The sequence below is a fragment of the Serratia inhibens genome, from assembly GCF_003591175.1.
Taxonomy (GTDB): domain Bacteria; phylum Pseudomonadota; class Gammaproteobacteria; order Enterobacterales; family Enterobacteriaceae; genus Serratia; species Serratia inhibens.
Genome location: NZ_QYYG01000001.1, coordinates 1,665,430 through 1,721,762, shown reverse-complemented (window position 1 = coordinate 1,721,762; position 56,333 = coordinate 1,665,430). Strand labels below are relative to the sequence as shown.

The 56,333-nt window shown below is 57.1% G+C and carries 57 protein-coding genes and 1 riboswitch (2 of these 58 only partly in view); of the genes, 37 read left to right on the top strand and 20 right to left on the bottom strand.

The genetic code is table 11. The features are described from left to right. The 4 genes from D4100_RS08165 to modE all read right to left on the bottom strand — a co-directional run. A protein-coding gene (locus D4100_RS08165; protein WP_119803989.1) for a CPBP family intramembrane glutamic endopeptidase crosses the window boundary here: on the bottom strand, positions 1–38 show its beginning. Its footprint begins 781 nt before the window's first position; the window shows 38 of its 819 coding nt (coding positions 1–38); it begins with the start codon at positions 36–38; the stop codon falls past the left edge of the window. A gap of 154 nt (positions 39–192) precedes the next feature. Beyond that, complete coding sequence (locus D4100_RS08160; RefSeq protein WP_065505982.1) at positions 193–765, bottom strand: cysteine hydrolase family protein; 573 nt, start codon at positions 763–765, stop codon at positions 193–195. Positions 766–894: 129 nt separating this feature from the next. Continuing rightward, positions 895–2,367 (bottom strand): molybdate ABC transporter ATP-binding protein ModF, encoded by a 1,473-nt coding sequence (modF, locus tag D4100_RS08155; RefSeq protein WP_119803987.1) that lies wholly within the window; start codon positions 2,365–2,367, stop codon positions 895–897. 90 nt (positions 2,368–2,457) lie between these two features. Continuing rightward, positions 2,458–3,249 carry a molybdenum-dependent transcriptional regulator gene (gene modE, locus D4100_RS08150; protein ID WP_065505984.1) on the bottom strand — a complete coding sequence of 264 codons (792 nt, stop codon included), beginning with the start codon at positions 3,247–3,249 and terminating at the stop codon, positions 2,458–2,460. A gap of 191 nt (positions 3,250–3,440) precedes the next feature. On the opposite strand from modE, the gene D4100_RS08145 reads away from it, so the two are divergent. From D4100_RS08145 to modC, 4 genes are all read left to right on the top strand, one after another. After that, positions 3,441–3,590: an AcrZ family multidrug efflux pump-associated protein gene (locus D4100_RS08145; RefSeq protein ID WP_065505985.1), complete on the top strand. Its 150-nt coding sequence runs from the start codon at positions 3,441–3,443 to the stop codon at positions 3,588–3,590. 163 nt (positions 3,591–3,753) lie between these two features. Continuing rightward, positions 3,754–4,527 (top strand): molybdate ABC transporter substrate-binding protein, encoded by a 774-nt coding sequence (gene modA, locus D4100_RS08140; protein ID WP_119803985.1) that lies wholly within the window; start codon positions 3,754–3,756, stop codon positions 4,525–4,527. Further along, on the top strand, positions 4,524–5,213 hold the full coding sequence (modB, locus tag D4100_RS08135) for a molybdate ABC transporter permease subunit (RefSeq protein ID WP_065505987.1): 690 nt from the start codon (positions 4,524–4,526) through the stop codon (positions 5,211–5,213). The genes modA and modB overlap by 4 nt, the downstream gene beginning before the upstream one ends. Next, positions 5,214–6,281, top strand: a complete 1,068-nt coding sequence (gene modC / locus D4100_RS08130) for a molybdenum ABC transporter ATP-binding protein ModC (RefSeq protein ID WP_065505988.1) — start codon at positions 5,214–5,216, stop codon at positions 6,279–6,281. 33 nt (positions 6,282–6,314) lie between these two features. On the opposite strand, the gene D4100_RS08125 is transcribed toward modC, so the two are convergent. Beyond that, entirely contained in the window at positions 6,315–7,139 is an 825-nt protein-coding gene (locus D4100_RS08125) for a pyridoxal phosphatase (protein ID WP_119803983.1), read from the bottom strand. 178 nt (positions 7,140–7,317) lie between these two features. Here D4100_RS08125 and pgl point away from each other — a divergent pair, with 178 nt between their 5' ends. After that, the gene (gene pgl / locus D4100_RS08120; protein WP_065505990.1) at positions 7,318–8,313 is read left to right on the top strand and encodes a 6-phosphogluconolactonase; all 996 of its coding nucleotides are present in this window, start codon (positions 7,318–7,320) and stop codon (positions 8,311–8,313) included. 250 nt (positions 8,314–8,563) lie between these two features. Here the strand turns inward: pgl and D4100_RS08115 are convergent, their stop codons facing one another. Continuing rightward, positions 8,564–9,046, bottom strand: a complete 483-nt coding sequence (locus D4100_RS08115) for a kinase inhibitor (protein ID WP_119803981.1) — start codon at positions 9,044–9,046, stop codon at positions 8,564–8,566. Between the two features lie 164 nt (positions 9,047–9,210). Here D4100_RS08115 and D4100_RS26025 point away from each other — a divergent pair, with 164 nt between their 5' ends. After that, positions 9,211–9,612: a YkvA family protein gene (locus D4100_RS26025; RefSeq protein ID WP_065505991.1), complete on the top strand. Its 402-nt coding sequence runs from the start codon at positions 9,211–9,213 to the stop codon at positions 9,610–9,612. A 4-nt stretch (positions 9,613–9,616) separates the two neighbouring features. Here the strand turns inward: D4100_RS26025 and bioA are convergent, their stop codons facing one another. After that, positions 9,617–10,891 (bottom strand): adenosylmethionine--8-amino-7-oxononanoate transaminase, encoded by a 1,275-nt coding sequence (bioA, locus tag D4100_RS08105; RefSeq protein ID WP_119803980.1) that lies wholly within the window; start codon positions 10,889–10,891, stop codon positions 9,617–9,619. 90 nt (positions 10,892–10,981) lie between these two features. Here bioA and bioB point away from each other — a divergent pair, with 90 nt between their 5' ends. From bioB to bioD, 4 genes are read left to right on the top strand one after another with little or no spacing between them, the layout of a single operon-like run. After that, the gene (gene bioB, locus D4100_RS08100) at positions 10,982–12,019 is read left to right on the top strand and encodes a biotin synthase BioB (protein ID WP_062869967.1); all 1,038 of its coding nucleotides are present in this window, start codon (positions 10,982–10,984) and stop codon (positions 12,017–12,019) included. After that, positions 12,019–13,170, top strand: a complete 1,152-nt coding sequence (gene bioF / locus D4100_RS08095) for an 8-amino-7-oxononanoate synthase (protein ID WP_119803978.1) — start codon at positions 12,019–12,021, stop codon at positions 13,168–13,170. The genes bioB and bioF overlap by 1 nt, the downstream gene beginning before the upstream one ends. Continuing rightward, positions 13,154–13,921: a malonyl-ACP O-methyltransferase BioC gene (bioC, locus tag D4100_RS08090; protein WP_119803976.1), complete on the top strand. Its 768-nt coding sequence runs from the start codon at positions 13,154–13,156 to the stop codon at positions 13,919–13,921. Before bioF ends, bioC begins: the two co-directional genes overlap by 17 nt. Then, a complete protein-coding gene (bioD, locus tag D4100_RS08085) occupies positions 13,914–14,594 on the top strand; it encodes a dethiobiotin synthase (protein ID WP_119803974.1) in 681 nt (226 codons plus the stop codon). Before bioC ends, bioD begins: the two co-directional genes overlap by 8 nt. Before the next feature lie 58 nt (positions 14,595–14,652). Here the strand turns inward: bioD and D4100_RS08080 are convergent, their stop codons facing one another. Beyond that, positions 14,653–16,284: a hypothetical protein gene (locus D4100_RS08080; protein ID WP_119803972.1), complete on the bottom strand. Its 1,632-nt coding sequence runs from the start codon at positions 16,282–16,284 to the stop codon at positions 14,653–14,655. 172 nt (positions 16,285–16,456) lie between these two features. After that, complete coding sequence (locus D4100_RS08075; RefSeq protein WP_119803970.1) at positions 16,457–17,167, bottom strand: ATP-binding cassette domain-containing protein; 711 nt, start codon at positions 17,165–17,167, stop codon at positions 16,457–16,459. A gap of 1,295 nt (positions 17,168–18,462) precedes the next feature. On the opposite strand from D4100_RS08075, the gene uvrB reads away from it, so the two are divergent. After that, positions 18,463–20,475: an excinuclease ABC subunit UvrB gene (gene uvrB / locus D4100_RS08070; protein ID WP_119803968.1), complete on the top strand. Its 2,013-nt coding sequence runs from the start codon at positions 18,463–18,465 to the stop codon at positions 20,473–20,475. Between the two features lie 166 nt (positions 20,476–20,641). After that, positions 20,642–20,899 (top strand): VF530 family protein, encoded by a 258-nt coding sequence (locus tag D4100_RS08065; RefSeq protein WP_063202833.1) that lies wholly within the window; start codon positions 20,642–20,644, stop codon positions 20,897–20,899. Positions 20,900–20,914: 15 nt separating this feature from the next. On the opposite strand, the gene yvcK is transcribed toward D4100_RS08065, so the two are convergent. Further along, positions 20,915–21,832, bottom strand: a complete 918-nt coding sequence (gene yvcK, locus D4100_RS08060) for a uridine diphosphate-N-acetylglucosamine-binding protein YvcK (protein WP_065505998.1) — start codon at positions 21,830–21,832, stop codon at positions 20,915–20,917. Positions 21,833–22,092: 260 nt separating this feature from the next. Then, positions 22,093–22,236: riboswitch (molybdenum cofactor riboswitch) on the top strand. Between yvcK and moaA the strand changes: the two genes are divergently transcribed. From moaA to D4100_RS08030, 6 genes are all read left to right on the top strand, one after another. Beyond that, entirely contained in the window at positions 22,223–23,209 is a 987-nt protein-coding gene (moaA, locus tag D4100_RS08055) for a GTP 3',8-cyclase MoaA (RefSeq protein WP_119803966.1), read from the top strand. Its footprint overlaps the riboswitch before it by 14 nt. Positions 23,210–23,311: 102 nt before the next feature. Continuing rightward, a complete protein-coding gene (gene moaB, locus D4100_RS08050) occupies positions 23,312–23,824 on the top strand; it encodes a molybdenum cofactor biosynthesis protein B (RefSeq protein WP_065506000.1) in 513 nt (170 codons plus the stop codon). Between the two features lie 5 nt (positions 23,825–23,829). After that, positions 23,830–24,309 carry a cyclic pyranopterin monophosphate synthase MoaC gene (gene moaC / locus D4100_RS08045; protein ID WP_013811962.1) on the top strand — a complete coding sequence of 160 codons (480 nt, stop codon included), beginning with the start codon at positions 23,830–23,832 and terminating at the stop codon, positions 24,307–24,309. After that, positions 24,306–24,551: a molybdopterin synthase sulfur carrier subunit gene (moaD, locus tag D4100_RS08040; RefSeq protein WP_065506001.1), complete on the top strand. Its 246-nt coding sequence runs from the start codon at positions 24,306–24,308 to the stop codon at positions 24,549–24,551. The genes moaC and moaD overlap by 4 nt, the downstream gene beginning before the upstream one ends. Positions 24,552–24,553: 2 nt before the next feature. Next, entirely contained in the window at positions 24,554–25,021 is a 468-nt protein-coding gene (gene moaE / locus D4100_RS08035) for a molybdopterin synthase catalytic subunit MoaE (RefSeq protein WP_119803964.1), read from the top strand. Positions 25,022–25,152: 131 nt separating this feature from the next. Further along, positions 25,153–25,863, top strand: a complete 711-nt coding sequence (locus D4100_RS08030; protein ID WP_013811965.1) for a Bax inhibitor-1/YccA family protein — start codon at positions 25,153–25,155, stop codon at positions 25,861–25,863. Between the two features lie 113 nt (positions 25,864–25,976). On the opposite strand, the gene D4100_RS08025 is transcribed toward D4100_RS08030, so the two are convergent. The 5 genes from D4100_RS08025 to D4100_RS08005 all read right to left on the bottom strand — a co-directional run bounded on the left by D4100_RS08025 (position 25,977) and on the right by D4100_RS08005 (position 31,845). After that, the gene (locus D4100_RS08025; protein ID WP_065506003.1) at positions 25,977–27,083 is read right to left on the bottom strand and encodes an ABC transporter permease; all 1,107 of its coding nucleotides are present in this window, start codon (positions 27,081–27,083) and stop codon (positions 25,977–25,979) included. 11 nt (positions 27,084–27,094) lie between these two features. Then, positions 27,095–28,267 carry an ABC transporter permease gene (locus D4100_RS08020; RefSeq protein ID WP_119804125.1) on the bottom strand — a complete coding sequence of 391 codons (1,173 nt, stop codon included), beginning with the start codon at positions 28,265–28,267 and terminating at the stop codon, positions 27,095–27,097. A gap of 14 nt (positions 28,268–28,281) precedes the next feature. Then, on the bottom strand, positions 28,282–30,012 hold the full coding sequence (locus D4100_RS08015; RefSeq protein ID WP_119803963.1) for an ATP-binding cassette domain-containing protein: 1,731 nt from the start codon (positions 30,010–30,012) through the stop codon (positions 28,282–28,284). Between the two features lie 10 nt (positions 30,013–30,022). Continuing rightward, entirely contained in the window at positions 30,023–31,009 is a 987-nt protein-coding gene (hlyD, locus tag D4100_RS08010; protein ID WP_065506005.1) for a secretion protein HlyD, read from the bottom strand. Positions 31,010–31,155: 146 nt separating this feature from the next. Then, positions 31,156–31,845, bottom strand: a complete 690-nt coding sequence (locus D4100_RS08005) for a transcriptional regulator (protein ID WP_065506006.1) — start codon at positions 31,843–31,845, stop codon at positions 31,156–31,158. Positions 31,846–32,147: 302 nt separating this feature from the next. Between D4100_RS08005 and rhlE the strand changes: the two genes are divergently transcribed. The 4 genes from rhlE to dusC all read left to right on the top strand — a co-directional run bounded on the left by rhlE (position 32,148) and on the right by dusC (position 36,939). Further along, positions 32,148–33,506, top strand: coding sequence for an ATP-dependent RNA helicase RhlE (gene rhlE, locus D4100_RS08000; protein WP_064798705.1), 1,359 nt, complete (start codon positions 32,148–32,150; stop codon positions 33,504–33,506). Between the two features lie 114 nt (positions 33,507–33,620). Beyond that, a complete protein-coding gene (locus tag D4100_RS07995) occupies positions 33,621–34,625 on the top strand; it encodes an IS110 family RNA-guided transposase (RefSeq protein ID WP_119804124.1) in 1,005 nt (334 codons plus the stop codon). A 343-nt stretch (positions 34,626–34,968) separates the two neighbouring features. Beyond that, complete coding sequence (locus D4100_RS07990; RefSeq protein WP_119803961.1) at positions 34,969–35,928, top strand: D-2-hydroxyacid dehydrogenase family protein; 960 nt, start codon at positions 34,969–34,971, stop codon at positions 35,926–35,928. A gap of 81 nt (positions 35,929–36,009) precedes the next feature. Then, entirely contained in the window at positions 36,010–36,939 is a 930-nt protein-coding gene (gene dusC, locus D4100_RS07985; RefSeq protein WP_037432406.1) for a tRNA dihydrouridine(16) synthase DusC, read from the top strand. A gap of 65 nt (positions 36,940–37,004) precedes the next feature. Here the strand turns inward: dusC and D4100_RS07980 are convergent, their stop codons facing one another. Both D4100_RS07980 and D4100_RS07975 read right to left on the bottom strand, forming a co-directional pair. Beyond that, positions 37,005–37,469 (bottom strand): hypothetical protein, encoded by a 465-nt coding sequence (locus D4100_RS07980; RefSeq protein WP_020438661.1) that lies wholly within the window; start codon positions 37,467–37,469, stop codon positions 37,005–37,007. Beyond that, positions 37,466–38,284 (bottom strand): winged helix-turn-helix domain-containing protein, encoded by an 819-nt coding sequence (locus D4100_RS07975; protein WP_110605889.1) that lies wholly within the window; start codon positions 38,282–38,284, stop codon positions 37,466–37,468. The genes D4100_RS07980 and D4100_RS07975 overlap by 4 nt, the downstream gene beginning before the upstream one ends. A gap of 402 nt (positions 38,285–38,686) precedes the next feature. On the opposite strand from D4100_RS07975, the gene D4100_RS07970 reads away from it, so the two are divergent. The 13 genes from D4100_RS07970 (at position 38,687) to D4100_RS25770 (ending at position 51,216) form a co-directional block, all read left to right on the top strand. Then, positions 38,687–39,211 (top strand): fimbrial protein, encoded by a 525-nt coding sequence (locus D4100_RS07970; RefSeq protein WP_119803959.1) that lies wholly within the window; start codon positions 38,687–38,689, stop codon positions 39,209–39,211. A gap of 83 nt (positions 39,212–39,294) precedes the next feature. Continuing rightward, on the top strand, positions 39,295–39,840 hold the full coding sequence (locus D4100_RS07965; RefSeq protein ID WP_004941925.1) for a fimbrial protein: 546 nt from the start codon (positions 39,295–39,297) through the stop codon (positions 39,838–39,840). 54 nt (positions 39,841–39,894) lie between these two features. Continuing rightward, positions 39,895–42,441, top strand: coding sequence for an outer membrane usher protein (locus D4100_RS07960; protein ID WP_119803957.1), 2,547 nt, complete (start codon positions 39,895–39,897; stop codon positions 42,439–42,441). Positions 42,442–42,447: 6 nt separating this feature from the next. Continuing rightward, entirely contained in the window at positions 42,448–43,197 is a 750-nt protein-coding gene (locus tag D4100_RS07955; RefSeq protein ID WP_119803955.1) for a fimbria/pilus periplasmic chaperone, read from the top strand. A gap of 29 nt (positions 43,198–43,226) precedes the next feature. Continuing rightward, entirely contained in the window at positions 43,227–43,883 is a 657-nt protein-coding gene (locus D4100_RS07950; protein WP_041417548.1) for a fimbrial protein, read from the top strand. Positions 43,884–43,893: 10 nt separating this feature from the next. Further along, positions 43,894–44,391 carry a fimbrial protein gene (locus D4100_RS07945; protein WP_006324180.1) on the top strand — a complete coding sequence of 166 codons (498 nt, stop codon included), beginning with the start codon at positions 43,894–43,896 and terminating at the stop codon, positions 44,389–44,391. Between the two features lie 14 nt (positions 44,392–44,405). After that, a complete protein-coding gene (locus tag D4100_RS07940; protein WP_119803953.1) occupies positions 44,406–44,882 on the top strand; it encodes a fimbrial protein in 477 nt (158 codons plus the stop codon). Positions 44,883–44,896: 14 nt separating this feature from the next. Continuing rightward, positions 44,897–45,424, top strand: a complete 528-nt coding sequence (locus tag D4100_RS07935; RefSeq protein WP_119803951.1) for a fimbrial protein — start codon at positions 44,897–44,899, stop codon at positions 45,422–45,424. After that, the gene (locus D4100_RS07930) at positions 45,417–46,394 is read left to right on the top strand and encodes a reverse transcriptase domain-containing protein (protein WP_119803949.1); all 978 of its coding nucleotides are present in this window, start codon (positions 45,417–45,419) and stop codon (positions 46,392–46,394) included. Before D4100_RS07935 ends, D4100_RS07930 begins: the two co-directional genes overlap by 8 nt. Positions 46,395–47,527: 1,133 nt before the next feature. Continuing rightward, a complete protein-coding gene (locus D4100_RS07925) occupies positions 47,528–48,589 on the top strand; it encodes a fimbrial protein (RefSeq protein WP_147417748.1) in 1,062 nt (353 codons plus the stop codon). A gap of 80 nt (positions 48,590–48,669) precedes the next feature. Beyond that, positions 48,670–50,376 (top strand): PglL family O-oligosaccharyltransferase, encoded by a 1,707-nt coding sequence (locus D4100_RS07920; RefSeq protein ID WP_119803945.1) that lies wholly within the window; start codon positions 48,670–48,672, stop codon positions 50,374–50,376. Next, a complete protein-coding gene (locus D4100_RS07915; protein ID WP_244941647.1) occupies positions 50,345–50,998 on the top strand; it encodes a response regulator transcription factor in 654 nt (217 codons plus the stop codon). Before D4100_RS07920 ends, D4100_RS07915 begins: the two co-directional genes overlap by 32 nt. 62 nt (positions 50,999–51,060) lie before the next feature. Beyond that, positions 51,061–51,216, top strand: a complete 156-nt coding sequence (locus tag D4100_RS25770) for a hypothetical protein (RefSeq protein WP_199685661.1) — start codon at positions 51,061–51,063, stop codon at positions 51,214–51,216. Between the two features lie 377 nt (positions 51,217–51,593). On the opposite strand, the gene D4100_RS07910 is transcribed toward D4100_RS25770, so the two are convergent. Next, on the bottom strand, positions 51,594–52,355 hold the full coding sequence (locus tag D4100_RS07910; protein WP_119803943.1) for an arylamine N-acetyltransferase family protein: 762 nt from the start codon (positions 52,353–52,355) through the stop codon (positions 51,594–51,596). Between the two features lie 75 nt (positions 52,356–52,430). Beyond that, complete coding sequence (locus D4100_RS07905) at positions 52,431–53,366, bottom strand: LysR substrate-binding domain-containing protein (RefSeq protein ID WP_004941946.1); 936 nt, start codon at positions 53,364–53,366, stop codon at positions 52,431–52,433. 93 nt (positions 53,367–53,459) lie between these two features. On the opposite strand from D4100_RS07905, the gene D4100_RS07900 reads away from it, so the two are divergent. Together D4100_RS07900 and D4100_RS07895 are read left to right on the top strand one after the other, a co-directional pair. Beyond that, positions 53,460–54,308, top strand: a complete 849-nt coding sequence (locus tag D4100_RS07900) for a DMT family transporter (RefSeq protein ID WP_119803940.1) — start codon at positions 53,460–53,462, stop codon at positions 54,306–54,308. A 72-nt stretch (positions 54,309–54,380) separates the two neighbouring features. Then, positions 54,381–54,977: an HD domain-containing protein gene (locus D4100_RS07895; protein WP_119803938.1), complete on the top strand. Its 597-nt coding sequence runs from the start codon at positions 54,381–54,383 to the stop codon at positions 54,975–54,977. A 248-nt stretch (positions 54,978–55,225) separates the two neighbouring features. On the opposite strand, the gene D4100_RS07890 is transcribed toward D4100_RS07895, so the two are convergent. Further along, on the bottom strand, positions 55,226–56,333 hold the 3' portion of the coding sequence (locus tag D4100_RS07890; protein WP_119803936.1) for a hypothetical protein. Its footprint extends 752 nt past the window's final position; only the last 1,108 of its 1,860 coding nucleotides appear in the window; the start codon falls outside the window, past its right edge; the stop codon is at positions 55,226–55,228.

Genomic DNA, 56,333 nt, shown 5'->3' with positions numbered 1-56,333 from the left:
GGCAAAAAGAATAACGAAATCGAAAGTACGCCCCACATAGCTCTATCCCTTTAAAATATGCACACAGCGCTCAGTGCCTGTGCGGCGTGTGAGTATGGCGAAGTTGAGCGCTACGATGAATAGTAACATAGAGAGGTTACAGCAAAGGTCCGGACAGTGATCTGAAGTGAGTTTATTCGGCAGCCGTCTGATTTATCCTTTCATCCAGGCCTGCGAACGGGTGATTTCCGCCAGGTTTTGCAAAATATCCAGGCTTTGCTGATGTATCTCCTCGCTCGGCGCGGCGCACAAATCCTGCAATACGGTGACCTGAAAACCGGCATCGTGCGCCTGTCGCGCGGTGCTTTCAATTGCCAGCGGGGTACTGACGCCCCCCAGCAACAGGTGATGGCAACGATGCTGCTGCAACCAGGCTAACAAATTGTTACCGGCAAAGGCGGAAACGGCATTCTTTTCGAATTGAAAATCCACCGGCAACACCTGTAAAGCCTTGTCCCATTGGCAACCGGGGCCGCTCAAACGCAGGGCGCCTATCTGCTTAAGGTGGTTGAACAAGGGAGAGTGGGGAGGGATATCGTGATAATCGTCGGCAAACCCCACGCGTACCCAAATCACCGGAATTTTGCGCACGCGCGCGTAGGCTGCGGCAGCATTGGTGTTGGCAATCAGGTTATGCGCCACCACCTGTTCACGGCAATGATTCGCGCGCCCCTTGGGGCCAATCAGATCCTCAATCAGATCGATAATAATCAGTGCAGCGGACATAGCCTCTCCAAAAATGAATCCTTCATCCCTTTATGATAAAAGGCCCACTGCGATGTGTTGCGGAGGAAGTGTTGCCGGATATGTCATCGGAGGAGCGCCGGGCCCCCCTCCGCAGGATAATCCGGGATATCAGGCCAACCGATCGTGCTGATAGCGGTAACCGTCACCGTCGGGCAAAAAGCTCAGGCGGTGAGTAATGCACTGTGGCGCGTCTTCCGCATGGTGGGAAACAAACAGCAATTGGGTGGCACCCTGGCCGATCAGCACGTCGACAAAGCGGCGCACCAGTTGGCGATTGAGCGGATCCAGGCCTTGCAGCGGTTCGTCGAGGATCAGTAACGCCGGGTGCTTGACCAGCGCACGGGCTATCAACGCCAGCCGCTGTTGACCCCAGGACAAACTGTGAAACGGCATATCGCCGCGTGAACCGCCCAACCCCAATAGCGCCAACCATTGGTCGGCCAATTGCTGCTGCCGGTCAGACACGGCCTGATAGATGCCGATGGAGTCGAAAAAGCCGGACAGGATCACGTTGCGGACGTTCGAACTGACGCGATAGTCCAGATGCAGGCTGCTGCTGACGTAGCCGATATGGCGTTTGATGTCCCAGATGGTTTCTCCGCTGCCGCGACGGCGGCCGAACAGGGTAAGATCGTTGCTGTAGCCCTGTGGGTGATCGCCGGTGATCAGGCTGAGCAGGGTAGATTTACCGGCACCGTTCGGGCCAACGATTTGCCAGTGCTCACCGGGGTTAACCTGCCAGTCGAGATGATTAAGGATGGGGCGATCGTTGTAACTGACCACCCCGTCACGCAGCACGATTAACGGTTGATCCGCCGGCAAGGCGGATTTCTGGGCCGGATCCTCGGTTTCCGGCAGCGCCAGACCATCCAGGTTCTCGCTGTGCGCCAATTGCGCCACCAGCGCGTCCGCCATTACCTGTTGGCGCGTGCCCTGGCTTGCCAGCGTGCAATCCGCCAACACCCCCACCTGCCGGATAAAGTCCGGTACCTCGTCAAAACGGTTGAGCACCAGCACCAGGGTGTAACCCTGTTCGGAGAGATCGCTCAACAGCGCAGCCAACTGCGCACGGGAATTCACGTCCAACCCGTCGAAGGGTTCATCCAGGATCAGCAAGTCGGGCTGCGGCATCAATGCTCTGCACAGCAAGGTCTTGCGTGTTTCGCCGGTGGAAAGGTACTTGAAACGGCGCGATAGCAGCGCAGTTATGCCGAACTGTGCGGCCAGTTGCGCGCAGCGCTCCGGGTTTTTCACTTCTTCTTGAATGATTTCCGCCGCGGTGCGGCCGGTGTCTTCTTCGCCGGGGCTGAGCAGGTCGGTATTGTTGCGTTGCCATTCGTCGCTGACCAGTTTTTGCAACTGTTCGAAGGAGATGCGCACCTGGCGGCTGAAATCGCTGCGACGTTCGCCGCTCAGCAATACCAGCTCATCGGCCAGCGCACGCGCCAGGGCAGATTTTCCGCTGCCGTTGGCACCGACGAAGGCCCAACTGTCGCCAGACTGAATCTCCAGCGCATCCAGCGTCAGGGTTCGGGTATCACTTAAGCGAAATGAACCTTGCGAAATGTGCAACCATGACATTACCTATTCCTTATTGTGCAATTATTTGATTTAGAAATAGGCGTATTGGCGTGTGAAGTCAATCGGCAAAAACGCAACGTTATGTTGCGTTTAACACAACGTGGCGACAATCACCCGGTCGGCGTTAAACAGGGCGTGTACCGCGCTGCCGGGCTGCAATTTAAGCTGTTGCAGCTCCTGATTGGCCACCGTGGCGCACAGGGTTTCGCCGCCCGCAAGTGTCACCAGCACTTCGCTGTGATCGGCACCTGGCTGGATGCTGGCCACCACGCCCGCCAGCGCATTGTCCGCCGCCCCGACGAGGGCCGGATCGCTATTCAGTTTCACCCACGGCGCTTTGATCAGCGCCAGCACTTCCTTGCCGGGGGCGAGTTGCAGCCGGTCGGCGCTCTGTTGGGTAAGCGCCGCGCTGAGGCGAGTTTTTCCGTCGCTCAGTAAAATATCCAGATGCTGCTGCACCTGCTGGTGGTCGCGCTCGATGACGGTGCCGAAGAACTGGTTACGCGCGCTGGTTTGCAGCGAAAAGCGGGAAATCGCCGCCAGCAGGCTGTCGAGCGGCAGGTTGTCTTGCTGCAGCACGTCGAAGGCTTTTTGCTGGATTTGGCCCAGCAGATCGTAAAGCTGGATCAGCCGTTCACCGTAGTGGGTGACCTGAGCGCCGCCGCCACCCTTGCCGCCGGTGGCGCGTTCCACCACCGTTTGCTCCGCCAGTTGGTTCATTTCGTTAATGGCGTCCCAGGCGCTTTTATAGCTGATGCCCGCCAGTTTGGCGCCCTGGCTGATGGAGCCGGTGTGCCGGACCTGCTTGAGCAGCGCGATGCGGCGTGGATCGGCGAACAGTTTTTGCTGGAGTTTTAGGGTGAGGAGGATTTCGGCCTGCATAACGCGTCCTGTCGGCTGCAAAAGCCTTATTGTCGCCGATTTGCCGGCAAAGCGCCAAAATGGCACGTTTGGCCGGTTACAAATCCCGAACGGTGTTTAAAATAACCCCGTTTTAGCGGCTATTTTAGTTTAGAATAGCTCTTGCGTAGCGGTGCCGATTACCGCTCAATGGGCAGTTAAGTGAGGCTACCATGTTGGAATTACTGGAAAGTTTGCTGTTTGCCATAGTGATGGTGCCGGTTGTTATGGCCATCATTCTTGGTCTGATCTACGGTTTGGCGGAAGTGTTCAACATTTTCTCCAAAGTGGGCCGCGCGAAAGAAAACCGCACTCAGCACTGATCGTCACCCATACCCATCTCAATGCCCGCCGGCGCCGTTCGGCGGGTGTATCTCAAGATATCTCTTCCCCTGCCGATAAACCGCATGACAAGCTTCTGCGCAACGTTATATTATTTTTTATATAACGAAGAGCGGTATTGCACATTAACTTGCGGAGAACACCATGAAACAGCAATGGACTAAATGGGTCGGCGGTATTGTATTGGCATCGGGTTTGGTCATGCAGGCCTCTGCGGCGGAGAAAATTACCGTTTTTGCTGCAGCATCCCTGACTAACGCGCTGCAGGATATCGCGACCCAGTATCAGAAAGGCAAGGATGTGCAGGTGGTTTCTTCATTCGCTTCGTCTTCTACGCTGGCACGCCAGATTGAGCAGGGCGCTCCGGCCGATCTGTTTATCTCTGCCGATCAGCAGTGGATGGACTACGCTATCGACAAGCAGCAGATGGTCAAAGAGACGCGGTATACGCTATTGGGTAACGAACTGGTGCTGATCGCCGGCAAAGACGGCAAGCAGGGTAAAATCACGCTTAACAAACAGACCGACTGGGTGAAGCTGTTGAACGGTGGTCGCCTGGCGGTGGGCGATCCGGACCATGTACCGGCGGGGATCTACGCCAAAGAAGCGCTGCAGAACCTCGGTGTTTGGGCCGCACTTGAGCCTGAACTGGCGCGGGCCAACAACGTACGCAGCGCAATGGCGCTGGTGGAGCGCGGCGAGGCGCCGTTGGGCATTGTTTATGGCTCGGATGCGGTGGCCAGTGATAAAGTCAGCGTCGTGGGCGTCTTCCCGGAAGACAGCCACAAACCGGTTGAATACCCGATGGCGGTGGTTAAAGACCATCAAACGCCGGCCGTCAGCGCTTTCTACAACTATCTGAAAAGCCCGCAAGCGGCGGCTATTTTTCAACATTATGGATTTTCCCCGCGTAAATGATTCTGAGTGAGTACGAGTGGCAGGCCGTTGAACTGAGCCTGAAAGTGTCCGCCGTGGCGGTGGCTTGCAGCTTGCCTTTCGGCATTCTGATGGCCTGGATCCTGGTGCGCTGCCGTTTCCCCGGCAAATCGCTGCTGGACAGCATTATCCACCTGCCGCTGGTGTTACCGCCGGTGGTGGTCGGCTACCTATTGCTGATCGCCATGGGGCGGCGCGGTGTGATTGGCGAATGGCTGTATGACTGGTTCGGTTTCAGTTTCAGCTTTAGCTGGCGCGGTGCGGCGCTGGCTTCCGCCGTGGTGGCGTTTCCGCTGATGGTGCGCGCCATCCGGCTGGCGCTGGAGGCGGTGGATACCCGCCTTGAACAGGCTGCCCGCACTCTGGGTGCCAATCCGTGGCGGGTGTTTTTCACCATTACGCTGCCGCTATCGCTGCCTGGGGTTATCGTCGGCGTGGTGCTGGGTTTTGCCCGCTCGCTGGGGGAGTTCGGCGCCACCATTACTTTTGTCTCCAATATTCCCGGCGAAACGCGCACCATTCCGCTGGCGATGTATACCCTGATTGAAACGCCGGGGGCGGAAGCTGCCGCCGCGCGCCTGTGCGTGATTGCCATAGTGTTGTCGCTGGTTTCACTGATGGTTTCCGAGTGGCTGGCCCGCTGGGGCCGCAAACGTATGGGTATCTAAATGCTGGAGCTGGATTTTTCCCAACGCCTTGGCGATCTCGACCTCAACGTGCGCGCGGATCTGCCCGCTCAAGGCATTACCGCCATTTTTGGCCTGTCCGGCGCCGGTAAAACCTCCTTAATCAACGCCATTGGCGGCCTGACGCGTTTGCAGCAGGGGCGCATAGCGCTCAATGGCCGTACGCTGGTGGACACCGCCAGCGGCCTGTGCCTGCCGCCGGAAAAACGCCGTATCGGCTACGTGTTTCAGGATGCGCGCCTGTTCCCGCATTATCGGGTGCGCGGCAACCTGCAATACGGCATGGCGGCCGGCATGCGCGCGCAGTTCGACGGCATCGTTGAGCTGTTGGGCATCGGTCCCTTGCTCAACCGGCTGCCGCTGACCTTGTCCGGCGGTGAAAAACAACGGGTGGCGATTGGCCGCGCCTTGCTGACCGCCCCGGAACTGCTGTTGATGGACGAACCGCTGGCGTCGCTGGATCTGCCGCGCAAACGCGAACTGCTGCCGTATCTGGAGCGGCTGGCGCAGGACGTCAATATCCCGATCCTCTACGTCAGCCACAGCATGGACGAAATTCTGCGCCTGGCGGAACAGGTGATGGTGCTGGATAACGGCCAGGTTCGGGCATTCGGCGGGCTGGAAGAGGTTTGGGCCAGCAGCGCGCTGCGGCCTTGGTTGCAGCGGGAAGATCAAAGCAGCGTGTTGCGCGTCAGCGTGATCGAACATCACTCGCGCTATGCCATGACCGCACTGGCGCTGGGCGATCAGCGCCTGTGGGTCAGCGGTGTCGATGCTCCACTGGGGGCACAACTGCGTATCCGCATCAACGCCGCCGACGTTTCGCTGGTGTTGCAGCCGCCGGTTAACAGCAGCATTCGCAACGTTTTGCCGGCCAGGGTGACCGAGTGTCTGGAGGTTGACGGGCAGGTGGAGGTGAAGCTGGCGGTAGGGGAAAGCGTGCTGTGGGCGCGTATTACGCCGTGGGCGCGTGACGAGCTGGCGATCCGGCCGGGGCTGTGGCTGTATGCTCAGGTGAAAAGCGTATCGATCAGTCGCGAGGCGCGTTGAATACGGCCCTCCCGCAAGGGGAGGGCGAGGGGGTTATTGGCCCAGCACCCGCGTGCGGATCACGTCGGCGATGCCTGGTTGCAGGTGATCGGCGATCACCAGATCGGCGCGTTGCTTGATAGCGTCATCGGCGTTGCCCATGGCTACACCCAGACCGGCCGCTTCCAGCATGCTGAGATCGTTGTAGTTATCCCCGAAGGCCACCACCTGATCCATGTTCAGCCCCTGAGACTCGACCCACTGTTGCAGGCGTTTGCCCTTGCTGTTGCCGCCTTTGGCGATATCTACCTGATCGTGCCATGACCATTCACATGCCAGCCCCAGCTCTTTTTCCACCGTTTCGGCGAAGTTGCGCAGCGCGGGAATATCGTCGTGCGACGTCGCGAACTTCCAGATCGACTGCACCTCGTCCACCGCCTGCACCAGACTGTCGACGTGAAGCAGCGTTGGGCGTTGCGCCGGGGGCAGGGTTTCCGCCCAGGCCAGCGAGCGGGTAATGTGGCCGCTGGTGTCCTGATACAGCATGGCGTCGTCCACATACATCAGGCCGTGAATGCCGCTTTGTTTCAGCATTTGCAGCACCAGCCTGGCCTGCTCTTTTGGCAAGGGATCGGCAGCCAGCACCTTTTTCTGCTGGAAGTCATACAGATAGGTGCCGTTGCAGCAGATCGCCGGCGTGTCTATTTCCAGCGCCTGATAGAACGGGTGGATCGCCACGTGATGGCGACCTGTGGCCACCACCACTTTGATACCGGCGGCGCGTGCTTCAGCCAGGGCCGCCAGCGATTGCGGCAAAATGCGTTTTTGGTTGTCCAGCAGGGTGCCGTCCAGATCGAGGGCAATGACGCGGTAGCTCATAGGGATCTCATTATCGTTAGCAAGAAAACTAAGCCGATGGTACACCGGATAAGCGATGGATAAAACTGCACAGATTTCATCTGCAATCCGGGGTTGTTATGTCACCGATGTGAGGTAAGCTAGGGGAAACCGACAAATCTGAAACCGGTTTCTCTTTTACTCTATTCAAGGAGAACACATGAAGCAAATCGTTTATGTCGCCAGCCCGGAAAGCCAGCAAATCCACGTGTGGCAGTTAGATGACACCGGCGCACTGGATCTGCTGCAAACCCTCGACGTACCGGGCCAGGTACAACCGATGGCGATCCACCCGGATAGAACCCACCTGTACGTTGGCGTGCGCCCGGCCTTCGGTATCGTCAGCTACCGCATTGAGGCGGACGGCAAACTGCAACAGGCCGGCATGGCGCCGCTGCCGGGCAGCCCGACCCATATTTCCACCGATTTGCAGGGCCGCTATCTGTTCTCCGCTTCCTACAGCGGCAACTGTGCCAGCATCAGCCCGATCGGCCATGACGGCGTGGTAGTGGCGCCCATTCAGCAGATCGACGGTTTAACCGCGCCGCACTCGGCCAATATCGATCCGACCAATCAGTTGCTGCTGGTGCCTTGCCTGAAAGAAGATCGTATTCGCCTGTTCAACCTGAGTCAGCAAGGCAAACTGACGCCGCACGCGCAGGACGCGGTGGCTACCGCAACCGGCGCCGGCCCGCGTCATATGGCGTTCCATCACAATGACAACTATGCCTACTGCGTGAACGAGCTGGACGGCACGGTGGACGTGTTCGTCATCACTGAAAACGGCAGCAAATACACGCTGACGCAGACGGTGAATATCATGCCGGACGATTTCGACGGCACCCGCTGGGCGGCGGATATCCACATCACGCCGAATGGCCGCTTCCTGTACACCAGCGACCGCACTGCCAGCATCCTGACGATTTTCAGAGTGTCCGAAGACGGCAGCACCCTGTCGCCTGTCGGCCATCATCCGACCGAAGAGCAGCCACGCGGTTTCAACATCGACCACAGCGGCCGCTTTGTCATTGCCGCAGGTCAGAAATCCGACCATATCGGCGTCTATGAAATCGATCAGACCAACGGCAAGCTGACCACGCTGGCGCGTTATCCGGTAGGTAAGGGCCCGATGTGGGTGAGCGTGTTAGCCAAGTAATTAATACCCGTCGCCTTTCAAGCTGCAGCGTTGTTACCTGCACTCGATTATTCGGCCCATCCGTGGGCCGAACCTCTTCGGGGCCGCTGCAAGCAGCGTTCAAATCTGCTCCCGGCAGATTTGTCACCCAGTCACTTACTTGAGTAAGCTCCGGGGATGAGCGAGCTTGGCGCCTAGCTGCAACTTGAAATTCATAGGGTATGAATTATTGGAAAGCGGGCGCGATAGCGCCGCATTTCTTGCCAAAGAATCAGCTGTACTTCACCGTCAGCGTGGCGCTGCCAAGGCTGTGAAAGTACACGTTAAAGCCGACCAGGGCGCCGCTGGAACCTTTATCCACTTCAATGCTCTCCACATTCAATGCATGAATCGTGAAGTGATAGCGATGGCTTTCACCCTGCGGTGGCGCTGCGCCGCCGTAACCGGCGGAGCCAAAATCGGTGCGGGTCTGGATGGCGCCGGCCGGCAGACCGCCTTTGCCGGAGCCTGCGCCCTGCGGCAGTTCGCGCGTCTGCGCCGGAATATTGGCCACCACCCAGTGCCACCAGCCGGAGCCGGTCGGGGCATCGGGATCGTACACCGACATCACGAAACTCTTGGTGCCTTCCGGCACGCCATCCCAGGCCAGATGCGGTGACAGATTCTCGCCCTGATAACCCATGCCGTTAAATACCTGGCGCTCCGGCATTTTCGCGCCGTCTTGCAGATCGTTGCTGTACAAACGAAAGCTCATAATGACTCCGTTGGTCGGTAAAGCTGAATGCCTAAGCTAGACCTTTTTGGCGCGATAACACAAGCGTCATTGCATCTCGCCAGTGGCTTCACCTATGAGTTACCATAGTTAACGCCGAAGCTACATACGCGATATCAATAATTCACAAATCGATAAAAGTAATCATGATCTCATTCAAAAAACGCACGCCGTGGTTTGGCTGGCTACGCCGCTGGGCCAAGGGCATCAAGCGCGACATCTATGCACTGTGGCTGGCGGCCCGCGATCGGCGCACGCCCTGGTACGCCAAACTGGTTGCCTTGCTGGTGGCCGGCTATGCGGTGTCGCCTATCGATTTGATCCCGGACTTTATCCCGGTGCTGGGTTATCTGGACGACGTGATCATCGTGCCGTTGGGCATCATGCTGGCGGTGCGCCTGATCCCCAGGCCGCTGATGGCGGAACTGCGTGAGAAGGCGCAACGGCGTATCGATAATCCCACCGGCCGCATGGCGGCGGTGATGATCATTTTATTGTGGGTGCTGTGTCTGGTGATGCTGGCCCGCTATCTGGACCAGCACTGGTAAGTGCTTATCTCGCCGCTGCGGCCACGGCGGCGGTCAACCGGCTGAGCTGATCGGGCTGAATGATGTAAGGCGGCATCAGATAAATCAGCTTGCCGAATGGCCGGATCCACACCCCGCGCTCGACAAAACCGCGCTGCAACTGTGCCACGTCCACCGGCTCGCGCATTTCCACCACGCCAATCGCCCCCAGCACTCGCACATCCGCCACTTTTGGCAGCGACAGGAGCGGCAATAGCTGCTGTTTTAGCTGTGTTTCGATAGCGGCGACCTGCTGTTGCCAATGGTTTTCCGCCAGCAACGACAGGCTGGCTTCGGCCACCGCGCAGGCCAGCGGGTTGCCCATAAAGGTCGGCCCGTGCATAAAGCAGCCCGCCGCGCCATTGCTGATGGTTTCAGCTACGTGGCGGGTGGTCAGAGTGGCCGACAGCGTCATATAACCGCCGGTCAGCGCCTTGCCCAGGCAGAGAATATCCGGTACCACTCCCGCATGTTCGCAGGCGAACAGCTTGCCGGTGCGGCCAAAGCCGGTGGCGATTTCATCGGCAATCAACAGCACCTGATGCTGGTCGCACAGCTCGCGCACCCGCTTGAGGTAGGTAGGGTGATAGATGCGCATCCCTCCCGCGCCTTGCACCACAGGTTCCAGGATCACCGCTGCGAGCTCACCGGCGTGCTGTTCCAGCAGCGCGGCGAAGGGGGCTATGTCGCCTTCGTTCCAGGGTTCGTCAAAACGGCACTGCGGTGCGGTGGCGAACAGGTGTGGTGCGAGATAACCCTGATACAGACTGTGCATCGAGTTGTCAGGATCGCACACCGACATCGCGCCGAATGTATCGCCGTGATAGCCGTGACGCAGAGTCAGAATACGTTGCCGCCGCTCCCCGCGCGCCTGCCAGTATTGCAGCGCCATCTTCAGCGCCACTTCAACGGCCACCGAGCCGGAGTCCGCCAGAAACACGCATTGCAGCGCCTCCGGCGTCATCTCCACCAGCCTGCGGCACAGTGCGATGGCGGCGGGATGGGTAATGCCGCCGAACATCACGTGCGACATTTTTTCCAGTTGCCGGGTGGCGGCCAGGTTCAACTGCGGGTGGTTATAGCCGTGGATTGCGGCCCACCAGGATGACATACCGTCTACCAGGCGCCGGCCATCGGCCAATTGCAGCTCGACGCCGCTGGCGGTCTCTACCGGATAACAGGGCAACGGATGGCTCATGGAAGTATAAGGGTGCCAAATGTGGCGCTGGTCGAATTCAAGGTCGGAGGCGCTGATAGACATACTTGTAAACCAAATCATGTTCGTAATGGTTGACAGTATATCCACAATATCTACACTGACGACACTTTTTTCATTTTTGGAGACGCCGTGATGGCCGATCGCATTCACTGGACAGTGGGTCTCGCCCAGACCTTGTTTGATAAACCGTTACTTGAGCTGTTGTTTGAAGCCCAGACCGTTCACCGCCGCCATTTTGACCCGCGCCAGGTGCAGGTGAGCACGTTGTTATCAATCAAAACCGGTGCCTGTCCGGAAGATTGCAAATACTGCCCGCAGAGTTCTCGCTACAAAACCGGCCTTGAGTCGGAGCGGTTGATGCAGGTGGAACAGGTGCTGGAATCGGCGCGCAAGGCCAAAGCGAATGGCTCGACCCGCTTCTGCATGGGGGCGGCGTGGAAGAACCCGCACGAGCGCGATATGCCCTATTTGCAACAGATGGTGCAAGGGGTGAAGGCGATGGGCATGGAAACCTGCATGACGTTGGGCACGCTTGACCATACCCAGGCAGAACGGCTGGCGGACGCCGGGCTGGATTATTACAACCACAACCTGGACACCTCGCCGGAGTTTTACGGCAACATCATCACCACCCGCAGCTATCAGGAACGTCTGGACACGCTGGACAAGGTGCGCGGGGCGGGCATTAAAGTTTGTTCCGGCGGCATCGTCGGGTTGGGCGAGACGGTGCGTGACCGCGCCGGGCTGCTGGTGCAGTTGGCCAACCTGCCGACACCGCCGGAGAGCGTGCCGATCAACATGCTGGTGAAGGTAAAAGGCACGCCGCTGGCGGATAACGATGACGTGGATCCGTTCGATTTCATCCGCACCATCGCGGTGGCGCGCATCATGATGCCGGCCTCTTACGTCCGCCTTTCCGCCGGTCGCGAACAAATGAACGAGCAAACTCAGGCGATGTGCTTTATGGCCGGCGCCAACTCCATCTTCTACGGCTGCAAACTGCTGACCACGCCAAATCCGGAAGAAGACAAAGACCTGCAACTGTTCCGCAAGCTGGGCCTCAACCCGCAGCAGACCGAAACCGAGCATGGCGACAACCAGCAGCAACAGGTACTGGCGGAGCAACTGCTGCATGCCGATACCGCTGAGTTTTACAACGCGGCGCTGTAATGAGCTGGCAACAACGTATTGAACAGGCGCTGGAGGAGCGGCAGCAGAATGCCGCTTACCGTCGTCGCCAGGTGAACCAGGGCGGCAATGGCCGCCATATTCAGCTCAACGACGAGCGCTACCTGAACTTTTCCGGCAACGACTATCTTGGTCTGAGCCAGGATCCGCAGGTGATCGCCGCCTGGCAGCAGGGCGCCCGGCAGTATGGCGTCGGCAGCGGCGGCTCCGGGCACGTTACCGGGTTCTGTGCGGCGCATCAGGCGCTGGAACAGCAACTGGCGGAGTGGCTCGGCTACCCGCGCGCGCTGCTGTTTATCTCCGGCTATGCCGCCAATCAGGCATTGCTGGCGGCGCTGATGCAGGCGGACGATCGCATCTTGGCGGACCGGCTCAGCCACGCGTCGCTGCTGGAAGCCGCCGCCCATTCACCGGCCCAACTGCGTCGTTTTCGCCACAATCAGCCGCAGGCGCTGGCCGGCCTGCTGGCAAAACCCTGCGCTGGCCAGATGCTGGCGGTGACCGAAGGGGTGTTCAGCATGGACGGCGACAGCGCACCGCTGGCGGAGTTGCATCGCCTGACCCAGGCGGCAGGGGCCTGGCTGATGGTCGATGACGCGCACGGCATCGGCGTTCACGGCGAACAGGGGCGCGGCAGTTGCTGGCAGCAGGGCGTGCGGCCCGAACTGCTGGTGGTCACCTTCGGCAAAGCCTTTGGCGTCAGCGGCGCGGCTGTGCTGTGCGACGAGGCCACGGCGGAATATCTGCTGCAGTTTGCCCGCCATTTGATTTACAGCACCGCAATGCCGCCGGCGCAGGCTTGCGCCTTGCAGACGGCGTTGCAGCGCATCCAGCAGGGTGACGAGTTGCGCGCCCGGCTGCAGGACAATATTCAGCGTTTCCGGCAAGGTGCGGCCCGGTTGCCATTAGCCCTGACGGCGTCGGTGACCGCCATTCAGCCGCTGCTGGTGGGCGACAACCAGCGTGCGCTCGATCTGGCGCAGCAGCTGCGTGGTCAGGGATTGTGGGTGAGCGCCATTCGCCCGCCAACGGTGCCGCCGGGCGGCGCGCGCCTGCGCATTACCCTGACGGCGGCGCATCAGCCGCAGGATATCGATCGCCTGCTGGAGGTATTGCATGACGTCAGCCTTTGAGCCGGTCAACAAGCAGGCGGTCGCCTCGGCTTTCAGCCGTGCGGCGGGCAGTTATGATTCGGCGGCGGTACTGCAACGCGACGTCGGTGAGCGCTTGCTGGAGATGGGGGCGGCGCATAGTGGCGAACAGCTGCTCGACGCAGGCTGCGGCACCGGGCACTTCAGCCGCCGCTGGCGCGAACGGGGGAAACAGGTCACCGCGCTCGATCTGGCGCCGGGCATGTTGGCATTCGCCCGCCAGCAGCAGGCTGCGGACCACTATCTGCTGGGGGATATCGAAAATGTGCCGCTGCCTGCGGCCGCGGTAGATATCTGTTTCAGCAGCCTGGTGGTGCAATGGTGCAGCGATTTACCGCGCGCTTTGGCGGAGCTGTACCGGGTAACCCGGCCAGGTGGCATGATTTTGTTTTCCACGCTGGCGGAAGGCTCGCTGGAGGAACTGGGCGACGCCTGGCAGCAGGTAGACGGCGAACGTCACGTGAACGACTTTCTGCCGCTGGCGCAGATCGACGCGGCCTGCGCCGGCTATCGCCACCGTCTGGAGACGGAGCGGCAAACCCTGCATTATCCTGATGTGATGGCGCTGATGCGATCGCTCAAGGGGATCGGCGCTACCCATTTGCATCAGGGGCGCGAAGCCGGTTTGCTGTCCCGTCGGCGGCTTGCCGCCTTGCAGGCTGCCTATCCGCGCCGGGGCGGGCAATTCCCGCTCAGCTATCATCTGGTTTATGGAGTGATTTATCGTGATTAAGCGTTGGTTCGTCACCGGCACCGATACCGAAGTGGGTAAAACCGTGGCCAGCAGCGCCTTGTTGCAGGCGGCCAATTCGGCGGGTTATCGCACGGCCGGTTACAAGCCGGTCGCTTCCGGCAGTGACATGACGGCCGAGGGGCTGCGCAACGGCGACGCGCTGGCATTGCAGGCCAACAGCGCCGTGGCGCTGAGCTACGAAGAAGTGAATCCTTATGTGTTTGCCGAACCGACTTCGCCGCACATTGTCAGTGCCGACGAGGGGCGGCCAATCGAGCTGGCCCGGCTTTCCGCCGGTCTGCGCCACCTGGAGCAAAGGGCCGACTGGCTGTTAATCGAGGGAGCAGGCGGTTGGTTTACGCCGCTTTCCGGGCAGCATACCTTCGCCGACTGGGTACAGCGGGAGCAACTGCCGGTGATCCTGGTGGTGGGCATCAAACTGGGTTGCATTAACCATGCCGTGCTGACCGCGCAGGCGATCCAGCAGGCGGGGTTGCAGCTTGCCGGGTGGATTGCCAACGACGTCACCGCCCCAGGCCGCCGTCATCAGGAATATTTGGCTACGCTGTGCCGTATGCTGCCTGCGCCATTGCTGGGGGAGATCCCGCATCTGCCGCAACCTGAACGGCAGGCGCTGGGGGCGTATCTGGATTTGAGCGTTTTATCCCACTGATCGTCAAGTCGTCCGTCCAGGGTATTTACCCTGGACGGAGATAACGTGATTTGCCGTTTTACATGGTGGTAACGCAGGCATTATCGAAGTACAGAACGCCATTTTTCGCTAAAGCGTACAAATTGAAAGACAGGATGACATGGGTTGCCCAAACCGGCACTTTTCGTCTGTTGCTGTTGAAACGGTACTCTTTGAACTGGGCATAGTCATTGGCGTTTAGCGTGCCATCCCAGGCGGCGGCATCAGATTTGGCGATGATCGACACGCCATTGCTTTCCGTTTCCTGAATGCAGACATAGCGAAGCGTGGCAAATAAATTGCCGGACCCGCCATTCAGCGCTTTCAGAGTAAAGCAGGCGCCCAACTGTTCATATTGCGATACCGGAACAACCACCCTCAGACCGGCGTTGGTATTGGTATTGCCCAATTTGGTCACTTTTAGCGCATTGCTGCCGTTAACGCCCGCACCGGCTTCAATGGCGAGGGTAATGGCATCCGAGGTAAAAGGATCGCTGACGTTACCGCCGGAAACCTCCCAACCGAAAGGTTTGGTGCTGAATGCGAAACTGCCGTCCTTGATTTTATTATTATTCGCGGTGGTTAGCGTTTGAATACCGGCGCCCGCACCACCGCCATCAAGCCGACTGTGGCTAATCACAAAGTCACCTGTGCCGCCGAAATAACGTCCGGTCGCGGTTCTGACACCATAAAATTTAACGTTTTCGACGATAATCCCGCTACTGCCCGCTTCGGCGTAGAAGCAATAATCTTGCGGCAGAACCCCTTTAAGCGTAATGATTTCTCCACCCTGAATAAGTAATGAAGCATTCTGGTGGGCGCTGCAGCGGAAAGGAATATCCGTAATTGGGCTATTTTCATTATTGAATTCAATATGGCAGCCGTGAAACTCGACGCTCCCGGCTCCGACATTGACGATAGCGTTGGCGTAATCTATTGAGGTACCGAAGAAACGAAAAGCGCCATTCGGGTTCTGATTCCTGATGGCCAGTCCTTGCGAGTTACCAAGGGTGCCGCCAAAGAAATTGATCCCTTCACCAAAGTTCTTGGCACTACTGTTGGCAGGCGGCATATACACGCATTCATGGCAGCGGATAATATGACAGGCGTAGTGATGCGCAATATAAGCGTTAGTACCAAAATACATGCCGTAATAAAAACCGGAGATATACAGGTTATTAACGGAGAAATTCCCCAGCAAGCTTTCTGGTGAATCAAACCGGATCCCGTCGATAAAGTTATAAACTGGAGCTTGGCCGGTCACTTCAGGTTGTTTTGCCCCAATCCCCTTGACGGTAAAGTCTTTCAAAACAGGCGCCGGTCGAATAGGCACTCCATTGTCCAGCGCGGCGGGTGATGTGTAACAACGCATAAAGTAGTTGTGATCGCTTTCAGTGCCGCTTGGAATATTAGTCGTTATTTTGACGCCATTGCCGTCGATATAAACGAAGCCCACGTCGATATCGGTCTTGGGGGCTACCCATTCCTCAAAGGGCGCAGTGAATTTGACGATTGCCGGTCTTTTTAATGTGTCTTTAATGAAGGTTTGCGCTTTGATCAGCTCATCGCGTGACTTGACGTAAATACCCCCGATATCGAGACGTTCTTTTAGGGGCCAGATCTTCGTATTCAGATCGCTATATTGAATAAATGCTGCGTCGTTATCGGCCATTGTCCACTCCTCAGTAAGGTCAATCAGGTATGAAAGCTCGTTGAGTATGGAAGGCGCTTTGACTCATTCACAGCAACGCGGGCTCTGTCCTGGCTGGTACAACACAGGAGCAGAGAAAGAGGATCAACCGGCTCGAACGAGAGCAGGGGCGCAATGCTCCGCGCCCCGCCAGTTACACTGCCAGATAGGCATTGATCAACTCCTCGTCCAACTGCTCCAGCGTGCCGTTCGCTACACTGCGGCCCTGATCCATCAGGCAAAAACGATCCGCCACGCGGCGTACAAACGGCAACTTGTGCTCCACCAGCAGGATCGTCATGCCCAGCTCGCGGTTCAGCTTGCGGATCGCGTTGCCGATATCGGCGGCGATCGAAGGCTGTACCCCGCTGGTAGGCTCGTCGAGGATCAGCAACTCCGGCTCCAGCACCAGCGCACGGCCAATCGCCAGTTGCTGCTGTTCGCCATCGCACAAGTCACCGGCCCGGCGGCTGCGCATTTCTCGCAGGTTGGGGAACAGACTATAAATGAGCGGCGGAATGCGCCGGGTTTTGTCCCGGCCGGCCATCAGCGCCACCTGCAGGTTCTCCTCCACGCTGAGCTGCGAGAAGATTTGCCGCCCTTGCGGCACGTAGCTGATGCCCAGCGCCGCCCGGTTTTCCATCGGCTGCTGCAGCAGATTCTGCGGAGGTTCGTCCGCCAACTGCCAGGTCATACTGCCGCTGACGACCGGCAAATGCCCCATAATGCAGTTGACCAACGTGGTTTTACCCACGCCGTTACGACCGATAAGCACCGTGCACTGGCCGCGCGGCAACTCCAGGTTAATATCCCACAGGGTATGATTTTGCCCGTAGAACTGGTTCACTGACCTTAAACTCAACATCCGGCACTCTCCTCAAAGACCCGTATTCCACTCGTGGATGTGCGCCCAGATAGGCGCAGGCGTAACGCGTTCCTGTTAAAGACCGCACCGGTTTCACCGGGCGGCATTGGCGCAGGAACGGCAATCAAACGTCTGCTTCCCTGCGTTATCCACTCCTTACTGCTTGATCCGCCTTAGCGGTTTATTTCCCGAGTGTCTTAATGTCCAGAACAAAATGCTGCATGGCTACCTTTAACGAGGTAGTTCAGGTTCAGAAAAAACAAAGGATTTACAGGTAAAAATGGCCGTTAATGGCGGTTTACCAGCGCTCTCTCGCCTTTATCGCGGCATTGCCAGTTATTTAGCCCCATGCCGGTGGCGAGCGAAGAGCAGGTAATACTGCCGTGCCGGCACGGATATTTCATCCGGTCGCACTTTCGCCGCTAAACGATATTGCAACTCTCAGGCCAACTTTTTCAATCCGAAAAAAAAAGGGAATGTTATTGCTATGTTAACCATTTGGCAGGCGTGAGCTGGCCCGGCGGCCTGGATGAAAATGAGGTGTAAAGTTAACGCGGACGATTTTTGCACTGTTGCAGTGCTGTGAAGAAAAGTGATGGTGCAAACTATTTTACCGGTTGCGGCAAGATGCGGCACATGAGTGCGATAATGGGATAAATGTGTTTTTGGCAATGGGTCTTTTTAGCATTAATCGGCATAAACAAAGCGATATTTTTGTGAAAAAATAACTAAAAAAGCCGTTTCGGCGAGCTGAAACGCCAAAAAGCGTTCTTTCTGCAACTCCCGTCACGGGCGGGGCGGTGGGAGTTATCCACTATTCCTGTGGATAACCTTGTGCATTAGATTTAGAAAAGCGGTTTAAAGCGAGAGCGGGCGCGGGTTCTGTTCCCGTTGGCCGCATTCTCATCTTTTTATTAATTGTGTTTTATATCAATAAATTAACTAAAATCAAGACACCAATGTATTGATGCAGTGGCTATGTATGATTTTTCACCGCAGTGCTATCAATAAGTTAATTTTTGACGGATTTTGGGGATAAATCAGTTATTGACAATAAAAATGTCACGCGGCTGTAACCCTGCCGGTGCATTCACGCCCCGCCGACGTGCGCGTCGGCAGCGGGGTCAATAGCGGGATGCGTCATCTTGAGCAACGAATCGCTTGAAGCTGGTTTTATATCCAGTATCATAGGCACTGGCGAAAATCGCCGGGGCTTTCCATAATTAGGGGCCATTCGTCGAGCATCCGCTCCATGGCCGCCTGAGCGCGCGCATCTCCACAGGGTAGCCGAGTCAATGAGTAAAATTTTCAAACTGCGTTCCGATTTCAAACCGGCCGGCGATCAGCCGGAAGCCATTCGCAAGCTGGAAGAGGGCCTGGAAGACGGTCTGGCGCATCAAACGCTGCTGGGCGTTACCGGTTCGGGCAAGACATTTACCGTCGCCAACGTCATCGCCGATCTAAACCGGCCGACCATGGTGCTGGCGCCAAACAAGACGCTGGCGGCGCAGCTGTATGGCGAGATGAAAGAGTTCTTCCCCGAGAATGCGGTTGAGTATTTTGTCTCGTACTACGACTACTACCAGCCGGAAGCCTATGTCCCCAGCTCCGACACCTTTATTGAAAAAGACTCCGCGGTGAACGAGCACATCGAACAAATGCGCCTTTCAGCCACCAAGGCGCTGCTGGAACGCCGCGACGTAGTGGTGGTGGCATCGGTGTCGGCAATCTATGGCCTGGGCGATCCGGAGCTGTATCTGAAGATGATGCTGCACCTGACCAAGGGCATGATCATCGATCAACGCTCGATCCTGCGGCGTTTGACGGAGCTGCAATATTCCCGCAACGATCAGGCTTTCCAGCGCGCCACCTTCCGCGTGCGCGGCGAGGTGATCGACATCTTCCCGGCAGAGTCGGACGAGCTGGCGCTGCGCATCGAGCTGTTTGATGAAGAAGTCGAACGGCTTTCGCTGTTCGATCCGCTGACCGGCCAGATCGAGCAGGTGGTACAGCGTTTCACCATTTACCCGAAGTCGCACTACGTGACGCCGCGCGAGCGGATCCTGCAGGCGATGGAAGAGATCAAGGTGGATCTGGCCGAGCGGCGCAAGGTGCTGCTGGCCAACAACAAGCTGTTGGAAGAACAGCGTCTGACGCAGCGCACCCAGTTTGATCTGGAGATGATGAACGAGCTGGGCTACTGCTCCGGTATTGAAAACTATTCACGCTATTTGTCCGGCCGCAGCGAGGGTGAGCCGCCACCGACGCTGTTTGACTATCTGCCGGCGGATGGCCTGCTGGTGGTCGATGAATCGCACGTTACCATTCCGCAAATCGGCGGCATGTACAAAGGTGACCGTTCGCGCAAGGAAACGCTGGTGGAATACGGCTTCCGCCTGCCGTCGGCGCTGGATAACCGCCCGATGCGTTTTGAAGAGTTCGAAGCGCTGGCGCCGCAGACCATCTACGTGTCCGCCACGCCGGGCAAATATGAGCTGGAGAAATCCGGCGACGATATTATCGATCAGGTCGTGCGGCCTACCGGGCTGCTGGATCCGATAGTGGAAGTGCGGCCGGTCACCACCCAGGTGGATGACCTGCTTTCCGAGATCCGCAAGCGGGTGGCGGTCAAGGAACGCGTGTTGGTCACTACCCTGACCAAGCGCATGGCGGAAGATCTGACCGAATATCTGGAAGAGCACGGCGAGCGCGTGCGCTATCTGCACTCGGACATCGATACCGTGGAACGCGTCGAAATCATTCGTGACCTGCGCCTGGGCGAGTTTGACGTGCTGGTGGGCATCAACCTGTTGCGTGAGGGGCTGGACATGCCTGAGGTGTCGCTGGTGGCGATTCTGGACGCAGACAAGGAAGGCTTCCTGCGTTCCGAACGCTCCCTGATCCAAACCATCGGCCGTGCGGCGCGTAACCTCAACGGCAAGGCGATCCTCTACGGCGACAGAATTACCGACTCGATGGCCAGAGCGATTGGTGAGACCGAACGCCGCCGCGCCAAGCAGCAGGCGTTCAACGAAGAAAACGGCATCGTGCCTAAAGGCCTGAACAAGAAAGTGTCCGATATCCTGCAACTGGGCCAACCGGGCAACCGCAGCAAGGGCCGAGGGAAGGGCAAGGCCGCAGAAAGTGCCGCCCAGTATCAGCATCTGACGCCAAAAGCCCTGGATCAGAAAATCCGCGAGCTGGAAGCGCAGATGTATACTCACGCGCAGAATCTGGAGTTCGAGCTGGCCGCCGGTTTGCGTGACGAAATCCACCAGTTGCGCGAGCAGTTTATCGCCATTTCGTGAACCGAAGGGGCACCGTATTCGGTGTCCGGATCCATCGGGGCGAATTTCTTCGCCCCCACGGTGATTTGAACGCTGCAGTTTGAAAGACGAAGGGGATAAATTTCTTGTCGCCTGTGCCAAAGCTGATTATGGTGTGCGGCCAATTGACTAACGCGAGCCAAAGACCATGACCGAACACCAGTCCAAAGACCCGTTGCACGGCGTCACTCTGGAACAACTTTTAACTAAGCTGGTGGAGAGCTATGGCTGGTCAGGGCTGGCCGAACGCATTCGCATCAACTGTTTCAGCAGCGATCCCAGCATCAAGTCCAGCCTGAAGTTTTTGCGCCGCACGCCCTGGGCGCGCAAGCAGGTGGAAGATCTCTATATCGATATGGTCAACAGCGCCGCCAGCGACAACCCGTGGCTGCGCGGGCGCGATTAACCGCCCGCGATTAACTCAGGCGCGGGTACCCAATTCTATCAGCGCCTGATCCAGCGCCTGGCGCAGCAGTTGACGATCGTGGCGGTAAGGAATATCGGCCGCTTCCAGCGGTTGCTGAATCACTACCCGATCGAGCACCGCGCCGGTATCCACCGCCGGGCCGACAATCAGCGCATCAATCATCTTGCGGCCAATCCGTTCTTCCATCAGCTCCAGCTTGTCTTTCAGCGTCAATGCCGCCGCCGCGACGCTCAGTTCTCGCCCCAGATTGCCGATGTAGATCATATTGGCGCTGCTGCGACGCAGAGCCTGGGTGAGATCGTCCAGCAATAACAGCGGCATCAGGCTGGTGAGAAAACTGCCCGGCCCAATCAGGATCACGTCGGCCTGCGCGATGGCATCCAGCGCCTCACGCGTGGCGTGGACGTGTGGCGACAGCATCAGTTCCTGCGGCATATGGGTAAGCTGGTCGATGTTCACCTCACCGTAAACCTGATGGCCTTCGTGATCGTGCGCCATCAGATCCACCGGCTGCTCGGACATCGGGATCAGCGCCGCGTCCACTTTCAGCAGGCTGCGTACCAGATTGATCGCCTCCAGCGGGCGCACGCTGAGGTGATCCAGGGCTTTCAACATCAGGTTGCCGAGATTATGCCCCGACAGCTCGCCGTTGCCGCTGAAGCGGTATTCGAACATCGCGGAGGCGACGCTCGGTTCGGTGATCAGTTGATTGAGACAGTTGCGGGTATCGCCCCAGGCAATGCCGCCTTCCGAGCGGCGGATGCGACCGGTAGAACCGCCATTATCGGTGGTGGTAACAATGCCGGTTAAACGGGAGCCTAAAGACGACAGGGAAGACATCACGCGGCCAAGACCGTGGCCGCCACCTAATGCCACCACCCGATCGAGATCGGCCAGGGTACGATTACGCATAAATTTCCTTACAAAGGGGCTGAAACTGCCCGCATAAAGTAGCGGATTTGGCGTAAAAACGCGAAAAAGAGTGTCATTTGCGTGATTCTGGTCAATTCGCCTGCGCAAGGGGCGTTTATCATGGTTAACCAGATTTGCAGCCACGTAAAATCGCTGTATAGACAATTATATAGCGAAATTGCGAGTTGGCTATCGCGTTTATTTAGCGCTAGTATTCTGGTGAAAACCACGGTTTCGTTCCGGCTTTCAAACAGCGGGAACTGAGACCAAAACTCCTAGCCTCTGGGCCTACGTTGTTCCTGCGAACAATATGGCGCTTGGGCCGTGGCGAAGTCAGCCACCAGGGTGCAGAGCGGAAACGCTCGCATCTCCCGACTTTGGAAAGGTGTTATGGTGCCGCAACTCATTGATGCTTATGAGCGCAAGTTCTATTACCTGCGCCTGTCGATCACCGACGTGTGTAACTTTCGTTGCACCTACTGCTTGCCTGACGGCTACCAGCCTAACGGCAGCCCGAAAACCTTCCTGTCGCTGGATGAGATCCGGCGTGTCAGCCGCGCATTTGCCGAACTGGGCACCGAAAAGGTCCGCCTTACCGGCGGTGAACCTTCGCTGCGCCGCGATTTTACCGAGATCATTGCCGCCGTGCGTGAAAACCCGGCCATCCGAACGCTGGCGGTCACCACCAACGGCTACCGCCTGGCGCGCGACGTTGCCCAGTGGCGCGACGCCGGCCTGACGGCGATTAACGTCAGCGTCGACAGCCTGGATGCCCGTCAGTTTCACGCCATTACCGGCCAGGACAAGTTCCGCCAGGTGATGGACGGCATCGATGCCGCGTTTGCCGCCGGGTTCAGCAAGGTCAAGGTCAATGCGGTGCTGATGCGTGACGTCAATCATCAGCAACTGAGCGCCTTTCTGCACTGGATCAAAGACCGCCCGATCCAACTGCGTTTTATCGAACTGATGGAAACCGGCGAAGGCGGCGAGCTGTTCCGCCGGCATCACCTGTCCGGCGAAGTGATTCGTTTGCAACTGGAGCAGCAGGGCTGGCAACGGCAACCGCGCGGCCGCAGCGACGGCCCGGCGCAGGTGTTCAGCCACCCGGATTACCAGGGCGAAGTGGGCTTGATCATGCCGTACGAAAAAGACTTCTGCGCCAGTTGCAACCGGCTGCGGGTCTCCGCCATCGGCAACCTGCACCTGTGCCTGTTCGGCGAGCAAGGCATCACGCTGCGCGATCTGCTGGCGGATGACGGTCAGCTCGAGGAATTGAAGCAACGCATCCAGGGCGGGCTGCTGAGCAAAAAGCAGACCCATTTCCTGCATCAGAACAACAGTGGCATTACCCAGAACCTGTCGTTTATCGGCGGCTGACCGCTGCGTGTTTCAAACCGCAGCGTTGTCGGTTGCCTGCGGCCGCCCCTGATAACGGCAGGTAGTTTACTGGGTATTCAACGAAGAGGAGCATCGTTAACAATGAGCCATGCCAGCAGTGAATTCATTCCGGCGCACATCGCCATTCTGACCGTCTCGGACAGCCGGGGCGAAGCTGAAGATACCTCAGGCCAATACCTGCAGGAAGCGGCGCTGGAGGCGGGCCATCGGGTGGTGGATCGCGCCATCGTCAAAGACGATAAATACCTGATCCGTGCGCGGGTTTCCGCGTGGATTGCCGATGAAGGCGTACAGGCGGTGTTGATCACCGGCGGCACCGGTTTTACCACCCGCGACAATACCCCGGAAGCGCTGCTGCCGCTGTTTGACCGCGAGGTCGAAGGGTTTGGCGAGCTGTTCCGCATGGTGTCCTACGAAGAAATCGGCACCGCCACTATCCAGTCGCGTGCGTTGGCCGGCATCGCCAACCAGACGGTGATTTTCGCCATGCCGGGTTCGACCCGTGCCTGCCGCACCGCCTGGGAGCGCATCATTGAAGAGCAGTTGGACGCGCGCCACCGCCCGTGCAACTTCCAGCCACATCTGAAGAAATAAGAGCCATGACGCAGTTAACCCATATTAACGCCGCGGGCGAAGCCCATATGGTCGACGTGTCCGCCAAGGCAGAGACGGTGCGCGAAGCCCGTGCCGAGGCCTTTGTCGAGATGCTGCCCGCCACGCTGGCGATGATTATCGACGGCAGCCACCACAAGGGCGACGTCTTCGCTACGGCGCGCATCGCCGGCATTCAGGCGGCGAAACGCACCTGGGAGCTAATCCCGCTGTGCCACCCGCTGATGCTGAGCAAGGTTGAAGTGCAACTGGAGGCGCAACCGGAACACAGCAGGGTGCGCATTGAAACCTGCTGCCGGCTGACCGGCAAGACCGGCGTCGAAATGGAGGCGCTGACCGCTGCCTCGGTAGCCGCGTTGACCATTTACGACATGTGCAAAGCGGTGCAGAAAGACATGGTGATTGGCCCGGTGCGGCTGCTGGCGAAAAGCGGCGGCAAGTCCGGTGATTTCAAGGTGGATCTATGATTAACATTCTGTTTTTTGCGCAAGTGCGCGAACTGGTGGGCACTGGCGACTTGTCGATGCCGGCGGACTATCCCACGGTAGAGGCGCTGCGCAAGGCGCTTTGCGCACGCGGCGAACGTTGGGCGTTGGCGCTGGAATCCGGCAAGCTGTTGACGGCGGTCAATCAGTCGCTGGTGGCGGCAGAGCACCCGCTGCGCGCCGGCGATGAAGTCGCTTTCTTTCCGCCGGTAACCGGAGGTTAACAGTGGAAAACACCCGTATCCGCGTCGGCGCAGCGCCCTTCAGCGTCGGCGATGAGTATCAGTGGCTGGCGCAGTGCGATGACGACGGCGCCGTCGTGACCTTCACCGGCAAGGTGCGCAACCATAATCTGGGCGACGACGTCAGCGCGTTGACGCTGGAGCACTACCCGGGCATGACCGAAAAAGCGCTGGCGGAGATCGTGGAGGAGGCGCGCAGCCGCTGGCCGTTGCAGCGCGCTACGGTGATCCATCGTGTGGGCGAGCTGTTTCCCGGCGAGGAGATTGTGTTCGTCGGCGTGACCAGCGCGCACCGCAGCATGGCATTCGCCGCCACCGAGTTCATCATGGACTATCTGAAAACCCGAGCGCCGTTCTGGAAGCGCGAAGCGACCGGGCAGGGCGACCGCTGGGTCGACGCGCGCGACAGCGATCGTCAGGCGGCGGAACGTTGGCATAATGCGAATAAATAAAGGGTAAACCGCAGAAATATATCAATACCTTTGCAACTTTCAGGCTAGGCTTTCTGTGGTAGGCTTATAGCAGGTGAAACCTGACATAACAGGGTTTCGAAATCTTGTTCAATACGCAAAAGGTAACCGTCATGGACCGATATCCACGCTCTAATGGTTCAATCGTTGAACGTGCCAACAGCGGCATTCAGGCTTATATGGCGCAGGTTTATGGCTGGATGACCTGTGGCCTGCTGTTGACGGCGTTCGTTTCCTGGTACGCGGCCAACACGCCCGCGATCCTCAACTTTATCTTCTCCAGCCAGATCACCTTCTTCGGCCTGATTATCGCTCAGTTGGCGCTGGTGTTCGTGATTTCCGGTATGGTCAACCGCCTCAGCGGCACTGTGGCTACGTCACTGTTTATGCTTTATTCGGCGCTGACCGGGCTGACGCTGTCGAGCATTTTCATCGCTTATACCTACAGCTCGATCGCCAGCACCTTTGTGGTGACCGCCGGCATGTTCGGCGCGATGAGCCTGTACGGCTACACCACCAAGCGTGATTTGAGCGGTTTCGGCAGCATGCTGTTTATGGCGCTGATCGGCATCGTGCTGGCTTCGCTGGTGAACATCTGGTTGAAAAGCACCGCGCTGATGTGGGCGATTACCTATATCGGAGTGGTGGTGTTCGTTGGCCTGACGGCGTACGACACCCAGAAACTGAAGGCGATGGGCGAACAATTGAACGCCGATGACAAAGACAGCTTCCGCAAATACGCCATCGTCGGCGCGCTGACGCTGTATCTTGATTTCATCAACCTGTTCCTGATGTTGTTGCGTATTTTCGGCAACCGTCGCTAAATCCGTCGTCTTTCAAGCTGCGGCGTTGTTGCAAGGCGCCTAGCCGCAGCATGAAATCCATAGGATTTACAGCGAGTAGAAAGACTCTGCGATCCCTATCGCAGAGTCTTTTTTTATGCCATTTTGCGGCGGAACATGGCGTAGGCGGCGCTGCCGGTGGTGGCGGTGATCACCAGCAGCGGCCACAGGCTGTGCCAGATAATGCCGAAGCTGGCGTCCTTCAAATAGATCTGTTTGGTGATGTCGGTAAAGTGGCGAATCGGGTTGACCCAGGTAAGATCCTGTAGCCACACCGGCATGTTCTCCACCGGCGAGACATAACCGGAAAGCAGGATCGCCGGCATCATAAACACGAACACGCCGATAAACGCCTGCTGCTGCGTGGCGCACAGCGACGAAATCAGCAGGCCGAACCCCACCAACGACAGCCCGTAAACCAGCATGGTGCCGTAGAACAGCAGCAGCGAGCCGGCGAACGGGATCTGGTACATAAAGATGCCAATCAGCAGCACGATGCTGGCCTGGAAGGTGGCGACGATCAGCGCCGGTACCGCTTTGCCGATAAAAATCTGCCAGGTGGTCAGCGGCGACACCAGCAACTGCTCCAGCGTGCCCTGTTCGCGCTCGCGCGCCACCGACAGCGAAGTGACAATCAGCACGCCGATGGTGGTGATCATGGCGATCAGCGAAGGCACCACGAACCATTTGTAATCCAGATTCGGGTTATACCAGTTACGCACCACCAGCTCGCTGTTGTTGGGCTTGGCTCGGTTGCCGATCAGCTCGTTTTGATAATCCTGCACAATCTGCTGCACATAGTTGGCGGCGATCTGCGCGCTGTTGGAATTGCGCCCGTCGAGCAGCAATTGCAGCGGGGCGGTAGTACCGCTGGCGATATCGCGCGAAAACTGCGCCGGGAAGCGGATCAGCAGCAGCGCCCGCTGGTTGTCGAGGGTGGCTTGTATCTCTTGCGGGTTGCGCAGCAGCAATACGTGCGAAAAGGCTTTCGCCTTGGCGAAGCGCTGGGTCAGCTCCACCGAAGCATGGCCGTTGTCTTCGCTGTACACCGCGATGGTGGCGTTGGTCACCTCCAGCGTGGCGGCGAACGGGAACAGCAGCACCTGCAGAATAACCGGTAAAATCAGGATCGCGCGGGTCTGCGGATCGCGCAGCAACGATTGCATTTCCTTAATGATTAACGTCCAAAGACGGTGAAACATCATCTGGCTCCTTAATCCAGCCGCCGCTGGGTTTTCCAGGCCGTCAGGCCGATAAACACTACCGCCGAGGCGATCAGGAACAGCAGGTTAATCATCAGCACCGTGCCGACGTTGCCCGCCAAAAACAGCGTCTGCAACGTGCTGACGAAGTAGCGTGCCGGAATGATATAGGTTACGGCGCGCACGATCGCCGGCATGCTGTCGATTTGGAAGATAAAGCCGGACAGCATAATCGAAGGCAGAAAGGCGGCGTTCAGCGCCACCATCGCCGCGTTGAACTGATTGCGGGTGATGGTGGAAATCAGCAGCCCCATACCGAGCGTACTGGCGAGGAACAGGCTGCTGATCACGAACAAAATCAGCAGCGAACCGCGGTAGGGCACGCCGAGCACGAATACCGACACCACCATGCACAGCACCATGGCGATCATGCCGAGGAAGTAGTAGGGCACCAGTTTGGAAAGCAACAGTTCGCTGCGCGTCACCTGGGTGGAGAGCAGCGCCTCCATGGTGCCGCGTTCCCACTCGCGGGCGATCACCAGCGAGGTGAGGATCGCGCCAATCACCGTCATGATAATGGTGATGGCACCGGGAATGATGTAATGCCGGCTGATGGCCGCCGGGTTAAACCAGTAACGCATCTGCACGTCAATCAGCGGCTTGTCCTCGCGCCCGCGATCGGTGGCGCGCTGCTGCTGCCAGATTTGCCACACTCCCTGGGTATAGCCCTGGACAAAGTTGGCGGTATTCGGCTCGCTGCCGTCGGTGATTACCTGGATTGGCGCGCTATCGTGCGGCCGCGCCATATGTTGGGCAAAGTCATTGGGGATCACCACCAGCCCGCGGATCTGCCCGGCCTGCATCAGCTGGATCAACTGTTGGCGGTTGTCGCTGATGGTCGGTTCAATGTAGGGCGAACCGGCAAAAGCGTGGGCCAGATCGCGGGCGTCTTCGCTCTGTTGCTCCATTAAAATACCCAGCCGCAGCTTGCTGGAGTCCAGGTTGATGCCGTAGCCGAAGATAAACAGCAGCATCAAAGGGATCACAAAGGCAATCAGCCCACTGCTGGGATCGCGCAGGATCTGCCGCGTCTCTTTCAGACACAGCGCACGCAGCCGCCGCCAGGAGAAACTGCTGGCGTCGGCGGAGGTTGTTTTCTCGTTCACGGCTATGTCTTCGCTCACGGCTGCTTTCTCGCTCACGGCTGCTCCTCCCGATCGTAACCCTGCACCAGATCGATAAACGCCTGCTCCATTGAAGGGTTGGGGTTGTCGTCGCTGGCGACCTGTTGTTTGAGATCGTCCGGCGTGCCGGCGGCGATGATCTTGCCGCGATACACCAGCCCGATGCGATCGCAGTATTCCGCCTCGTCCATAAAGTGGGTCGTGACCATCACCGTCACGCCTTTGTCGACCATGCCGTTGATGTGCAACCAGAACTCGCGGCGGGTCAGGGGATCGACGCCCGAGGTCGGTTCGTCGAGGAACAGAATGTCCGGTTCGTGCATCAGTGCGCAGGCCAGGGCCAGCCGTTGCTTGAAGCCGAGCGGCAGCGAATCCGGCGTTTGGCTGAGGATCGGCCCAAAGTTGAAGGCGGTCGACATCTCGTTGATTTTGTCGCGCTGCGCTTTGCCGCTCAGGCCGTAGACGCCGGAGAAAAACTTCAGGTTCTGCGCCACCGTCAGGTTGCCGTACAGCGAGAATTTCTGCGCCATATAGCCCAGGTGTTGGCGCGCCTTGCCGGAGCTGGTTTTTAAGTCCATATCCAGCACCAGCGCCTTGCCTTCGGTCGGTACCAGCAGCCCGCACATCATTTTGAAGGTGGTGGATTTGCCGGCGCCGTTCGGGCCGAGCAGGCCGAAAATCTCGCCGCGCTGCACCTTGAAGTCCACATGGTCGGTGGCGGCGAAATCGCCGAACTTCTTGGTCAGCCCCTGAGCTTCAATCACCGTTTGCGTGCTTTCACCTTCGACGGTCGGCATGATCTCCGCCAGCGCCGATTTACTGTTTGGTCCGCCGCCGAGCAGATCGATAAACGCATCCTCGAAGCGCGGATCCGCTTCCGTCATTTCCGCATCCGGCAGATCCAGCGCCTGCAGTACCTGGCGGTGATCTTCGCCCTGCTTGAGGATCAGCCGCAGGTATTTGCCCTGGATCACCCCGTCGGTAACCGAAGGCAGGCAGATCGCCCGTTGCAGCAGGGCGCGGTGGCTGCCGGCGGGGGGCGTAATCAGCACCGTGCGCCCGGCCATGCGCTGGGTCAGATCTTTAGGCGCGCCGCTGAACAGCAATTCCCCTTCATTGAGCAACAGCACTTCGCGACACTGCTCGGCCTCGTCAAGATAGGAGGTGCTCCACAGGATCAGCATGCCGTCGTTGGCCAGCTCATGCACCATGCGCCACAGTTCGCGGCGCGAGATCGGATCGACGCCCACTCCCGGCTCATCCAGCAGCAGCACCTGCGGTTGGCCCACCAGCGTGCAGGCCAGCCCGAGTTTTTGCTTCATGCCGCCGGAAAGCTTGCCTGCGAGGCGGGTGGTGAAGCGGGTGAGATCGGTGAAGGTCAGCAGCCGCTCGAAAGTCTGTTTACGCAGATCGCCGGTGACGCCGCGCAGATCGGCGTACAGCGTCAGGTTTTCCATGACCGTCAGATCTTCATACAGCCCGAACTTTTGCGGCATGTAGCCGAGGATGGCGTGCAGTTGACGATCTTGCGCGATCGGATCCAACCCGGCGACGCGCAGCGTACCGCTGCTGGGTTTCAGCAACCCGGCCAGCATGCGCAGCAGGGTGGTTTTACCTGCGCCGTCCGGGCCAACCAGCCCGGTGACCGCGCCACTGGTCAGGCGGGTGGTCAGGCTGGCGACCGCGGGTTTTGCCAACGACGGGAAACGTTTTTCCAACGCCTCCAGCTCAATGACCTGTTCCATTACCGCCCTCTCAAGGTTTGGCAAAACGAACGGTGACCGGCATGCCCTGGCGCAACGCGTCATCGGCGTCGGTGACGATCACCCGCAGGCGGTACACCAAATCGGTGCGCAGATCCGGGGTTTCGACGCTTTTCGGCGTAAATTCGGCGGTCGGCGACACAAAGCCGATTTTGCCGTGATAAGGCTTGTTCGGCCGGCCATCGGTATAAATTTCCAGTTCGGCGCCCGACACCGCTTTACCCAGGCTGGATTCGTTCACATAGGCGCGCACCCACACCGGGCGGGTCAGCGAAAGCGTGAATACCGTACTGCCGGCGCTGAGCATGGTGCCGGGCTCGATTGCGCGCGTCAGCACCGTGCCGGCCGAAGGGGAAACCAGGGTGGTATCGTGCAAATTCAGCTGTGCCTGCGCCAGCGCGGCTTCATTTTGCGCCAGATTGGCTTTGGCTTCTTCTATCTCCTGCGGGCGGTTGCCGCTGAGGTATTGCGACAGCTTGTCTTTCGAGGCTTGCAGGTTGGCCTGCGCCTGATTGCGCGAGGTGCGGGCATCTTCCAGCGCATCGGCGGAGGTGGCGTTTTTCGCCCATAGCCCCTGCTGACGTTTGAGGAAGCTGTCGGCATAGCTAAAGGCGGAAAGGCGTTGCGCCACTTCCGAACGCACCTGGGCAATCTCTTCGGCGCGGTAACCGGCCATCAGCAGCGCCAGCTTGGCCTTGGCGCTGGCGACGTTGGCCTGCGCCTGTTGCAGCGCGTTAATGTAGGGCGCGTCGTCCAGCTTGCCGAGCAGTTGCCCCGGTTGGAGCGGGTCGCCTTCGTCGACGGTCAGCGACGCCAGTCGCCCGTCGACGCGGAAACCGAGATTCACCGTGCGGATATCGACGTTGCCGTACAGCGTCAGCGGCTGGTCTTGCTGCTGTTGGTAATACCAAAAGCCATAACCGGCGGCGGCGATCAGCACGATAACCGCCACAATAATGGCACTGCGTTTCTTGTTCATAACACTCCCTGCCTATAAAGATTAAACCCAATGAATTTCACGTTACGGCCAGGCGACAAGTGCGTGAGTCCCCAGGAGCTTACTCAAGTAAGTGACTGGGGGGAGTGCACGCAGTCAACAACGCCGTAGCTTGAAATACGCAGGGTTTACGCGCCATAACGCTGGCGCAGCCCATTAACCAGAAGATCTATGTGTTCCGTCAGCACCTCGCTGATCTGTGCCGCTTCGGCCGCACCGATCTGCTGCCAGCCCGCTTGCCGGCGCACGGTTTCCCGCGCGATGCGAAACGACAGCACCTCGCCGAGCAGCGCGTGGGTGTGCAGCACGATTTTGGTCGAGCGCTCGTCGATGCCGGTATAGGCCGCCAACAGGCGGCACAGTTTGCTATGCAGCGGCGCTATCACCTGCTGGTGGATCAGCGGATAAGCATCGGTAGGCGAGAGCTGCTCGCGCGACATGATTTTGCTCAGGTTCAGCGTGTGCGGTTGGGTCATCAGTTCGCTGAACGCCAGCAGCCCGCTTTTCAGGTAAGCGAGATACTGTTCCGGCCGGCGCTCGGCGGCAGGCCGTTGCCAGAAGCGGTCAATCTCCTCGGCCAACGGGCGGAACGCCTGCTGGATAAAATCGGCGATCCACTGCGCAACGGCCAGATAGAGGCCTTCTTTGGAATTGAAGTAGTAGGTAATGGCGGCGATGTTCTGCCCGGCGCGCTGGGCGATATCGCGGGTGGTCGCGCCCTGAATGCCGTATTCGCCGAACATCTCGATGGCGGCGGCGATCAGCTGCTGGCGCGCCTGTTCGCCGCGTGCCCGGCCGGCAGTTTGATTACCTGACATAGAGAGTGCTCGCAAAAGTTAATCAATCATATGATTAACTTTATGCCAGATTGAGTGAAATGCAATCATAAACCATTTTTAAATTAAGGTTACTTTCAGCATGTACTGAATTTCCGGCATATTGTGCTCTCAGTCAGTAAAATTGCGTTTTCTTGTGCGACTTCTGCTACACTCCCGCGCTGGTGCACTGCAGTTTGTGCCAAATCCCTCGTGGTCATGCTTAATGCCCCGTCTGATCATCCTCCCAGGAAACTGCACCGAACATTGTTTAGGTTAGGGGGGATCTGGAGCTTTTCTCTACTATGTCATTTGAAACTCTCGGCTTAAGTGCTGAAATTCTGCGCGCTGTTGAAGAACAGGGCTATCGCGAACCTACGCCAATTCAGCGCCAGGCTATCCCTGTTGTATTGGAAGGTCGTGACCTGATGGCCAGCGCACAGACCGGTACCGGTAAAACCGCTGGCTTTACCCTGCCGCTGTTGCAGCTGCTGAGTAAGCATGATCATCCGATCAAAGGCCGTCGCCCGGTACGTGCGCTGATCCTGACGCCAACCCGTGAACTGGCGGCGCAGATCGGCGAAAACGTCGAAGCTTACAGCAAACACCTGCGCCTGCGTTCGCTGGTGGTGTTTGGCGGCGTGAGCATCAACCCGCAGATGATGAAACTGCGCGGCGGCGTCGACATTCTGGTGGCAACACCGGGTCGCCTGCTGGATCTGGAACACCAGAACGCGGTTGATCTGTCCAAAATTGAAATTCTGGTGCTGGACGAAGCTGACCGCATGCTGGATATGGGCTTTATCCATGATATCCGCCGCGTGCTGGCCAAGCTGCCTGCCAAGCGTCAGAACCTGCTGTTCTCAGCGACTTTCTCCGACGACATCAAAGCGTTGGCGAACAAGCTGCTGCACAACCCGGCATCGGTGGAAGTGGCGCGCCGCAATACCGCGTCCGAGCAGATCGAACAAAGCGTGCACTTCGTCGACAAGAAGCGTAAGCGGGAACTGCTGTCGCAGATGATCGGCGAAGGCGACTGGAAGCAAGTATTGGTGTTCAACCGCACCAAGCACGGCGCCAACCACCTGGCCGAGCAGCTGAACAAAGACGGCATCACCGCCGCGGCGATCCACGGCAATAAAAGCCAGGGCGCGCGTACCCGTGCATTGGCCGATTTTAAAGACGGCAAAATTCGCGTGCTGGTGGCAACCGACATCGCGGCGCGCGGTCTGGATATCGACCAACTGCCGCACGTGGTGAACTACGAGCTGCCTAACGTGCCGGAAGATTACGTGCACCGCATCGGCCGTACCGGCCGTGCAGAGCGTACCGGTGAGGCTATCTCGTTGGTCTGCGTGGATGAACACAAACTGCTGCGCGACATCGAGCGCCTGCTGAAGCGTGAAATCCCGCGTATTGCCCTACCAGGCTACGAGCCGGACCCAAGCATCAAGGCGGAGCCGATCATCAACGGCCGTCAGGGTGGCGGGCGCGGCAACGGCGGCGGTCAACGCTCCGGTGGCGGCCAGCGCAGCGGTAACGGCGGCGGCCATAGCGGCCAACGTGAAAACCGTGGCGGCGGCAGTGCCCGTCCTCAGGGCGATGGCAAACCGCGTTCAGGCGCGCCGGCACGTCGTCCGCGCAGCCGCAAACCGGGCGAATAATATCGCGCTGTTGCAAGACGCTATCAGGCCACCTTTATAGGTGGCTAATGAGATGGTCCCCACCACCCTGTGAGCGGTACGCTGACAGGGTGTTTCTTTATGGAGAAGACCATCATGCAAAACGTCACGCTTATTGGTATCGATCTCGGCAAACATTCTTTTCACATTCATTGCCAGGATAAATCAGGCAAAGCATTACTGCGCAAAAAGCTTACCCGTACCAAACTCATTGAATTTCTGGCTGGATGTACATCAGCTACCGTTGTAATGGAAGCCTGCGCCGGTGCCCATTTTATGGCTCGCCGGATCGCTGATTTAGGCCATGAAGCAAAATTGATTTCTCCGCAATTCGTTCGCCCTTTTGTTAAGAGCAACAAGAACGATTTTGTCGATGCAGAAGCCATATGCGAGGCGGCATCCCGTCCCTCCATGCGATTTGTACAACCACGAACCGAAGCTCAACAGGCCATGCGGGCACTTCACCGGGTCAGGGAATCGCTGGTCAGAGATAAAGTCAAAACGACTAATCAGATGCATGCTTTTTTGCTGGAATTTGGCATCAGTATGCCGATCGGAGCCGCAGTGATAAAACGGCTCTCAACAGTCCTTGCAGAGAATGAACTTCCTCCCTATCTGGCACAGTTGCTGATGCGTTTACACGCTCATTATCTTTACCTTGTCGAACAGATTACCGAGCTTGAAACGGCACTGGAACAAGAGCTGAGTCGCGATGAAACAGGACAACGTCTTCAGACAATACCCGGTGTTGGGCCGATAACTGCCAGCGTTTTATCATCGCAACTGAGCGACGGTAAACAATATGGCTGTAGCCGGGATTTTGCGGCCTCAACCGGCCTGGTACCACGACAGTACAGCACGGGCGGCAAAAATACGCTTTTAGGGATAAGTAAACGGGGAGACAAAAATCTGCGACGGTTACTTGTCCAGTGCGCCAGAGTCTTTATCCAGAGAATCGATTATCAGTCAGGCAAGCTGGCTGACTGGGTCAGGGCGCAACTGGCAAGAAAACACTCCTGCGTAGTGTGTTGTGCTCTGGCCAACAAGCTGGCCCGGATAGCATGGGCAATCACAACCCGGCAGACCGTGTTCGAAAGGTAACGATGACACCAGTCTGACTGGCAGGTTAATCGTTAATAAAACAGTTCCCAATCTGGTTTTGCGAAGACTGATTATTGATGACATGAACGACCTATCGGCCTGATGAAAACCTAACATAAAAAATGGCTCTCTGAAGCCGTGTGGCTTTTTAGGCTTATCAGGTGCGGAACTCATCGAGGCGCGGGCATCCATGCCCATAGTGACGCCGGATAGATTTAGGCAAGCCAACATTAATCAAAAATCAGTGTTGCAAAAATGGTGGGGACCATAGATTTTTATGTCTGGCGGAAGTGAATTTTCGTACTAGGATCGACGGGGTAACTCAATTTCTCTGGAGCCGATGATGAAACTGAAGTGCGCAATTCTTGATGATTATCAGCAGGTGGCACTCACCATGGCGGACTGGTCGACGCTAGCCGGGCGGGTTGAGGTGTTCGCCATGAGCCAGCATTTTACCGACGAGGCGGAGCTGGCGGTGCACCTGCAAGACTGCGACATGCTGGTGATCATGCGCGAGCGCACGCCGATCACCGCCACGCTGCTGGCCCGCTTGCCGAAGTTAAAACTGCTGATCACCTCCGGTATGCGCAATGCCTCTATCGATCTGGCCGCTGCCGAACAACGTGGCATTGTGGTTTGCGGCACCGCCAGCGGCTCGGCCGCGCCGATGGAGCTGACCTGGGCGCTGCTGCTGGGGCTGGCAAAGCACACGGTGGCGGAAAATACCGGGCTGCGCAATAACGGCCCCTGGCAACAGGCGCTTGGCGTCACCCTGCAAGGCAAAACGCTGGGCCTGCTGGGGCTGGGCAAGATTGGCAGCCAGATGGCCAAGGTGGCGCAGGCGTTCGGCATGCGGGTGCTGGCCTGGAGCCAGAACCTGACGGCGGAAAGAGCCGGGCAACAGGGCGTTGCGCTGGCCGAGTCGAAACTGGCGCTGTTCGAGCAGAGCGATTTTGTCTCCGTCCATTTGGTGCTGAGCGAACGCAGCCGTGGGCTGGTGGGGCGCGATGAACTGGCCGCGATGAAACCTTCCGCCTATCTGATCAACACCTCGCGCGCGGCGATTGTCGATCAGGCGGCATTGATAGAAGCCCTGCAACAACAACGGATCGCCGGCGCCGGGCTGGACGTGTTCGAGGTTGAGCCTTTGCCGATGGACGATATCTTCCGCCGCCTGCCCAACGTGCTGGCGACGCCGCACCTGGGTTACGTGGCCGATGACAACTACCGTACCTACTTCCGCGAGGCGATTGAGGACATCGAGGCGTTTCTCGCCGGGCAGCCCCTGCGCAGGTTGAGCTAAGCGGCTTTTTATTCCCCCGTGCGCTTGTCTGATGCCGGCATTCCCCCGTATCATTGCGCGTCTTTTTAAGCAGGGGTAATCATGCGCGTATTATTGGCTCCGATGGAGGGCGTTCTCGATTCTTTGGTGCGCGAGCTGCTCACCGAAGTGAACGACTACGACCTGTGCATCACCGAATTTCTGCGCGTGGTCGATCAACTGCTGCCGGCCAAATCTTTCTATCGCCTGTGCCCCGAACTGCATCACGCCAGCCGCACCCCGTCCGGCACGCTGGTGCGCATCCAACTGCTGGGCCAGCACCCGCAGTGGCTGGGGGAAAACGCCGCCCGCGCGGTCGAACTGGGCTCTTACGGCGTCGATCTCAACTGCGGTTGCCCATCCAAGCTGGTTAACGGCAGCGGCGGCGGGGCGACCTTGCTGAAAGACCCGGAACTGATTTACCAGGGCGCCAAAGCGATGCGTGCGGCGGTGCCGGATCATCTGCCGGTAACGGTAAAGGTACGCCTGGGGTGGGACAGCGACAGCCGCAGTTTTGAAATCGCCGACGCGGTACAACAGGCGGGTGCCACCGAGCTGGCGGTGCATGGCCGTACCAAAGAGGACGGCTACAAGGCCGAGCGCATTAACTGGGCGGCGATTGGCGAGATCCGCAAGCGGCTGACCATTCCGGTGATCGCCAACGGCGAAATCTGGGATTACCAAAGCGCGCAAGACTGCCTGCAAACTACCGGCTGTGACGCGGTGATGCTGGGGCGAGGCGCATTAAACGTGCCGAACCTGAGCCGGGTGGTGAAATACAACGAACCGCGCATGCCGTGGCCGCAGGTGGTGCAGCTGCTGCAAAAATACGTTCATCTGGAAAAGCAGGGCGACACCGGCCTGTATCATGTGGCGCGTATCAAGCAGTGGCTGGGGTATTTACGCAAAGAGTATGCCGAGGCGACGGAGCTGTTCGGCGAAGTGCGCGCTCTGACCAACTCGAAGGACATTGCGCGGGTGATTTGCCGCTGAAGCGAGAAAAGCGGCGGGTTACCCTGGTGATAACCCGCGCTAATTTTTCTCTTTGAGATAAATTATCAGTTCTTGGCACAAATGAGATACCCGGTGTTGATGGACTTCACCATCATAAGGTTATCCTTTAGGCGCCATATTTCTATATGAAAATCTATCCCTGGTAGCTCTGGTAAAATATCGGCCAGCCAAAGAGGGTCTGGTGTGGTGTCGCTAGGGTGCTTTATCACCTTGGTGATCGTCGCCTGCTTGACCTGATTAACCTCATGCTGGGCGAGGGTAAAATAGCTTTTCCTGACCAACAGGTAATTTTTTTCTTTGGTTGAAACCTTTCCGGACAGGCTGAAAAAACCCTCATGTTCATCTTTCAGAAATAGGGTGAGACGACCATCAAACAGTGTGTAGTCATTATCCTTTTCTACCAAGGTTTTATACTGAGATGTGCATTTGAAGGGTTCTTCTGCATGCATGCTGAATGAAAAAAACAGCAAAAAAAGAAACCCATTAAGTACCATTAGTAACTTCGTCATTTTGTAGTGTTTCTCTGGTTTTTTATATTGAAACAGGCGTCGTAATGATTGTTTTTATTTTTATTACAAAAGGAAATTAAACTAGCCCGTACGTCTTTTTTATTAAGCCTGTCCTCGATGTAAAAAACATCACCTGAGCTATGTAGGCAATCAATACCTTCTCGATTCAGAATGCCCTCAATATTCATTCTCAAGTCATCTTTGCTATCTATTTTTCCCACGCCATAGACATCGCAGCTATTAAATTTGAATATTTTTTGATGCGGATGGGAGTCGTCACTGTCCTCCCACTTAATAAGAGTGGTGACTGTTAATATAAAAACACCGGCCAATCCAAGAGCAGTAATTAACCACTTTGTTTTGGCTTTTGAAGAGTATTTTATCGGGCGGTTAACTGTCTCCTCACCGTTTTCACTCTCGTCAACCCTATTCTTTTCCTCTGTTTCTTCTGCGGACGAAGTTATATCTGCTTCCTCTGCGTAAGGATTGATGAGATCAATATAGCCTTCAAAGCGAAACCCCAGTTTAGGAATGGTCACGATAATTTCGTTCGCTAACCCCAAAAGTGCGAATGCCTTACGCAGCTCACTAATGTAATTATTTAAGCCGGCATTAGAGGCGGTGAAACCATAAGTGGTCCATACCCTTTCAAGAAGATCATCCCGGGTAATGTTTTTCTTGTTGTTCTGTATTAACTCCAACAATAACCGGCTTGCCGGTTTAGTCAGCCTGGTGACAACCTGGTTATTCTCGTACAGAAACAATGTCAATTCTTCAGAGTTGAAAACAACGATTTTGTTTATTATGTATTTCATATTTATAAGTTTTATGTGGATTGGCAGGTGTTGTTGTTAGCCGATATCCTAACCCAGATGACTTGGTTTTCAAGAAAAATCTTATTGCCGCCATAAGATTTTTCCATTGACGATAATTTATTGTTTTTATTCTGGTGTAATAATCTTGTTGCTGCCATTATTTTGATAATTTTTAGTATAAAAATATAATTAATATCATTTTTTCAGATTTTAATGTTGTAAATTTTAACTTATTTAGTTTATTTTGCTGTTTTGCTTTTGGCGGGGGTATCATTTTCACATCGCCAAAACAGGGGGGTAGCAAGATTCTCTGTGTTGGCGAACGTGAACAAATAAAGGGTGGCTGCGTAAGCACAAGGACTCTTTCTTTATTAAACTAATTGTATATATGGAATTAACACAATGAAACTGAACAAAATCATGCTGGCAGCCGTAATGACTCTGGGTACTATCTCTATGGCTAACGCCGCTAACCAGGGTTCCGGCACCGTAACCTTTAAAGGTTCTATCATTGATGCACCGTGCTCTATCGAACCAGGTAGCCTGGATCAGACCGTGAAGTTGGGTGATATCGCCTCTGCACAGCTGAAAAACGGTGGCAAGTCTACACCGCAGGACATCCTGATCAAGCTGGTAGGTTGTGATCTGCAAACGGCTAAAGACGTGACCACCACCTTTAGCGGTACCGAGTCTGAAGCGGCTCCTGGCCTGTTGGCAATGAAAGGTACTGCACGCGGTGCCAGCATCGCTATCAACGACCTCGACGGTAAACTGCTGCCATTGACCAAAGCCAGCAAGGCGCAAAAAATTGAAGACGGCCAGGCGACTCTGCGCTTCAGCGCACACCTGCAGGGCGACGGTGCTTCTGCTGCCATCACCCCGGGCGAATTCAACTCTGTTGCTGACTTTACCCTGGCGTACCAATAAGCCCACGGCGATTAATTCGCACAGTTAATTGCATGCGGGGCAACCCGCATGCTGCTTATTAACTCGTTATGTGGGGAGAAGGTATGCATTCACAGCATGGCAAAAGGATATTGCACAGTGCGGTGTTAGTTAATCTGTTGCTGTGTTCCTCTTTGGCGCAATCGGCCAATCAGGGGCGTGGCGAAGTGACCGTGAATGGCAGGATTATCGCCTCCGCCTGCGCCATTGATACCGAAAGCCTTGACCAAACCATAACCCTGGCGACGCTGCCCGTCAGCCAGATTATTCGTGACGGCCAGGGCGAGTTGCATGAGTTTACTATTAAGCTGGTGAATTGCACGTTAGAGAAATTCAACCCTGCACTGGATGACTGGCGATATTTTGCCGTGACCTTTGACGGCAGAGAAGATGCCGGATTATTTGGTATTGACGGTAACGCGAAGGGCATTGCCCTGCAAATATCCGATAAACGTGGGAATGTCGCCGCACCCGGTATGCCCATGGCAAAAAATGAAATTCAACCCGGTACCATGGAATTTAATTATGGCCTGCGGTTGATTGGCAATAATCAGGTAATGAAGGCCGGGAGTTATTACTCCACCGTGCGCTTTAAAATGGATTACTACTAAACCTGCCTGAAGGCTGTAACTGCGAATTAAATAATTATTGATAAGGGTCTGCGGATGTCAACTACTCCGTCATATGGCTGTATAGGGAAAATACGACCGCGAATTTTGGGGCTATTGATCGCCTTTATTCTGGCGGGGAATGCTGCCAATGTCGCAGCTGCTGATATTGAATTCAATACCGACGTACTGGATGTGACGGATCGCGCCAATATTGACCTGGAGCAGTTTTCTCGCGGCAATTTTATTATGCCCGGCGATTATCTGTTTTCCGTGCATATTAATAAACAGACATTAACCGATCAGCCGGTGGCGTTTTACCCGCCGGATGACGATGCCAAAGGCAGTGAAGCCTGTATTACGCCGCAGTTGGTTGAACAACTGGGGTTAAAAGAGTCTGCATTACTGAAATTGACCTGGTGGCACCAAAACCAGTGTCTGGATCCCCGCAGCCTGGAGGGGATGGAAGTGCGCGGCGATTTAGGCGCGGCGGCGCTGTACCTGAATATTCCGCAGGCGTATCTGGAATATACCGCAGAAAACTGGGACCCGCCTTCACGCTGGGACGAGGGGATCCCGGGGGTGCTGTTTGATTACAACCTGAATGCGCAAAGCCAGCGCCAGCAAAAGCAGGGCACGCAGAGTTATAACCTCAGCGGCAACGGCACCCTTGGCGGCAATCTGGGCGCCTGGCGCCTGCGGGCAGACTGGCAATCGCGGCTGGATCACCAGGGTGGCTCGGGCGAGCCGACCCGCACCAGCTGGGACTGGAGCCGTTACTACGCTTACCGCGCACTGCCGAAGCTGGGTGCCAGGCTGACGATGGGCGAGGACTATTTAAACTCCGACATCTTCGACAGCGTGCGTTTTGCCGGCGCCAGCCTGGTGACCGACGACAACATGCTGCCGCCCAACCTGCGCGGCTATGCGCCGGAGGTGACCGGCGTGGCGCGCAGCAACGCCAAGGTGATTATTCGCCAGCAAGGGCGCGTGTTGTATGAGACCCAGGTGGCGGCGGGGCCGTTCCGCATTCAGGACATCAACGATGCGGTCAGCGGCCAGTTGGACGTGCGGGTGGAAGAGCAGGACGGCAGCGTGCAGGAGTTCAAGATGGACACCGCCAGCATCCCGTACCTGACCCGGCCCGGCTCGGTGCGTTACAAGGTGGCGGCCGGCCGGCCGGCGGACTGGGAACACCATAGCGACGGGCCGATGTTCGGCACCGGCGAGTTTTCCTGGGGCGTGAGCAACGGCTGGTCGCTGTACGGCGGCGGCGTGGCGGGCGGCGATTACAACGCGCTGGCGCTGGGGGTGGGGCGTGACCTGATGATGTTCGGCGCACTGTCGTTCGATGCCACCCAGTCACGCGCCAACCTGCCGCAGCAGGGCACGCTGAGCGGCGGTTCATACCGCCTGAGCTATTCCAAGCGCTTTGACGACTATGACAGCCAGGTGACCTTTGCCGGTTACCGCTTCTCGGAACGCAACTATATGTCGATGGGCGAATACCTGGATGCACGCCGCGACGGTACGCGAACCAACAGCAGCAAGGAGATGTACACCATCACCTTTAACCAGCAGTTCCGCGATCTGGGGTTGAGTGCCTATCTCAACTACAACCACCAGACCTACTGGGACCGGCCGGCGAATGACCGTTACAACCTGACGCTGTCGCGCTATTTCGACCTGGGGCGCTTCAGGAATATCAGCCTGTCGCTGACCGGCTATCGCAACAAATATAACGGCACCAATGACGACGGCATGTACCTGTCGCTGTCGCTGCCGTGGGGCAGCAATGGCTCACTGAGCTACAGCGGCAGTTACAACCGCAACGATAACACCCATCAGGTGGGGTATTACGACCGGCTCAATGAGCGCGACACCTACCAGGTGAGCGCCGGTACTGCGCGCAGCGGCGCGACAGCCAGCGGCTACTACAGCCACAGCGGCGATCTCAGCCAGGTGAACGCCAGCGCCAGCTACCAGGCCGGGCAGTACAGCTCGCTGGGGCTGTCGATGCAGGGCGGCGCGACCGCCACCCTGAAAGGGGCGGCGTTGCACCGCAGCAGCATGAGCGGTGGCACCCGTATGTTGCTGGATACCGACGGCGTGCCGGGGATCCCGATCCGCGGTTACAGCTCACCGACCCTGACCAATGCCTTCGGTAAAGCGGTGGTGGTGGATGTCGGCAGTTACTACCGCAACCAGTTCAGTATCGATCTGAACACGTTGCCGGAAAACGCCGAAGTCAGCCAGAGCGTGGCGCAGGCCACCCTGACCGAAGGCGCTATCGGCTACCGGCACTTTGAGGTGATCGCCGGCGAGAAGGCGATGGCGGTAGTGCGGCTGGCGGACGGTTCTGCCCCGCCGTTTGGCGCCACGGTGCGCAACGGCAAGCGGCAGGAGGTGGGCATTATCAATGACAACGGCGAAGTCTACCTGAGCGGCATCAACGCCGGGGAAGCCATGAGCGTGAGCTGGGGCGGCGCGGAGCAGTGCGGCTTTACCCTGCCGCAGACGCTGTCGCCTGGCCAATTGACCAATCTGTTACTGCCTTGCGGCCCGGTGGCCAACGGCAAGGCGTTAAACACTGTTAAAGAGTAGAGAGCAATGAAAACCAATAATCTAGTGACATTAATTGCCGGCGGCCTGGCGGGCCTGCTGTGCGCCCAACAGGCAACGGCCGCCATCGCGCTGGACCGCACCCGGGTGATCTTCAGCGGCGGCGACAAGTCGGTGAGCATGAGCATCAGCAACGAGAACAAGCAGCTGCCGTACCTGGCGCAGGGCTGGATCGAAGACGCCAACGGCAAAAAAATCACCAGCCCATTGACGGTATTGCCGCCGGTGCAGCGCCTGGAGCCGGGGGCCAAAAGCCAGGTGAAAGTGCAGGGGCTGCCAGCCGCCAATACGTTGCCGCAGGATCGCGAAACGCTGTTCTACTTCAACCTGCGCGAGATCCCGCCGAAGAGCGACAAACCCAACACGCTGCAACTGGCGCTGCAAACCCGCATCAAGCTGTTCTACCGGCCGAAGGCGATTGCGGTAGCTAACCCGGAAGCCAGCGCGCCGTGGCAGGAAAAACTGACCCTGACCAAACAGGGCGACAGCTACCAGGTGAATAACCCGACGCCGTATTACGTGACGCTGGTGGACGCCAGCAGCAAAAAGGGCGGTGCCAGCGCACCGGGCTTCGAACCGCTGATGGTAGCGCCCAAGGGCAGTGCGCCGCTGAAGGTTGCGGCCTCTGCGTTGGGTAACGCGCCGGTGCTGACTTACGTCAACGACTACGGCGGCCGCCCGCAACTGAGTTTTAACTGTAACGGCGCGAGCTGCCAGGCGGTAGCGGGCAGCAAATAAGGCTCACTGACACAACAGGTGGATAAGCGATGCGAAGAACATCCCGGCGATGGAACGGCGGCGGTTACCACCGCCATGAATGGTTGTATGCCCTGGTGATTACCGCAGTGGTGATGATGGTACCGGCGTGCCTGTGCGTGATGCTGTGGCTGATGCCGTCAGCCATAGCGGCGAATAGCTGGCAGGTGGAAGGGGCCCATGGCGTGCTGCATGTGCGCGGCGAACTGACCGAAAGCGCCTGCCGGCTGGAGATGGCCTCCGCGTATCAGGCGGTGCAACTGGGCAATACGGCTACTGCACAGCTGGCGAAGGTGGGCGATCGCGGTGCGCCAGTGAACCTGCAATTGCACCTACGCGACTGCCTGCGCGGCCCGGCCGTCAACCGGGATCAACGCACCGGCAATCTGCTGTGGAGCGCCCATCAGCCGGCGGTGTCGGTGAGTTTTATCGCCCCGGCGGATGCTGACAACCCGGAACTGGTGAAGGTGCACGGCGCTTCCGGGCTGGCGTTGCGCATTAGTGATGAGCGCGGCAGGGATATCCGCCTTGGCAGTCGCGGGGCGCCACTGGCGCTGGCGGTGGGGCAAAACGCGCTGAATTACCGTATTACGCCGGAGCGCACCCGTGCGCGGTTATTGCCAGGCGCCTACGCGGCGGTGGTGGATTTCCAGCTCAGCTATGACTAAGGGAATGGGCATGAAGGCAAAATTTAGACAGTGTTTGCCCGGCTGTGGGCTGGCGGCGTTGGTGTTGTTGTACGGCCAGCAGGTGCAGGCGGTCACTACGATCAAAGTGACAGTGACCATCGTCGCGCCACCGCCCTGTGTGATTAACGACAATAACCTGATCGAAGTGAATTTCGGTAACGACGTCATGACCACCCGCATCGACGGCAGTTACAAGAAACAGCCGGTGGTGTACTCGGTGGAGTGTAAAAACGCGCCGAACAATGCGATGAAACTGCAAATCCAGGGTACCGGCGCCGGCTTTGATACTGACGTGCTGAAAACCAACAAGGATGATTTGGGGGTGGCGCTGTTGCGCAACGGCAATCGGCAGCCGATCAACACCTGGGTGAATTTTACCTACCCCAATATGCCAACGTTTGAGGCGGTGCCGGTCAAGCAGGCCGGGGCGACGTTGAGCGGCGGGGCCTTCTCCGCCGGGGCGACCATGAAGGTGGAATACCAGTGAAAGGGGCTGAGGCAATGGCGCGATACGGCAGCATTTTTCTGTTAATGGCCCTCGGCGGCCCGGCAGCGGCGGCGGACAACATGCGTTTTTCCGGCACCCTGATCGAACCGCCGCCGTGCACCATCAACGACGGTGGCGAGGTAGATGTCGATTTCGGCAACCGGGTTGGGGTCACCAAAGTGGATGGCGTTAACTACCTGCAACCGGTGAACTACCGGGTCACCTGCGGCCCCGGTGCCGGGGCATGGAGCATGACGCTGGAAGTGGTCGGCACCCCGGCGGATTACGACGAGGCGGCGATCGAGAGCAACGTGGAGGATCTGGCTATCCGCCTGCTGCAAAACGGCAAGCGGTTTACGTTGAATCAACCGATCCCGATCAAGTTGAACGCGCCGCCAACGCTTGCGGCGGTGCCGGTCAAACGGCCGGGCGCAGCGCTGAAAGAAGGGGCGTTTGAAGCTACGGCCACCCTGCTGGCGGTGTACCAATGAGCCGGAGAAGAACCATGGTGAATAAAGCAGGCTGGTGCGCAACGGCGGCGCTGCTGCTGTGCAGCCAGTTGAGTCTGGCGGCGGACAATATGCGCCTGCATGGCGCGCTGGTGGCCGAACCCTGCGTGATCCCGCCGGGCGATGAAACGGTGGTGCTGGATTTTGACACGGTGATCGACAAGTACCTGTATATGAACACCCGCACCCACGGTCAGCCGTTTGAGCTGCATCTGGCGCAGTGCGATCTGAGCCTGGGCAAAACGGTCAAGGTGACGTTCAGCGGCAATGAAAGTACCGCGTTGCCGGGGCTGCTGGCACTGAACGGTGCCAGCCAGGCCAGCGGCATCGCCATCGGTATGGAAACCCCGCAGGGCGATCCCTTGCCGATTAACCAGCCAGGCAAGGCGCAGGCATTGGTGAGTGGGGCCAACATTCTGACGGCGCACGCCTATGTGCAGGGTGAACCGGACGCGCTGAAGCATAAAGCCATCGAACGCGGGCCGTTCAGCGCGGTGGCGACCTTTAGCCTGGAGTATGAATAACCGCGCGGCGGCATGGCATGCAGCCTGGCGCTGGCTGTGCCAACGTCGCCGCCATGCGCCGCCCAATGCGGACATTTGGCATTTGCGCTTTCACTGGGCGCAGCAGGGCGACCGGCTCTATCGGCAACTGCAAAGTGGGCATTACCGGCTGGCGCCGATGCAGGTGTTGCGGCGGGGTGGCCGCAGTTGGGTGCAGTGGTGTGCGCAGGATGCGCTGATATTGAAGTGGGCCGCGTTGTTGGCGGAACCGCTGTTGCCAAAACCCGCGCGTTGCCTGCATTTGCGCGGGCATGGCGGTAGCGTGGTTTCGGTAGCGGAAGTGCGGGCTGCCTTGGCCGGCGGAGAATACGCTTTTGTCTACCGAACGGACATTCGCGGTTACTACCGGCATATCCGTAAGCATCAGGTGACCAATCAGCTGAAATGGCATGTGGCCGACCCGGTGCTGTTTGATGTGATTCAGCAATATGTGCACTACAGCGTAGAAGACGGCGGTGAGTTTTATACCCCACCCAGCGGCATCTGCCGGGGTTGTGCGCTGAGCCCGCTGATTGGCGGCAGCCTGTTGCACCACGTAGATAACTTTTTTAACGCTCAGGAGGGCCTGTGGTATGCGCGCTATATGGATGACTTTTTGTTGTTTACCCGCACCCGCTGGCAACTGCGGCGCTGCGTTAAGCGGCTGCACGAATTTTTTGACCTGGGCGGTTTTGAAACCCACCCGGACAAAACCCAACTGGGCAGGATCGCGCAGGGTTTTGACTGGCTGGGGGTATGGTTTACCCCCACGGGGGCCACCATAGCGCCCAGAGCGCTGGAAAACCATCGTGCACGACGCGCGCGGCTTTACGAGCAGGCTCGCCGACAGGGGCTGTCATCGACAGAGACTGAATTGCGGGTGCGTGCGTACGAGGCACGGTGGAGAATATGGGCAGAGCGTATGCTGAACCAACCCGCAGGGAAAGGTTGATTTCGCTTTGCCAGATATATGACTTAAGTTGGATAACCCCCTCATGGCATACACAGCCGAAAAACATACTGCGCAATCAACTTTACTCCTCATCGGTGGCTTGTTCGCAATTCTCCTGTGCGCTGCAACGATTCCTCCGGCAAACGCATACGATTTGAACACCGAAGTATTTGGCAACGGCGAATTCCCTTTGACCGTTCAATGGCCGAAGCGCGTGAAGGATCCTGTCATTATTACAAATGCCATAATCGGCCAACCTTCGCGTTGTAGGTCTTGCTCCAGCAATTTTGGCCTATTGGCAAATCACGATATGGGTGACGCATACGATTCATGGGAAATCCGAAGCGCCGCCTCATGGGCATGTATACCTCTCAAGGGTCCCGGGACTTTACAGTCGGCCCTGCAACTGCTGTGGAATACGCATTTGGCGGGTAGACCACTGCCGTATGCAGGACGCGGTTGGGGTGCGAGTTACAACCGACGCTACGTCGTCTGGAATGTTCCTGTGTGCAAGGTGGACTCAAACGGAAAATGGGGTGGCACATTGCATTACAGTACTACGCTCAATAGTGAGGGGACCCGGTCTTGTGCGGTCTCCGCGCCGAATGTAGTCGAATTGGGCAATACAACTGCGAACGTGTCAAAGTCTGTGGATCTTGATGTTGTGTGCCTCGGCGATGGGGACTGGGATGTGCGATTTTCCGTGACTGGGCCCACAACGGTGTCCCCGACCGACGGATTGACATTGTGGACCGAACCGCCTCGCGGTCCCATCCGGGTTGAGGGTGATGGTCGACATTATACGGTTCAGGCAAAATTTGGGGCTACCGTGACATCCCCTCGCGCTGGGTCGTACTCCACATCGTTTATTTACACAATCGAATACGATTGATTGTCATAAAAACCGTAACGCGACCGTCGCCGGAATCCCTGGTTGGCGGGGACTATCTGATGTTATGCGTTTATTCAACAGGCGGATCATCAGTTTGCTCTATGAACAAGCTCTCGTTGAACAAAATGTATTGATAGAAACCTAGTTAAAACAATAACAGGCATGATTTTATTATTTCTTTATTTTTATCCAGGGGCTGAGATTAAGCCTTAATGTAAGCATGGTGTCAGCAGTAATTCCCATGGGATCTGCAGTGCATGTTAACGGCGGCATATGGTTTAGGGCCGCAGGTTTTTGGATGTTCGGCCGCTTAAGTGCCGATGTGAATAAAACCACTGGAGATAGCATGATGAAAATAGGGAAGAAAGTTATTGCTCATTTGGGGTTGTGCGGCGTTTTATTGGCCTGCGGCCGGGGAGTACTGGCGCTGGAATGTCATCTTGATAGTGAGAATGGCATCACCGAAGAAAGCGAAAATATCGGTGCTTTGACCGTGGCCGCAGATTTACCCTTAGGTAGCCGTCTATGGACGTCAAAAATTATGACGCGCAGCGTAGTGTGTTGGGCTCAAGGCAGCACCAAGGGAGAGTGGGTTTATTTCTATGGCAACCCGGTGGGTGATGTGGTGCGCCCCGGCATTGGTATGGGGTTGATTTATAACGATGCGGATCTCGGTATCGTCAAGGCCGGCAGCAAGGTGCAAACCGACATGTGGCGCTTGAAAAACAAACCGGAAAAGGGGCAGGTCAAATATCAAATTTATTTGCAGAAAACCGGAGAAATAAAAGAGGGAGGCAATGATAGGGTGGCTGTGTTCCAACTGGATGGTGTCGGGGGAATTAACAGTAACCCAGGGAAAAACTATCGTTATATCTTGCAAGGTATGGCAGGAATCAAGGTCTCGAACTGTTCGGTGACAATCGATGTGCCGCGTGAAATTGATTTTGGCGTTATTTCATCGGTTACGGCTCCGGGATTGATCGCCGCCAAACCCTTGAGTGTGACGGCGGTTAAGAACCAGGCGTGCCATGCCGGTAGCAAATTAGGCGTTGCGCTGATCTTCTCTTCGCCCGGCGGCGGGTTGGTGGAGAGTAATACCGCTTTGGATCTGGGTAACGGCACTTATTTCAGTATTAAGGACAAGGAAAGGAAAATCGCCTTCGAAACGCCGGTCAAGTTTTGGGATAACGTGCAAAGCGGCAATCAGCAGACCGTCACGTATCAAACCGAACTTAGCGCGAAGGATGTATTAAAGATGGGTGTGGCGGCTAAAAGCATCGTGCTGTACGCCAATTATCGTTAAGTTTTACGCTTAGCTGATATTTTCATAATCTCAATGGCGTTATTTCTAACGCCATTTTTTCTAATGTCTCCAGGTTTTTTATGATATTCGATCGTATTTTTTTCTTATTTATATTTTTGCTTTTTATTCCGCTGGCAATATATCTCCCCAACCCCGGCGGTATTGGATTGGCGTTGCCGTTTAATTTGCTGGTCTACGGCGGCGGGGCCCTATTAATGGGTATTTGCTGGCGGGCAACACCGCTGCGCCGGGTTGTGATAACGCCGACCTGTCGCGCAATAATAGCCGTCTGTTTGCTGTTGGTACTGCCGGTTATATTTACCCGGCCCGAATGGCAAAGCACTGCCATTTGGCGGTTGGCCGGCTTATGTGCCGGGGCAGCGTTCTATTTCACCTGGCTGCAGGTGCGCATGACCGCACGCCAGCGCCATGCGGTGTTGTATGTGATTTTATCGGCGGCGGCGGTTCAGGCGTTAATCGTGCTGTTGCAGCTGTTTGCGCCCGCGATTGCACAATCCTGGATCCCATCCGGTAATCCGCGCGCCTTTGGCATGTTCCAGCAACCTAACGTGTTGGCAAGTTTTATCGCCACCGGTTTGGCGCTGGCGCAGGCAGCATTTGTGCTGCCGGGATTCCACTTACTAAACCCGCGAGCAGAATGCTGGCGTCGCCGTGCCCTGGCCGTGGTGTTGCTATTGCTGCCGATGGTGCTGGTGTGGGTGCAATCCCGCACCGGCTGGCTGGCGGGTGCCCTGGTGTTGGGGCTGTTTGTTCTGTGCTTTTGCCGCCGTTATCCGCAGGTTATCGCCATTGCTTCACTGCTGATGGCCGGCGGCACCCTGGTGGGCGTGCTGGTGCTGTGGTGGGGGAGTGAGCTGGGCGGTGCATTGCGCTACGCCAGCCATGCCGGCTCCAACCATGCGCGCTACACCATGCTGCGCGATACGCTGGCGATGATCGCCGAAAAACCGCTGCTTGGCTGGGGTTACGGCGGTTTTGAGTACAGTTTTCAGCATTTTCGCATTAACCAAACGCCGCCCACGGCAGTGACTGAAATTGCGCGTCATCCGCATAACGAATTGCTGCTGTGGTGGGTGGAAGGGGGCGTGGTCGCGCTGTTGGGGATGCTGCTGCTGGTATGGGCGGGCATCAAACTGCTGGCCCGCGCCCGCTGGCATGACAAGCGGACCTTTGCCTGCGGCAAAGCATCGGCGGGCGAGGCACTGGCATTGTGTGTAGCGCTGCTGCCGATTACGCTGCATAGCCAAACCGAATACCCGTTTTACCTGTCGGCGCTACACTGGCTGGTGTTCCTGCTTTTGCTGGCAATGCTCGATCGGCTGGTCGGCCCGCGCCTTGGCGCCGGCTGTGGGTTAAAACCTTGGCGACTGCCGATGCTGGCCCTGTCACTGGCGGCGCTGTTCGTCATGGCGACCGGGTTTTACAGCGCGCGGGTATTGACCCAGGCGGAGCGCGGCGGGTTGCAGGATATGCGGCAGGTGGAGGCATTGCCGGGCTGGGCCAGTTGGATGCATGACGATCGCCTGCAGTTTGATCGCCAGTTGGCGGGGTTGCTTGCCTTTAACCGAACGCGTGACGAGCAGCGGCTGGAAACCTATGCCCAATGGGCGCAGCGTTATCTGAATCACCGCATTGATAAAAACGTTTACGCCAACCTGTTGGTTATCTTGTATCAACAGCAACAATATGTTCGGGCCGATGAACTGCGGTACGAGGCGGCGTTATTGTTTCCCCATGACAGGCGGTTTGCGCGCTCAACCTTCTGACAGCGATAGGTATAAATCACTGTCTACTCCAGAAGTTTTTTTACTCTTTAGCGTATTGACCGAAATGAAAAAAATATTATTGATGAGTCAATGCCAGTTCACGAGGCTGGCATTAAAGGCCGTGTTTGAAAATAAAACAGGCTATGAAATGGCGTTTATCGGACCGGATGATTTAAGTGAGGGTAATGTTAATCAGGCGATAGTGTTAATTCATGTTACCGATGACGATTACCCAACCATTTTACCCTTGCTAAGAAATGCGCATTTTTACGGACATCGGGATATCATCTTCATTGCGCAAAAGCGGGTTATCGCAATCATGGAGTATTTATCCATGAAAACGCTTAGGTTTATCGAGGAGGATGCAGGCGTTGAGGTGTTTGAACGCGAAATCATAGGGGGAGGGGACTTTTCCGGCATTCAAGGGAGTCGCGAGGTTTTATCTTTTATCGAGTATAATGTGCTAAAACTTATCATATTGGGCATGAGCCCCACAAAGATTGCATTTAGAACAAGGAAAAGTATCAAAACCATCAGCAGCCAAAAAATCAACGCGCTGAGAAAGTTGGGTTTAGATAACACTCCCTATTCTTTGGTTAAACTGTCGAAATTATTTAATTAACCCTGTAGCGAATGCCTGCTGTTTGAATGGCGTTTTTATTTTTATTATAGAAGGATGTTAGTATGTTAAGAACTCAATGGGTGTTGCAAAAATCTCGCGAAATGGCGCTGCACTATATTGCACACGCCGGGGTGGTGTATTCACCAGAGGAATTTATAAAGAAAGTGAGCGAAATGGAAGGCGTATTTGCGAGCATTTTATTAGCCGAGAAAAACTAAAACCCGGTGCATAGCCGGAGCATTGCGGATCTTTCACCTATTTTCCCTTCGTCAGATCCGTTTTCGCTAAATAACGGCGTTTAATACCGCGACACCCTGAGCTTGAGACAGGTGAGGAACATGCAGGTTAGCTGACCGTTGAGCGCATAGACGGATTCACGGCGTGTCGGCGCTCTGCATGCTCTTCACCTGTAGCACGATTAGGTGCAGCTCTTTAGCGGATGAAGCACATCATCCGGCACGGTTATACCCGTCATACTTGAAGCTGTATCTTTGTTGGCTGCGCCTGTGCGCCCCAGTCACATAGTTATCTATGCTCCTGGGGACTTCCAGACTGGCCGCCTCAATACAACTCCAATTATTTTGGGTATATATTCTCAATTTTCCAAATCAATCCCAAAATAGCGCATCAGCGTTGCACGCCGTTCTTCTTCGGAATGCAGCGTCGATTCATGGCGCTGGTGATCTTCGGTGATAATCAGTTTGTTCTCGCTGAGGGTCACCCGGCCATTTTCCGTTGGCCGCGAGCACACCAGCCGCTGGGTGAAATGCGACTGCGGCGAGGTGCTGTGGTAGTGGCACATGCCGTCGAACTCACTCGGCTCACGGGCTTGCAGGGTAAAACGGTACAGGGTTTTGGCATGCGAGCGATTGTCGCCGTTTCTGCGTTCCAGATAGTAGGTCTCGCCTTCCTGTTCTAAATGGAAGGTGCCGCTGGTCTGCGGTTGCTGCTCGGTGGTGGTGATTTTCAGCGGCGTCAGGAACGAGTCGCCAAACCCCACGTCCACCAGATACGGCTGATCCAGCTCCACCTTCAGCGCCATATGGTCGAAGGGCGCGCCGAAGCTGCCGTCGCGGGCGCGGATCTCGCCGGAAATAAACTGCACGTTAAAGCCGATGTCCTTCAACAGCGCGGCAAACAGCCGGTTCAGCTCATAGCAAAAGCCGCCGCGGTTGCGCTCGACAATTTTATTGAACAGCGCCGGTTCTTCCAGATGAATGCCCTGGCGATAAATAATGCTCAGGTTTTCAAAGGGCACGCTCAGCATATGGCAGCGGTGCAATTGTTGCAGCGTCAGGAGGTCAGCCTGGGGGATGCCTGCGAATCCAATATGTTGCAGGTAGCGTTGTCTATCCACGGTTTGTCTCGCAGCAAAAAAATTGATTATAAAATAGTTGGATTTTTCACTGCTGTGGGCGCAATACGTGCTGCGTCAGAATGCCGGGGGTTTGCCTGCCGCTTGCAGCAGCAGATTCACCCAGCGGCGGGTGGTGGTGCTAACGAACGCGCTGTCCGCCCAGCACAGGCGATATTGATAGGCGCAGGGCAACTGCCCGTGCTCGCCAAACACCGGCACCAGCTTGCCTGCGGCTAACGCATCCTGCGCCACCGCCAGGCTGCCGAGCACGATACCGTTGCCTTCCATCGCTTCCTGCAACGCATGGCCAACGCTGTTAACGGTGAGGATGCCGCGCGGTGCCGCCGCGCCTGCGCCAAAGGCGGCGAACCAGTCTTGCCAGCCGGCGGCGCCCAGCCCTTGCGCATCCTTCCACGGCGAATGAATCAAGGGGGCCTGCGGGAGATCGGCGAGGCTGAACGCAGGGTGCGCGGCAAGAAAGGCGGGGCTTGCCAGTGGCGCAAAGGCATCGGCCAACAGTTCGCGGGAATGCGGCGGCGGGTTGGCGGTGGGGCTGTAACGGATGGCGATGTCCGCTTCGCCGCTGGCTAAATCGCGCAGGCTTTCGTTGGCGTCCAACACCAGCGAGACATCAGGATCGGCGTGGCGCAGCGCCGGTAAACGCGCCGCCAGCCAGTGGCTGGCAATGCCCAGCGTGCAGGTCAGTTTCAGCGTCTGCTGTTGCGCCGGCCGGGCGCGATCGCTGGCTTTTTGCAGCAGCGTCAGCGCACGGGTGACGTCGGTGGCCAACCGTTTGCCGGTGTCGTTGAGCGCTACCGCATTGCCCTTGCGGTGAAACAGTTCAACGCCCAGTTCATTCTCCAACTGGCGTATCTGGCGGCTGACTGCCCCCAACGTGACGTTCAACTGCTCCGCCGCCTCGGTAAAACTGGCGCAGCGCGCCGCCACCTCGAAGGTATGCAAGGCTTTCAGCGACGGCAGGCGTGGTTGAGCGTTCAGCTTGAGTTTCATTCAACCATATTGCCAATCTATCGATGTTCCACAAGCGATTTTTCTCTTACTTTTTGTCAACGAATCGGACGGGAGAATTGGGTGGATATATTCATGGGGTTAGCCGCCGCGCTGTGCTGGGGCAGCACGGATTTTTTGATCGGCATCAACGCGCGGGCGGTGGGGGTGCGCAGGGCGGTATTCTTCTCCCAGGCGATCGGTTTTGTCATTCTGAGCGCATTGTTGCTGACCACCGCCATTCCCGCCTTTGCGGCGTCGGGCAGGGTTTGGGGGTTGGCGCTGCTGGCCGCCGGCCTGACGGTGGGCGCAACCTTGGCGCTGTCCCAGGCTTTTGCCATCGGCAAGGCGGCGCTGGTAGCACCCTTGGTCACCAGCTACGGCGTGGTGACCACGCTGTTATCCTGGCTCGGTGGCGAACGGCTTGGCGCACTGACGCTGGCCGGGCTGGCGGTATGTCTGTTTGGGGTGATACTCAGCGCGATGGAGCCGGGCCGCCAGCCTGAAAAATCCGGTTCGGCATGGCCCTCCGTCGCCTTCTCGTTGATGGCTGCGCTCGGTTACGGTGCCGGTTTTTGGTTGCAGGGAAAATACACGCTGCCGGTGCTGGGGGCACGCGTCAGTCTGTGGCTCGGCTACACGGTCGGGTTGGCGGCGGTGTTGATCCTGAACACTGACCGACGGGCGCTGGTTGCACGGCCCAGTTGGCGGCAAGGCGGGCTGTTGCTGGCCGCCAGCCTGCTGAGTTTGGGCGGTTTTACCGCCTTTGCCGTGGGGGCCGGGGCGGGCTCGGTGGCTGTCGTTACCGTGCTCAGCACGCTGTCCGGCGGCATCGCCGCGCTGTTGGGCGCGCTTTTGTTGCGCGAACGGCTTTCCGGCTTGCAGTGGCTGGGGGTATTAACGGTATTGGCCGGCGCTGTGGTGCTGCATTTGAAACCGGTATAACTCATAACCAAACAGACTCTCTTACCCCGGATGATCGCCGTTAAAATGGGGATATTCAGATAAGGAGTCAGCATGGATTTAACGCAAAAAGCCCGGCGGTTCGCCACGGCGGCACACGAGAGCTGCAAGCAGAAGCGCAAGTTTACCGGCGAGCCTTATATCGTTCACCCCACCGCTGTGGTGGCGCTGTTGCAGCAGGCGGATCCTACGCCGGAAATGATCGCCGCCGCCTGGCTGCATGATACGGTGGAAGACACCCCGGTGACCCTGGCGGATATCCGCCGCGAGTTCGGCCCTACGGTCGAAAGGTACGTGGAGATGCTGACCGACGTGCAAACTCGCGGTTACGGCGGTGAGCGGTTGCACCGCAAGAATACCAACCTGCAACACAGTGCGTTGGCCTGCCCGGAAGCGCAAACCATCAAGCTGTGCGATCTGATCGACAACAGCAAAAACATCACCGACTACGAGCTGACCTTTGCGCGCCAGTACCTGGTAGAGATGTCGCGCTTGCTGTGCGTGTTGCAGCAAGGCGACGCCGGGCTGTTGGCTATCGCCCGCAGCCAATGTGAGGCCGCCGTCGCACTGATTAACCGGCGCAGCGGCGACGACAGTTGGTTCAACGCGCTGTGGCAGCAATACGAGGAGCATTTCAGGCTGACTGTGTAGGTGATGATTGAAGCTAAAACGGATTATGCTTTTTTCTGTATTAGTAATTCTGAAATTAACATAATGAATTATGAGGGCTGCCTTTGCCAGGAAACGTGGCAAGGGCAGATGTTGAGGGGAAACTCAGGAGCTGAGCGGCGTGCGGCGAAGATAAGTGCGCGGGTGCAGCATTTGCGTGCGAGTTTATGAGAATGAAGGTTATTAAATGAGGGGGAAAGAGCCGCCTCTAATGAGGCGACCCTTGTGCGTTACCAGGATTTACGTGGGTTACGGGAAACAATATCAATCTTCTGACACAGCAGTTTGGTGATGTCCACCGAAGCCGGGTTGCTGGCGCTACCGCCGAAGTTTTTCAGGACGATGACAATTCGGGCGTAATTGACATAACCTTCCGGTAGCGGCAAATACTCTGCAGAATTCAATGCAGTAATACGATCCGCAGTCATGGTGGTCGGTGAAGTTGGCGTTACGGTGCCGCTTCGCCCCCACTGGCAGGTTTTTTCCATCACGGTAGTGGTTCCACTGTTACCGTTAAGTTCGTATTTACCCTGATAGGTGTTAACGGCGACATCCATGCTGCTCAGGCCCTGGAGGTTCTCCAATGTGGTGCGCCACAACACCAGATCGTTTTTTTCAATCGGGAAATAAACTTCGATTTTCTTGTCCGCCGCTGCCGTTTTGGTGGTGGCGGTAAGAACGCCGTTTTGCAGCGTCACCGTCAAATCGGAGGTTTCGGTTTGCGAGATCCGGGTACCACTGGCGGCGTAAACGTTATTCAATCGCAGTGCGGCACTTTCCTTCCAGGTCGGTTCCGGTAGGTGGTTAACACCATCCCCAAGATACAATGAACGCCACATATTAATGTAGCCGGGTGCCCTGACTCTCTTCATTTCAATATGGTTGTTTGACCAGCCTTTCTTGATGTCAGAGTTCACTAGATCGAAACCGTCAATGTAGCATTTACCGCTCAAATCGCTGGACTTATCGAAATAGAAATATTCAACGTATTGATAGGGAACCGTGCTGTCGGGATCGGTAACGTTGGTTTCCACGCTGTGCCACTGGCTGTCCTTGATTTTTACCGTACCGCCGTTATCACTGGTAAATACCGGCCGGGAGTTGCGGGAATTTTTATTGCCCCATTCGAAGTGACAGTTTTTAAAATCCAGCGTACCGGCCTTGAGATCGAATAACCCGTAGTTAGTATTCGCTTGTTGAGCGGCGACATTGTTAAATCCACTGTAGTCAAACGAGCAATCGCGGAAGGCCAACGAATGAACGCCTTGATAATAGTTGTTGCTGTCGCCGAACAGGCATTTGTAGAACACGATTTTTTCACCGGCATTGGATGCGCTT

What these genes read in the sequence shown, in the direction of transcription:
- modC (WP_065505988.1), top strand. Translation starts at nt 5,214, where the DNA reads ATGCTGGAGCTGGATTTTTCCCAACGCCTTGGCGATCTCGACCTCAAC.
- uvrB (WP_119803968.1), top strand. Translation starts at nt 18,463, where the DNA reads ATGAGTAAAATTTTCAAACTGCGTTCCGATTTCAAACCGGCCGGCGAT.
- D4100_RS07935 (WP_119803951.1), top strand. Translation starts at nt 44,897, where the DNA reads ATGGTGAATAAAGCAGGCTGGTGCGCAACGGCGGCGCTGCTGCTGTGC.
- D4100_RS08025 (WP_065506003.1), bottom strand. Translation starts at nt 27,083, where the DNA reads ATGTTTCACCGTCTTTGGACGTTAATCATTAAGGAAATGCAATCGTTG.
- D4100_RS07970 (WP_119803959.1), top strand. Translation starts at nt 38,687, where the DNA reads ATGAAACTGAACAAAATCATGCTGGCAGCCGTAATGACTCTGGGTACT.
- rhlE (WP_064798705.1), top strand. Translation starts at nt 32,148, where the DNA reads ATGTCATTTGAAACTCTCGGCTTAAGTGCTGAAATTCTGCGCGCTGTT.
- bioC (WP_119803976.1), top strand. Translation starts at nt 13,154, where the DNA reads ATGACGTCAGCCTTTGAGCCGGTCAACAAGCAGGCGGTCGCCTCGGCT.
- moaA (WP_119803966.1), top strand. Translation starts at nt 22,223, where the DNA reads ATGGTGCCGCAACTCATTGATGCTTATGAGCGCAAGTTCTATTACCTG.
- D4100_RS07895 (WP_119803938.1), top strand. Translation starts at nt 54,381, where the DNA reads ATGGATTTAACGCAAAAAGCCCGGCGGTTCGCCACGGCGGCACACGAG.
- D4100_RS07990 (WP_119803961.1), top strand. Translation starts at nt 34,969, where the DNA reads ATGAAACTGAAGTGCGCAATTCTTGATGATTATCAGCAGGTGGCACTC.
- D4100_RS07980 (WP_020438661.1), bottom strand. Translation starts at nt 37,469, where the DNA reads ATGACGAAGTTACTAATGGTACTTAATGGGTTTCTTTTTTTGCTGTTT.
- D4100_RS07950 (WP_041417548.1), top strand. Translation starts at nt 43,227, where the DNA reads ATGCGAAGAACATCCCGGCGATGGAACGGCGGCGGTTACCACCGCCAT.
- D4100_RS07945 (WP_006324180.1), top strand. Translation starts at nt 43,894, where the DNA reads ATGAAGGCAAAATTTAGACAGTGTTTGCCCGGCTGTGGGCTGGCGGCG.
- D4100_RS08015 (WP_119803963.1), bottom strand. Translation starts at nt 30,012, where the DNA reads ATGGAACAGGTCATTGAGCTGGAGGCGTTGGAAAAACGTTTCCCGTCG.
- D4100_RS25770 (WP_199685661.1), top strand. Translation starts at nt 51,061, where the DNA reads ATGTTAAGAACTCAATGGGTGTTGCAAAAATCTCGCGAAATGGCGCTG.
- D4100_RS08160 (WP_065505982.1), bottom strand. Translation starts at nt 765, where the DNA reads ATGTCCGCTGCACTGATTATTATCGATCTGATTGAGGATCTGATTGGC.
- D4100_RS08005 (WP_065506006.1), bottom strand. Translation starts at nt 31,845, where the DNA reads ATGTCAGGTAATCAAACTGCCGGCCGGGCACGCGGCGAACAGGCGCGC.
- D4100_RS07940 (WP_119803953.1), top strand. Translation starts at nt 44,406, where the DNA reads ATGGCGCGATACGGCAGCATTTTTCTGTTAATGGCCCTCGGCGGCCCG.
- D4100_RS07925 (WP_147417748.1), top strand. Translation starts at nt 47,528, where the DNA reads ATGGGATCTGCAGTGCATGTTAACGGCGGCATATGGTTTAGGGCCGCA.
- D4100_RS26025 (WP_065505991.1), top strand. Translation starts at nt 9,211, where the DNA reads ATGATCTCATTCAAAAAACGCACGCCGTGGTTTGGCTGGCTACGCCGC.
- D4100_RS07905 (WP_004941946.1), bottom strand. Translation starts at nt 53,366, where the DNA reads ATGAAACTCAAGCTGAACGCTCAACCACGCCTGCCGTCGCTGAAAGCC.
- D4100_RS07995 (WP_119804124.1), top strand. Translation starts at nt 33,621, where the DNA reads ATGCAAAACGTCACGCTTATTGGTATCGATCTCGGCAAACATTCTTTT.
- D4100_RS07955 (WP_119803955.1), top strand. Translation starts at nt 42,448, where the DNA reads ATGAAAACCAATAATCTAGTGACATTAATTGCCGGCGGCCTGGCGGGC.
- D4100_RS07960 (WP_119803957.1), top strand. Translation starts at nt 39,895, where the DNA reads ATGTCAACTACTCCGTCATATGGCTGTATAGGGAAAATACGACCGCGA.
- moaB (WP_065506000.1), top strand. Translation starts at nt 23,312, where the DNA reads ATGAGCCATGCCAGCAGTGAATTCATTCCGGCGCACATCGCCATTCTG.
- hlyD (WP_065506005.1), bottom strand. Translation starts at nt 31,009, where the DNA reads ATGAACAAGAAACGCAGTGCCATTATTGTGGCGGTTATCGTGCTGATC.
- modF (WP_119803987.1), bottom strand. Translation starts at nt 2,367, where the DNA reads ATGTCATGGTTGCACATTTCGCAAGGTTCATTTCGCTTAAGTGATACC.
- yvcK (WP_065505998.1), bottom strand. Translation starts at nt 21,832, where the DNA reads ATGCGTAATCGTACCCTGGCCGATCTCGATCGGGTGGTGGCATTAGGT.
- D4100_RS08125 (WP_119803983.1), bottom strand. Translation starts at nt 7,139, where the DNA reads ATGAGCTACCGCGTCATTGCCCTCGATCTGGACGGCACCCTGCTGGAC.
- D4100_RS07915 (WP_244941647.1), top strand. Translation starts at nt 50,345, where the DNA reads ATGACAGGCGGTTTGCGCGCTCAACCTTCTGACAGCGATAGGTATAAA.
- modE (WP_065505984.1), bottom strand. Translation starts at nt 3,249, where the DNA reads ATGCAGGCCGAAATCCTCCTCACCCTAAAACTCCAGCAAAAACTGTTC.
- modB (WP_065505987.1), top strand. Translation starts at nt 4,524, where the DNA reads ATGATTCTGAGTGAGTACGAGTGGCAGGCCGTTGAACTGAGCCTGAAA.
- bioB (WP_062869967.1), top strand. Translation starts at nt 10,982, where the DNA reads ATGGCCGATCGCATTCACTGGACAGTGGGTCTCGCCCAGACCTTGTTT.
- bioA (WP_119803980.1), bottom strand. Translation starts at nt 10,891, where the DNA reads ATGTCTATCAGCGCCTCCGACCTTGAATTCGACCAGCGCCACATTTGG.
- D4100_RS08065 (WP_063202833.1), top strand. Translation starts at nt 20,642, where the DNA reads ATGACCGAACACCAGTCCAAAGACCCGTTGCACGGCGTCACTCTGGAA.
- pgl (WP_065505990.1), top strand. Translation starts at nt 7,318, where the DNA reads ATGAAGCAAATCGTTTATGTCGCCAGCCCGGAAAGCCAGCAAATCCAC.
- D4100_RS08030 (WP_013811965.1), top strand. Translation starts at nt 25,153, where the DNA reads ATGGACCGATATCCACGCTCTAATGGTTCAATCGTTGAACGTGCCAAC.
- moaC (WP_013811962.1), top strand. Translation starts at nt 23,830, where the DNA reads ATGACGCAGTTAACCCATATTAACGCCGCGGGCGAAGCCCATATGGTC.
- D4100_RS07920 (WP_119803945.1), top strand. Translation starts at nt 48,670, where the DNA reads ATGATATTCGATCGTATTTTTTTCTTATTTATATTTTTGCTTTTTATT.
- dusC (WP_037432406.1), top strand. Translation starts at nt 36,010, where the DNA reads ATGCGCGTATTATTGGCTCCGATGGAGGGCGTTCTCGATTCTTTGGTG.
- D4100_RS08145 (WP_065505985.1), top strand. Translation starts at nt 3,441, where the DNA reads ATGTTGGAATTACTGGAAAGTTTGCTGTTTGCCATAGTGATGGTGCCG.
- D4100_RS08080 (WP_119803972.1), bottom strand. Translation starts at nt 16,284, where the DNA reads ATGGCCGATAACGACGCAGCATTTATTCAATATAGCGATCTGAATACG.
- D4100_RS07930 (WP_119803949.1), top strand. Translation starts at nt 45,417, where the DNA reads ATGAATAACCGCGCGGCGGCATGGCATGCAGCCTGGCGCTGGCTGTGC.
- D4100_RS08075 (WP_119803970.1), bottom strand. Translation starts at nt 17,167, where the DNA reads ATGTTGAGTTTAAGGTCAGTGAACCAGTTCTACGGGCAAAATCATACC.
- bioF (WP_119803978.1), top strand. Translation starts at nt 12,019, where the DNA reads ATGAGCTGGCAACAACGTATTGAACAGGCGCTGGAGGAGCGGCAGCAG.
- D4100_RS07900 (WP_119803940.1), top strand. Translation starts at nt 53,460, where the DNA reads ATGGGGTTAGCCGCCGCGCTGTGCTGGGGCAGCACGGATTTTTTGATC.
- modA (WP_119803985.1), top strand. Translation starts at nt 3,754, where the DNA reads ATGAAACAGCAATGGACTAAATGGGTCGGCGGTATTGTATTGGCATCG.
- D4100_RS08115 (WP_119803981.1), bottom strand. Translation starts at nt 9,046, where the DNA reads ATGAGCTTTCGTTTGTACAGCAACGATCTGCAAGACGGCGCGAAAATG.
- D4100_RS07975 (WP_110605889.1), bottom strand. Translation starts at nt 38,284, where the DNA reads ATGAAATACATAATAAACAAAATCGTTGTTTTCAACTCTGAAGAATTG.
- D4100_RS07965 (WP_004941925.1), top strand. Translation starts at nt 39,295, where the DNA reads ATGCATTCACAGCATGGCAAAAGGATATTGCACAGTGCGGTGTTAGTT.
- moaD (WP_065506001.1), top strand. Translation starts at nt 24,306, where the DNA reads ATGATTAACATTCTGTTTTTTGCGCAAGTGCGCGAACTGGTGGGCACT.